Raw genomic sequence first — 56,819 nt, forward strand, 5'->3', positions numbered from 1 at the left:
CACTATCACCGATGGCAGTGCCGTCATCACCGGCCTTCTGCTGGCGATGTGCTGCCCGCCGAGCCTTCCCTGGTGGATGAGCATCGTCGGTTCCTTCCTGGCCATCGTCGTATGTAAACAGTCTATGGGCGGCCTTGGTTATAACCTCTTTAACCCTGCTCACGTCGGCCGTGCCGGCCTGATGGTTTCCTGGCCGATTGCCATGACGACATGGACTAACATGGACGGCAGTGCTGCTGTCAGTGCCGTTGCCGGACCTACTCCGCTGAATGCCTTCAAGCATGGCGGTCAGGATGCATTGTTCAATGCATTCAATGCCACCGACTGGGGTACCATTTATCAGCAGATGTTCTTTGGCATGCGCAGCGGTTCCGCTGGTGAAACCTGCACGGTCCTGTTGATTCTCGGCGGTCTCTATCTGATCTGGAAAGGTTACATCAAATGGCAGGTTCCGGTTGTCATGATTGCAACTGTCGGCGTTCTTACTGCTATTATTTACAGCCCCAATGCTGCTGTATTTGAAATGATGGCCGGCGGCCTCATTATTGGTGCTTTCTTCATGGCAACAGATATGGTCACGGCTCCGATTACACTGAAAGGCCAGATTATTTTTGCACTCGGTGCAGGCCTTATTACCGTACTGATCCGTGTACTCGGCGGGTATCCGGAAGGCGTTTGCTATTCCATCCTGCTCATGAACACACTGACTCCGCTGATTGACCGTCTCGTCAAACCGACCGTCTTCGGTGAAGTAAAGGCAAAGGGGGCTAAATAAAATGGCAGACAATAATAAGAGCGGTATCTTCAAAATCGCTATGAATCTGGTTTGCACGTGCCTCGTTTCCGGCTGTATCATCGGTCTCGTATTCTTCATTACCGGCCCGACGGCTGCAGCGAAAGCAGAACAGATGAAACAGGATTCCATGAAAGCCCTGGTCGATGCTGACCAGTTCGTTCCTGTTCCTGGTGAAACGGATACGTTCATCGCTCAGAAGGGCGGACAGAAAGTAGCGTATATCATTCCGACGGCTCCGAAAGGATATGGCGGACCGATCAAAATGCTGACCGCCGTTTCCATGGATGGCAAAGTCATCGATTATACGGTTCTCGAAGCCAATGAAACTCCGGGCCTCGGCGACAGAGGTGCTAAATCCCCGTTTAAAGACCAGTTCAAAGGCAAAAAAGCAGAAAATCTGGAAGTTACCAAAAATGCCTCTGAAAAGGATAAAATTCAGGCTATGACGGGTGCCACCATTTCTTCCCGGGCCTTTACAAAAGGCGTAAAAGAGGCTGTTGAAAAAGCAGCGCAGTTAGGGGGTAAATGATAATGAATCTTTGGAAAGTATTTACTAGAGGCATTATTGAAGAAAACCCGTACTTCGTCCTGGCCTTGAGCCTGTGCCCGGGCCTCGCCGTTACAACCAGTGTCGTCAATGGTCTGACTATGGGTTGTACAGTATGGTTCGTTATTACCGCCAACAACACGGTAGTTTCGATTATCCACAAATTGATTAACAAAAAAGTCCGTATCCCTGTATACATCACCTGTATTGCTACCATCGTAACGTGCGTACAGTTGTTCCTGCAGGCCTATGCTCCGGACCTGTATAAAGCTCTGGGCGTATACCTCGACCTGGTTGTCGTATTTGCTATCATCCTGGCACGTGCAGAATCGGTTGCTTCCAAAAACGGCGTCGTCGTTTCGTTCCTCGATGGTATGGGCATGGGCATCGGCTTTACGATTGCTATGTTCCTTATTTCCTTTATCCGTGAAATCCTTGGCAATGGCACCTTCTTTGGCATGCCGGTCTTTGGCGATGCTTATCAGCCTGCCCTGATCATGGCCCTGCCGCCAGGAGCTTTCATGCTCATCGGTTTCATCATGGCCGGTTTCAAAATCTGGAATAAGCATGTTGAAAGACAGAGACAATTGAAAGGGGTTGAAGGATAATGGGCGCATATTTTACGCTGTTTATCGGAGCTGTTCTGATTAACAACTTCGTATTGACCAAGTTCCTGGGCCTGTGTATCTTCTTCGGCGTTTCCAAGAACTTAAATGCATCCGTCGGGATGGGCTTTGCCGTAACGTCCGTCATTACCCTCAGTACAATCCTGGCCTGGCTGCTTTACACGCAGGTTCTCGTTCCACTTCATCTGGAATTCCTGCGTACGATTTCGTTCGTAATTCTGATTGCCAGTTTCGTGCAACTATTGGAAATTGTCATCAAGAAAGAATCTCCGACGCTGTATAACATGTGGGGGATTTACCTTATGCTGATTGCAACGAACTGTATCGTTCTGTCCGTTCCTGTTATCAGTGTTACCAACAATTACAACTTCGTTGAAAACATCGTATTCGCCGTTGGTGCCGGCCTTGGCTTTGCTCTGGCTCTGATCCTCATGGCCAGCTGCCGTGAAAAACTGGACTATGCAGATGTACCGGAACCGCTCAAGGGTACACCGATTGCCTTCGTTGTAGCTGGTATGCTGTCCCTGGCATTCCTCGGCTTTTCCGGTATGATATAACGGAGAAAAGGAGATGTACTAGATCATGGATTATACGTTAACCGCGATCATGGCTGTCGTCATTCTGACCTGCATTGGCCTCGTATTTGGCTTTGTCCTGGCCTCGGCAGATAAGAAGTTTGCCATGGAAGAAAATCCGCTCATCGGCGAAGTTAAAGAAGCACTGCCGCAAGGTCAGTGTGGTGCTTGTGGTTTTGCCGGTTGTGCAAAATATGCTGAAGCTGTCGTTCTCGATCCGGATGTTCCGCCCAATCTCTGCGTACCTGGCAAAGCAGCTGTTGCTGCTGTCGTAGCTAAACTGACAGGGAAAGTCGCTGAAGCAACGGAACCGAAATATGCCCACGTCAAATGCCGTGGCGGCAATGGCATTGCCAAACTTGCTTTTGAATACAAGGGCGTACATGACTGTGCTGCTGCCAAGCTGGTCCAGCAGGGTCCCAAGTTCTGTAAATTCGGCTGCCTTGGATTTGGCAACTGCGTACGCAGCTGTCCGTTCGGCGCTATGACCATGGGCGAAAATGGTCTGCCCCAGGTCAATAAAGACATCTGCACTGGCTGCGGCAAATGCGCCAGTGTCTGCCCGAACCATGTAATAGAACTGCTTCCTATCAGTGCAAAAGTAAGCGTAAGCTGCAGCTCCAAAGATTTTGGTGCACCGGCTATGAAGAACTGTAAAGCCCTCTGCCTGGGCTGCGGTTCCTGCATGCGCAACTGCTCGCATAAAGATGAAGAAGCCATCAAGATTATCGATCACCTCGCCGTTGTCAATCAGGATGTCTGCCACCATTGTGACAATGCTACCTGCCTGACCAAGTGCCCGACTGGTGCTATCGGTGAAATGATTAAAGGCGTCTATAAGAAAGAAGAAACGAAAGAAAACGTAGGTTAATATATGGATCTGAAACGCTATGCCCGTTATCTCAGCATGGCTGCGCTTTTGATCGTTATGAGCTGCTCCGGGTGTTCACTGCATCCGGAGCAGTCTTATAATAAGAGCACCATTGCCATGGATACAACGATTCAGCTGCGGGCAGAAGGAAAAGAAGCAAAAGAAGCCGTAGAAGAAGGGCTCGAACGGGTACATCAGCTCGATAGTCTGGCCAGTGCCCAAAATCCGGATAGTGATATAAGCCGCATCAATGCAGCGGCCGGTCAATCCTATGTCCAGGTAGACCCGTCAGTCTATGAAATGATTGCCATTGCCAAAGAATATTCGGAAAAGACCCAGGGGGCATGGGACATCAGTGTCGGTATCATCACAAAATTGTGGGATATCGGAAATGATGACCAGCATGTTCCGTCCGATGAAGAAATTGCATCGGCCCTGACTCACGTAAATTATAAGGATATCCTGCTCGAACCGGGAACTCACAGCGTCATGCTGGCGAAAGAAGGGATGTGCCTCGATCTGGGCGGTATCGCCAAGGGTTTTGCCGTCGATGAAGTTCGCAAGATTTATGAAGCCCACCACATTCAGAGCGGGCTCATCAACATGGGGGCCAGTTCTATGTATGCCGTCGGCAGGACGGGCAAGGATAAGCCATGGAAAATTGGTATCCGCCATCCCCGCAATGATTCTCCCGATACGTATCTGGGCATCGTTTCTATTGAGAATCAGGCCTTAGGCACTTCCGGGGATTATGAACGGTACTTCATCCAGGATGGCATCCGCTACCATCATATTTTTGATCCGCGGACCGGCCGGCCAGCCCGTTCCGGCGTTATGAGTGATTCTGTCGTCATTGATGGAAAGGTTGATCATGCCGGTATGCTCAGTGACATGTTTACGACCATTATCTTTGTCCTTGGACCTGAAAAAGGGATGGAATTCCTTAAAAATCTGGATGGTGTAGAAGGCGAAATAACGGCGGAAGACGGCACTGTATACATGACGGAAGGGTTTAAGGACCATTTTTCTGATCTTAACGAGGACTTTCATCTGGTGAAGTAAATCCTGTATTCTGTGGATTTTCTCGTTATACGATTGATTATAAAGACATTCAATAAATTTTAAATTATATATTTACATTTCCTTTATAATGTAAGATAATATATGTATGCAGAAATCTTTTAATCTTGCATTAACTAACGTAAGGGGGATGTAACCTGAATGGATCATATTGACGAAAAAATCCTGACAATTCTTAAGAAGAATGGCAAGGCTTCAGCTACGGAAATCAGCAAAATAGTCGGCCTGTCTATACCGGCTGTTTCAGAACGAATCCGTAAAATGGAACACAATGGTATTATTGAAGGCTATGGGGCTAAAATCAGCCGCCGCAAGACGGGCTATAACGTCACGGCCTTTATTATGGTCAACCTGGAACGTTCCGGTGATGTGGAAGAATTCCGCCAGAAAGTTGTCGAATTTAACCAGGTATTGGAATGCCATCATGTGGTCGGTGCTTTTGACTACCTGCTGAAGGTATTGGTCAAGACACCGGACGATCTGGAACATTTCCTCATGGAAGAGCTCAATGAAATTCCGACGGTAGCTTCATCTCAGACATTCATGTGTCTTTCTACTTTGAAGGAAGAATGGAATGTCAATGTGCAGTGAAAAAGAAACGGGCGTGCAAAGCAGTTTTGCTTTCGCACGCCCGTTTCTTTTTATAGAGCTGATTTATTTATCTAATATGTTTCCGTCAAGGGAGATGGTAACCACCTGCCAGGGAATGAACTTGCCACTCTGCTGCAAGGCTTTTTTGGCTGCCATTTCCAGTCCACCGCAGCAGGGAACTTCCATGCGGACGATAGTTACTTCTTTTATGTCATTGCTGCGGATGATTTCCGTCAACTTTTCTGAATAGTCGATGTCATCCAGTTTGGGGCAGCCGATAAGGGTGATACGGTTTTTGATGAAGTCTTCATGAAAACGGCCATAAGCATAGGCGGTGCAATCGGCGGCGATGAGGAGCCGGGCACCGTTAAAATATGGTGCATGGGCTGGTACCAGTTTGATTTGTACCGGCCATTGGCGCAACCGGGACAGGGACGGCTGGGATGATGCGCATCCAGAATCCTGGCCTGTAAGTACCTGGCTCTTCTGGCCGGGACAGACAGGCTGCTCCTGATGCAGTGTCTGCATGCGGCTTCCGGGGCAGCCCGTTCCGGTATAATGTGCTTTTTGGTGTTCCGCTACCGCCTGGGCATCATAGGGAGCCGCTTCACGTTCTTCAAAGGTAATGGCATCGGTCGGGCAATGGGGAAGACAGTCACCCAGGCCATCACAGTAGTCGTCCCGCAGCAGCGTGGCTTTGCCGCTTATCATGGCAATCGCTCCTTCATGGCAGGCCCGGGCACAGGAGCCGCAGCCGTTACATTTATCCTGATTGATGTGAATGATTTTACGTTTCATTTGAATTTCCTCCTTAATACACAGGGTTTTATGATATACTTTTATTCAGAGTGCTTTTGTTTATATCATTAGTATAGTACAATAAGAAAGAAAAATCTGTTGTTATTCTAACAATGAGGTGCGAAATGAATCAAAATGTGACTGTATTAAAAAAATTGCCCTTATTTCTGGGAATTAACGAAAAGGAAATCGATGTACTCCTTAAAGATATGGGAAGCCGTGTACGTTCATACGATAAGGGAAATTTTATCTTTTATGCCGGTGATGAAGTGCATGCATTGGGCATTGTTCTACATGGTAGTGTCCATATTATACAAGAGGATTACTGGGGAAATCGTAATATACTGGCATATATCCCTGCAGGAGGCATGTTTGCAGAAGCTTTTGCCAGTCTTCCCGATGCCCGTTCTGCCGTCGATGTCATGGCGGTAGAAAAAAGTGAAGTGCTGTTCATCAATCTCCGCTACATCCTGGGTGGCCATACGACGCTGACGGAAAGTCAGAAAACATTGGCGGCCAATCTGCTGGCAGTATTGGCTGGAAAAAATCTTGTACTGACTGAAAAAATACGATACATGTCACAGCGTTCGACAAGGCAGAAACTGATGGCCTATTTATCACACGAAGCGAGAAAAAGAGGCAAGGATACGTTTTCCATCGAATTTAACCGGCAGCAGCTGGCAGATTTTTTATCCGTAGACCGGTCTGCCATGTCGGCTGAATTGGGCAGAATGAAGCGGGATGGCCTTATTGACTATAATAAAGAAACGTTTACCCTGTTCCATAGCTGATTTAGACGGGAAAGGGAACTGCTATATGGAAAAAAATCTGAATATTTCCGTTAGTTAGTGTATAATACTAATAAAAATATATAACAAACGCATAGCATTAGAGTAACTTAATTGGAGGGGTACACATGAAAAAGAAAACTGCAGCCCTGGCGCTGGTTCTGTCCTGTTTAGTCAGTTCAGTATTTGCAGCAGATTATTCTCATTTGGTCATTATGCATACTAACGATACTCATGGATACGATCAGCGTGCCGATGGTGTCAACGGTATGGCAACCGTTGCGGCACTCAGAAAAGATTTTGAAGCCCAGGGAAAACAAGTATTACTGCTCGATGCAGGGGATGCAATCCAGGACAACAATCTGGTCAATCTGAGCAAAGGAAAAACGGCTATTGAATTCATGAATGCCGCCGGATACGATGCCATGGCCCTGGGCAATCATGAATTCGATTATGGGGCGGATGTCACACAACAGCGCATCAAGCAGGCTCATTTCCCCGTCATGTCAGCGAATATCATCGTAGACGCCACGGGAAAGCCGTTTACTCCGAAGACACATGCCATCCTTAAAAAAGGCAATCTGAACATTGGCGTATTTGGCCTGACGACCCCTTCGACGGTGACGACTTCCAACCCGAAAAGTACGCGGGGACTGACGTTCCTGGCTAAAGATAATATGTATACGGCTGCTCAAAAGGAAGTCAATGCATTAAAAGATGCAGACTGTGATCTGGTCATTGCCATCGGTCATCTGGGAAGTGCTCCCGATGCAGCGGGAGACCGGTCGGACGATGTGCTCAATCACGTTCAGGGAATTGACATTTTTATTGATGGCCATGATCATGTCATAAAAGACCGTACAGTAAACGGCACACTGTTAGCCGAAACGGGGGCACATCTGGCCAATATCGGTGTCATTCAACAGGTTGATGGGAAATGGAAAGAAGACCTGTATCCTTATGGACGATATAATAAGGAAGATCCTAAAGTAAAAGCTATAGTAGATAAGGCACAGGCCCGTATTACCAAGAAGTTGGCCAGTGTGGTCGGCACAACGGCGATGACGCTCGATGGCACACGCGCACCCGGCGTCCGGACTGAAGAAACGAATCTGGGTGATTTTCTGGCCGATGCCTTCCTGTGGCAGGTACGTCAGGCTACGGTGTTACAGCATGTCCGTGTTGATGGGGCTATCATGAATGGCGGCAGTATCCGTGCTTCTATCAACAAGGGAAAAATCACAGAAAATGATTTGCTGCTCGTCATGCCTTATCACAACTACCTCCAATATGTGACGATGAAAGGATCGACGTTATTGGAAATCCTGGAAGCCGCAACCTGTACGACCCCGAAAGCTATTGGTGCATTCCCGCAGGTAGCAGGGATTGAATACACCGTCGATACGCGGGTACCTTATGCCAAAGGGGACGTATATCCTCATTCCACCTATTATAGTCCGGCAAAACCGGGAAGCCGCGTGACCATTACAAAAGTAGGTGGCAAATCCTTCAACCCCGATGCGACGTATTGCATCGTCGTTCCCGATTATCTGACATCGGGTGGCGATACCTATTCTGCCTTGACAGATCCCGCTAAAGTAACGGTTGGTGATGTCGATTATCTCGATGTCGATGCTGCCCGCAATTATATCAAAGAAGCTCTGGGAGGAAACGTGGGAGATACGTATGCAAAACCACAGGGCCGTATTACGATTATTTAGACAAAAGGGAAAGAAGGATTCAGTATGGAAGCGAAAGAAATTCCTCAGCCCCATACCCAGCTGACCAAAGCCATTGACACGGATTCTGCCATTATCATGGGAGATCCTGCACGGGTAGATACGATTGCGAAATTGATGGATCATGTCGTTCCCTGGGCCTGTAACCGGGAATACAAATCCATTATTGGCATGTACAAGGGGAAAAAGATACTAGCTATGTCTACAGGAATCGGAGCACCGTCTGCGGGCATTGCCGTGGAAGAAATGCATAATGTCGGTATTAAACGGGTTATCCGCGTCGGTTCTGCCGGAGCCATGCAGCATGATATACCGCTAGGGCAGTTAGTGATTGCCGAAGGAGCTGTCCGCGATGATGGACTGTCCCGCAAGTATGTGCCGGAAATATATCCGGCCGTACCGTCCTTCCGGCTCCTGGCCCTGGCCCATACATATGCTCCAAAGGCCTGTTATGGCATTATCCGTTCGCACGATGGATTTTATATGGATGACAATGATAAGACCGAAGCGTTCTGGTCTGAAAAGGGCATTGTCGCCGATGATATGGAATCGGGGATTCTGATGATTATCGGCCGCTTGCGCCATATGGAAACATTGTCGATCCTGAATAATGTCGTCCTCTATCAGGGAGACCTGGCAGAAGGTGTCAATGATTTAGTGAATAGTGCCGATCTCGTGGCAAAGGGAGAACAGGACTCGCTCGTGACGGCTCTGCAGATCCTTTCTGATCCGGAAGGAGAAGCATAATATGGAAACAACACAGCATAATTGGTTTTATAGCCAGCTCTTTACCAACTGGAAGCGCTTTGAAGTTACCTATGTGGCCGTGCTGATTTTATTGCAGCTCGTCGTCTATGCCATCGCCCCCGACAGCATCGTCGGCATGATTTCCGGCGTAGCCGGAGTGCTTTGTCTGGTATACGGCATGAAAGGCCGTAAAATATCTTTTATCTTTGGCTTTGTACAATGCGTTGCCATGACATACATTGCCTGGATCAGCCATGCCTATGGGTCTTTTGCCATGGATATCGTCTATGTCATTTCCCAGCCGATAGGATGGTATATGTGGGGGCATCAGGAAACGACTCATTCGTTTCAACCGGGGACGCGGAAAAAAGTATTTATGGCAGCCTTCATTGCCTGGGCGGCCGGCTGGTTCGTCCTGGCCCAGGTAGGCGGCCAGCTGCCTTATTTTGATTCCATTAACTTCGTAGTCAGCTTTATAGCTCAGATTCTCTACATTCTGAAGTATAATGAAAACTGGTCTCTCTGGATTTTTGTCAATATTGCCAATTTTATTTATTGGACGATTTTATCGATTCAGATGGTACTGGGGGACAACACGATTGGCACCCTGGGAGCCAACTTGTCCCAGGTGGCGTTACAGGCCGCTCTGTTGTTCAATGCCATCTATGCACAGAAAGTATGGTCCAGCGGTGAAGCCGATAATGAAGGCGGCGCAGCTTAAGATTACGTAATACACATATGATTCCGCTTAAAAAAGCAGTAGCATTACGCAAAAACGCGTAATGCTACTGCCTTTTTTACAATCACTTATTTCAGATGAGTCAAGATATGCCCCATCTTATTTTTCTTAGTTTCCAGATAGAATTCATCAAATTTCTGGGCCGGCATTTCAATGGGAACCCGTTCGACGATTTCCACGCCAAACCCTTCGAGACCGTAAATCTTGAGGGGATTATTGGTAAGGAGCCGTAATTCCCGGGCACCCAGGTCCTGGAGTATCTGGGCACCGATCCAGTATTCGCGGAGATCCGGGGCAAAGCCCAGTTTTTCGTTGGCTTCTACTGTGTCATACCCCTGTTCCTGCAGGGCATAGGCTTTGAGCTTATTGATGAGCCCGATGCCGCGTCCTTCCTGGCGCATATACAGGAGGATGCCCCGCCCTTCCTTATTGATCTGCGTCAGGGCGGCGGCCAGCTGTTCACCGCAGTCGCAGCGGCAGGAACCGAAGACATCACCGGTCAGGCATTCCGAATGGACCCGGCAGAGGAGATTTTTGCCATCGCCGATTTCGCCTTTGACGAGGGCGACATGGTGTTCCCCGGTCAGGTCATTGATATAACCGTAAATCTTGAATTCGCCGTATTTGGTAGGCATCTTTGCCGTAGCTTCCCGCACGACGTGTTTGTCATGACGACGGCAGTAATTCTGCAGATCGTGGATGGAGACGAAAGTCAGGTGGTGAGTGCGGGCCAGTTCCCAAAGTGCCTTGGAGTGCATGATTTCGCCGCGTTCATCGAGGATTTCGCAGCATACGCCGACTTGCTTCAGCCCGGCCAGGCGCAACAGGTCCAATGTGGCTTCCGTGTGGCCGTTGCGCATGAGGACACCGCCCTTGACGCCGGTCAGGGGAAATACATGTCCCGGCCGGGTAAAATCATCAGCTGAGATAGAATCTGTCGCGGCTTTCTGGATAGTACGGGCCCGGTCTTCTGCCGTGATACCCGAATCTGTATCTTTATAGTCGATAGAAACGGTAAAAGCCGTATGGTTGTTGTTGGTGTTTTCGCCTACCATAGGGAACAAGCCCAGCTTATGGGCATATTCCTGACTGACGGGCAGGCAGATGAGTCCCTTGCCATGATTCATCATGAAATTGACGTTTTCCGGGGTGCAGTACTGGGCAGCGCAGATGAAGTTGGCTTCATCTTCCCGTTCGGGATCGTCGGCAACCATGACGATATGACCAGACTGCAATTCCTGGATTGCTTCTTCAATCGTATTATATGTTTGTTCTTTTGTATCCATCAGAAACCTCCTGTATATAATTAAAAGCCCTGTTGCACTATGCATGCACAGGGCTTTATGACAATAAGAATACACATACACTATCATCATATCTTCTCTCATCCAGACTCTACTGTCGGTTTTGGAATTTCACCAAATCGTACACTGCGTGTTCGCGGACTGTCACCGCCGGTCGGGGATTGCGCCCTGCCCTGAAGATTATTCTATTATACCTGCAAATAGAAAGGAAGTAAAGAGACACCTTTCAGGTATTCATTCCACATCAAAGATTTTACCGGGATTGAGGATGTTGTTTGGATCGAGCGCTTTTTTTACGGCCCGCATCATGGCCAGTTCGTCGGGATTGGTGAATTCTTCCATCAATGCCTTGCGTTTGCTGCCAATTCCGTGTTCACCAGACAGACGGCCACCCAGCTGATAAATGAAACGATACAGCTCCTGCTGATTTTCCGAAACTTTTTCTTCCCATTGTTCGTATGTGAGGTCCTCGTTTTTCAAAATGTTCAAATGAATATTGCCATCTCCGGCATGACTGGCGATGCGTGTGATGAGGCCATATTTCCGGGCCAGTTCCAGAATCCGGGCCAGAAGCCGCGGCTCCTGATCGACAGGGACGACGACGTCTTCCTTACATACGATAAGGCTTTCGGCACGTACCGCTTCGGCAAAGGCCTTGCGGGCCTGCCAGATCCGGGCCGGGTCGGCGACCAGTACGGAAGAAGCACCACTGGCCGTGCACAGTTCGTCGAGGACGATGGCTTTATCATCGAGGTCGTCTTCACTCGTGCCTTCTACTTCCACAATCAGATAATTGCCCGTATCGCTGCCTTGGAGCGTTTCGTTCAGATAGCGTTCTACGGATTTGATGGTGATGTTGTCCATAAACTCAACGCACGTCGGCGTTATGCCGGCTTTTATGATTTTATTGACGACGCCGATGGACGCTGCTGTGTCGTCGAACACGGCGAGAAGGTCCAGCTTGTACCGGGGTTTGGGGAGTAATTTCAATGTGGCTTTGGTGATGATGCCCAGTGTTCCTTCTGATCCGATGACCAGCTGATCCAGACAATATCCCGTCGATTGCTTCTGCAGGCGGGCACCGAGCTGTACAATCCGTCCCGTAGGATTTACGATTTCAATGGAATAGACCTGATGCCGCGTTGTCCCGTATTTTACGGCCCGGTTGCCACCGGCATTGGTCGCGATGTTTCCGCCGATGAAACAGGAATCGCCGCTGCAGGGGTCGCCGGCATAGAATAATCCTTTTTCTTCAGCGGCTTTTTGCAAATCTGACGTGCGCACACCCGGTTCAACGACTGCGTACAGGCTGTCTGTATTGATTTCCAGGATATGGTTCATTTTTTCCAGTGACAATACGATGCCTCCATAGATGGGAACAGCTCCGCAGGCCAGCCCTGTTCCGGCACCGCGGGGAACGACAGGGAAATGATACTCGTTGGCCAGCTGTACGATGGCCGCGGCCTGTTGGGCTGATTCGGCAAATACGACGGCTTCCGGCATATGGTGGTATGCCGGATCGGTTACTTCGTCATGGCTGTATGGCTGCATGGCGTCAGTCTCTGTAAGAACATTTTTGCTGCCGGCAATTTCTTTCAGCCTGGTCAGTATTTCATCGTTTATCGGTGTATATGGCATAACGTAGCCTCCTTTTCGAATACATATGTCTATTATAGGAGAGATTCTCCTATTTTAAAAGGGGATAATCTCTAAGAAATGGGCCCTTTTCGTCAGCCACATTACGGCATTTCCCTTTAAATATCGGGAAAAGGCTTTATCTTGTAGTCATTTCAAGGTATACTATAAGTTAAGATTTTTTTAATCTGAAAAGGAGCTGAGACATGACGGTGAAACGTACAGGACGACCGCGCCTATCCGGGCAGGGCAGGAGACGGAACGTCCGCCGCAGGAAAAAGGCGGGCTGGTCTGCTTATAAGCGGATTGTCGTGGCTATTTTGATTTTTGGCGGCCTGTTTCTCGGTTCCAAGATATATGAGTTATGGCAGATTCATCAGGATATGACGATAACGGTCAACCAGGAACGGGAATTGACTGAAGAAAACCAGAAACTGCATGAAGAAAAAGACCGGCTGTCTTCACCGGAAGAAATCATGCGACAGGCGCGGGAACAGTTCGGACTGGCAAAGCCGGGTGAAATCCCATACCGTCGCTGATGGGGCGGAAAGGCAGTAGAAAGCATAATTTACGATTGAATTTTTTAATGTTTATTAGTATAATGTGTGTAAACGCTATTTGCGACGCGTGTCTATAGTTAAAGGAGGATGTCTTAGCAGCATGACAATCGAAGTAGGCAGTGTATTGGAAGGAACTGTTACAGGAATAACCAAGTTCGGTGCATTTGTCGAACTGCCGGATAAAAAAATTGGTCTCGTCCATATTTCTGAAGTAGCAAATGAATATGTAAAAGATGTTCATGATTTCCTGAAAGTTCAGGATAAGGTACATGTCAAGGTATTATCTATTGATGAAAAAGGGAAGATCGGCCTGTCTATCAAGCGGACACAGCCGGCTCCGGAAAAGAAAGAGTTTCATTCCAAGCGGGAATTTCACCACCACAATGGCGGGTTTGACATGAACCGCCGCGCTCCCCAGTCTCTGTCCTTTGAAGATCGGCTGAGCAGATTTTTGAAAGAAAGCGATGAACGGTTGATGGATCTGAAACGCAATACTGAATCGAAACGCGGCGGCCGCGGTGCCCGGCATGCTGATTAATTCCGTATCCAGGAAGGTATGGAGGGAAAAGAGTATTCCGACAGGGAATGCTCTTTTTGTTTCTTCCTGTTATGCGAAAAGGAGCAGTTATGGAACATGATGTATATGCCGTTATCGATATCGGATCAAATTCTCTCCGCTTCATGCGGGGAAAAAAAGACCGGGACGGACAATGGCATTTTTCAAAAAAAGAATTAGCGACGACCCGTCTGGGAAAAGACGTATCCAGGACCGGCCGTTTGTCCAGCGAAGGAGTAGAGGCCTCGCTGGAAGCTATGCGGCAGTGGAACGATGCGTACCCGGATCTGTGCGTTTGCGCCGTAGCGACGAGTGCCGTGCGGGAAGCTTCGGACGGACAGGCATTCCTGGCGGAAGTACGGGCCCGCTTTGGCTGGCACTGCCGCATTCTCAGCGGGCTTGAAGAAGCCTCGTTCAGCTATCGCGGAGCGGCAGGCAGTGCGCTGCCCGGAATGGTCGTGGCAGTCCTCGATATAGGGGGCGGCAGCAGTGAAATGGCACTGGGAAAAGAGGGAAGGAGCCTCTGGTCGCATAGTTACCCCATGGGGGCCGTGCGGTTTTGTCAGGACGTATCCGGTCCGGCGGCATGTGACGCGCTGGAACGGCGCTGCCGCAATCAGTGGCTGCCCATACCGGCTGTTCCTGACCGGCTGCTGGGCGTGGGCGGCACGCTTACGTCACTGGCAGCTATGGAACTGGGACTGGATCCCTATGATGCGGACCGGGTAGAAGGCACTGTCATTACCCGGGATTGTCTGTCAGGCTGGATTGACACACTGAAACGTATGACGCCGGAGGAACGGCGTCATATAAAAGGACTGCAGCCACGGCGCAGCGATATCATCCTGCCCGGTCTGCTTATAGCCCGTTCGTGCCTTTGCCATTATGATATTCCGGAAATCCAGATCAGTGAAAAAGATCTCATGGAAGGTATTTTTTACAGCCAGGCGTTCCAGGATGCGGCCTGGCGGAACCGATGAAGTCCACGGCCGGCCGCCTCCGGGATAAAGTAGAGTCATTCTGCCGGCATGAACAGCTGTTCCTGCCGGGTGATCACCTGCTCATTGCCTGTTCCGGCGGGCCGGACTCGCTGACCCTGCTTGATGTGCTGGCATCTCTGCGCCGTGCGTGGAATCTGACGCTGACCGTGTGTTATGTGCATCACGGCATCCGCCGGGCGGCTGATGATGAGGTTCCGGTAGTACGGAAGGCGGCAGAAGAACGGGGCTGTGGTTTTATGTGGGAATTTGTCGATGTGCCCCACGTTGCGGCGGTGACGCATCAGAGTCTGGAGACGGCCGGAAGGACGGAACGCTACCGCATTTTACGGCAATGTGCAGCACGATGCCAAGCTTCGGCAATTGCTGTAGCGCATCAGCAGAACGATCAGGCCGAAACGGTGTTGCAGCACCTGTTGCGCGGCAGCGGCCTTCAGGGCCTGGGCGGAATCCGACCTAAAAATGGCGACATCATCCGGCCCCTTCTGGCCTTGACACGGCGGGATATAGAAGATTATATTAAAGAACGGGGACTGGTTCCCTGCGAAGACGAAACCAATCAGAGCCGGGAATACGGGCGGAACCGCATCCGCCTGGAACTGATACCACAACTGGAGAAATATAATCCGGCAGTCATAGCCGATTTGAACAGGCTGGCCGTGCTGGCCGGTGCCGACGAGGAATTTCTTTCCCGCCAGACGGAGCAACGGGCTGCTTCCCTGGTGCAGGAAGACCAGAAGGGCGCCAGTATCGAAAAGAAGGCCCTGCTGTTACAGCCACTGGCTATGCAGCGACGCCTTATCCGGTATTTGTTTTCCCGTGTGCTCCAAAGTTTTCATGATGTGCCATTCCACTATACGGAAACCGTCCGCCAGCTGGCTGCAAAAGGTGCCGGTCATTGCTTTGAAGGGCTGGGCCTCTGTGTATATACGACAAAAGAACAATTGTGTTTTACCCGTGCTGCCCGGGGGGCATTTAAAAAGCGGCAGCATCATTGATTCATATTCAGGAGGAAAATCATGCATAGTGACGTAAAGCAAGTTTTATTTACAGAAGAACAGATCAAGGCCCGCGTACGCGAATTAGGCGCGCAGATAACGAATGACTATAAGGGGAAGAATATATTGCTTTGTGGCATTTTAAAGGGGGCCGTCACATTCTTTACCGATCTGGCCCGCTGTATCGATGGTCCTGTTGAATTTGATTTCATGGTCTGCTCCAGTTATGGCGCTTCGACGACTTCTTCGGGCTTTGTCAAGATCCGTAAAGACCTGGACAGTGATGTCAGGGGCCGGGATATCCTCATCGTCGAAGATATCATAGATACGGGGGTTACGCTCAGCAAATTGAAACCCCTTCTCCTGGAACGGGGGGCCGCTTCCGTAAAGATTGCGACGCTGCTCAGCAAGCCGTCGCGCCGGAAAGTAGATATCCCTGTCGATTATAATGGATTTGAAATCCCCGACGCTTTTGTCGTAGGATATGGACTGGACTATAACAGCCGCTATCGGAATCTGCCGTATATTGGCATATTGAAAGAAGAAGTGTACAGTCATTAAAAAATGTTGTTGCTTTCCTTAAAGTGTGATAATATAAGAATATATTTGGTTACTTCTCTCTCCTTGCGGCAGGGATGAACCTGTATATTCATAAAAACGTGCGCGAAAGGAGCAGTATTTTGAGTAAATTTGTGCGGAATGTAAGCCTTTACTTACTTATTATTATCGTTGCCGTCTCCATCATAGATGCTTTTACGACTAATAAGTCAGACAAGTCCGAAATCACGTATACGAATTTCATGAATCAGGTCCAGCAGAAGAAAGTAGATGCTGTACAGATTACGGATGATCATGCCATCGTCGGTCAGTTGAAAGATGGTACGTCCTTCACTTCCTATGCACCGACTGATTCGGCCTTGCTGCCGGCACTTCGGGATGCCGATGTCAATATCATTGCCAAGCCGCCTGAACAGCCTTCCTGGTGGATGAGCATGCTTAGCAACGTGTTGCCAATCCTGATCCTGATCGGTGTGTGGTTCTTCATCATGCAGCAGACACAGGGCGGTGGCGGCCGGGTCATGAATTTCGGTAAAAGTCATGCCAAAATGCATGGAGAAGGAAAAATCAAGGTTTCCTTCAAAGACGTTGCCGGTGAAGATGAAGCTAAGGAAGAGTTGTCAGAAATCGTCGAGTTCCTGCGCAACCCGAGCAAATATAACAATATCGGTGCTAAGATTCCGAAAGGGGTTCTTCTTTTCGGACCTCCCGGGACGGGTAAGACGCTGCTTGCCCGTGCTGTTGCCGGGGAAGCAGGCGTGCCGTTTTTCAGCATCAGCGGTTCGGACTTTGTAGAAATGTTCGTCGGCGTCGGTGCGTCCCGTGTACGTGACCTGTTTTCCCAGGCCAAGAAAAATGCCCCCTGCATCGTCTTCATCGATGAAATCGATGCCGTAGGCCGTCAGCGTGGTGCTGGCCTCGGCGGTGGACATGATGAACGGGAACAGACACTGAATCAGCTGCTGGTCGAGATGGACGGGTTTGGCGCCAATGAAGGAATTATTACCATCGCCGCGACGAACCGTCCGGATATCCTTGACCCGGCATTACTCCGTCCGGGCCGGTTTGACCGTCAAATTACTGTAGATCGTCCGGATCTGCGGGGACGGATTGCCATCCTGAAAGTACATGCCAAGGGGAAACCGTTGGGTAAGGACGTCGATCTGGAAACGATTGCCAAGAAGACACCGGGATTTACCGGGGCCGACCTGGGCAACCTGCTCAATGAAGCGGCTCTCCTGGCCGCACGTCAGGATAAGAAAGTCATCAATATGCCGGAACTGGAAGAAGCCAGTGAAAAAGTATGCTTCGGTCCGGAACGGCGCAGTCATGTCATCAGCGAAAAGGAAAAACGCCTTACGGCTGTACATGAATCAGGCCATGCGCTCATTGCCTATCTGCTGCCTGATGCCGATCCGGTCCATAAGGTCACGATTATTCCCCGCGGCCGTGCGGGCGGATATACGATGATGCTTCCGGAAGAAGACCGGTCTTACGAAACGAAGTCATACTATCTGGCTCAAATCCGCGTCGCCCTGGGTGGCCGGGCTGCAGAACAGATTGTATTCAACGAAATCAGCAGCGGTGCATCGGGTGATCTTCAGAGCGTTACCCGTATTGTCCGCCAGATGATTACCCGCCTGGGCATGAGCAGCAAGCTGGGGCCTATGGTATTCGGGGAACAGCAGGAACAGGTGTTCCTGGGTAAGAACCTTGGCCACGAACGCAATTACGGTGAACGCGTAGCCGAACTGATCGATAAGGAAATGCATGATATAGTTTCCGAAGCCTATGCAGATACACTCCGCATCCTGCGGGAACATCTCGATGCCCTGAAGAGCATGGCAAATGCGCTGATGGAAGTAGAAACAATCAACAGTGTGCAGGTAAAAAACCTCGTCGAATACGGTACACTGGATGCACCTGAACCGGAAACGGCTGATACAGATGCGGCCCAGAGTGCAGGCACAGAAACACAGGAAGCAGGTCAGACTGCACCGGAACCTCTGGCTGATTCCAAGCCAGACGATAATAAAACGGAAACGCCGTCTGGTTCTGTAGAAGTCAGCCCCTGGGGAAATACACTGAATAAAAAAGATGAATAAATAAAATAAAGCTGCAGCTATAGTTGCAGCTTTATTTTATAGAAATTGCTAGAGCGATTTGTTTATTAACATATCTTAAAGTTTTATCGATTACGTAATTTTATGGTATTGACAGTAAAAACTATTATGCTACAATTGCAGTAGGAAATAAAACTGGGTTGCATCCCCGCTGTATCGGACAGGGGAAAGGAGGAACGAATTTGAGACAGGATATCTTGGATTATTTACTGGAACATAAAGGTGAATTTGTATCAGGACAAAAAATATCAGATATGTTCGGCATATCCCGCACCGCTGTCTGGAAGCATATCCGCGTCCTGAAACAGCGCGGATATGTCATAGAATCATTTACAAAAAAAGGGTATTGCCTGAAGGAAGCACCGGAACTCCTGCATCCTGATGCCGTTACACAAGGACTGCCGACTAAAGTCATTGGCCAGAATCTGGTTTATTACGAAAAAACAGATTCGACCAATTCATTGGCCAAAAAACTGGCCAATGAAGGGGCGGAAGAAGGTACGGTTGTCGTGGCAGAAGAACAGAGCGGCGGCCGGGGACGGCTGAATCGTTCCTTTTTATCGCCTTTTGCCCAGGGACTATGGTTTTCGCTTATCCTGCGCCCTCCTTTCCTGCCTATGGAAGTATCGAAGATGACTCTTCTCGCTGCCGTGGCGATCACTCATGCTCTGCGCCAGCAGGGACTGGAATGCGGAATTAAATGGCCCAACGATATTCTGGTGCATGATAAAAAGATTGTCGGTATTCTGACGGAACTCAACGCTTCTATGGAAAAAATCAATTATTTGATCATAGGCATCGGCATCAATACGGGCATTACGAAAAAAATGCTGCCCCGGGATCTGAAAAAGACAGTAACCAGTTTTGCCATGGAAAATATACCGGTAAACAGGACAAAGCTGCTGCGGGATGTTTTCTGTGACTTGGAACGTTACTATTTTGAAGCGGAAAAAGAAGGATTTTCTCCCATATTAGAAGAATGGAAGAAATTATCCTGCATGCTTGGTAAAGAAGTAGAAGTCGTCATGCCGGACCGCACGTTTTCCGGTGTGGCTTTTGACCTGGATGACAGTGGAAATCTGCTGGTCCGGACTGATAGCGGAGTAGAACGGGTCCTGGCCGGCGATGTCCGCGTCCGCCCGATTCAGGCGTAAAGGCAATTTTTCATAATTTTTATGGTACGTGCTCTGTCTTTTTATGGTAAACTCTGTTATCATATAGGAAGTGTGATACAGTGACAGAGACGGTTATTTCATCTGCCGTCTGTTGTATCGAATCGAATACAGAGGTGGATCAAACCATGCTATTAGTTATTGATGTAGGCAATACCAATATTGTGCTCGGGATCTTTGATGATAAGACACTTCTCGATCATTGGCGTATTTCGACAGATCGTCTGCGCACGACCGATGAATACGGCGTGCTCGTGCGCAATCTTTTCTATTTAAATCATGTGAATTCGGAAGAAATCGACGCTATCATTATTTCTTCCGTCGTGCCTTCTGTCATGCCGACTTTGGAACGGATGTGCCAGCGTTATTTTGGCATTGCGCCGCTTATCATCGGCCCGGGCATCCGGACTGGCATGGATATAAAATATGACAATCCCCGTGAGGTGGGAGCCGACCGCATCGTCAACGCTGTTGCAGCGTATGAATTATATGGTGGTCCGGTAATCATCATTGATTTTGGTACGGCTACTACGTTCTGTGCCGTCGATAAGAAAGGAGATTATCTGGGCGGGTCCATCTGTCCGGGTATCGGCATTTCGACAGATGCACTCGTACAGCGCACGGCTCTGCTGCCCCGTATCGAAGTGCGGCGCACAGAGCGGGTTATCTGCCGCAATACAGTAGAAAGTATGCAGGCAGGCGTGTATTATGGCTTTGTGGGCCAGGTGGATGGCATCGTATCACGGATGCGCCGTGAACTGGGGAGCAATGCCCGTGTCGTCGCAACGGGAGGACTGGCCGTCATTATTGCCCCGGCGACGAAATCCATTGATCTTGTCGAACCCATGCTTACCTTGGAAGGATTGAGAATTATCTATGAACGCAACCGCTAAGCCGTTTTATATCGGCACTGTGCGGCTTTCTGCGCCTGTGATACTAGCTCCGATGGCTGGTGTCTGTGATTTACCGTACCGCGTCATTGCTCATCGCTATGGCGCGGCTTTGGTTTGTACGGAAATGGTCAGCGACAAGGGGCTGCTGTATCATAATGTACATACGCAGGACATGCTGCGCATAGCGCCGGAAGAACATCCGGTATCCATGCAGATTTTTGGGGCCGACCCTCATACGATGGCAAAGGCGGCAGCTTCGGTAGAAGAAGCGGGTGCCGATATAATCGATATCAACATGGGATGTCCTGTAAAAAAAGTAGTGACCAATGGCGAAGGAGCGGCTCTCATGAGAGATCTTCCCCGGGCGGAAGCGATTATCCGTGCCGTCGTCCAGGCTGTATCCATTCCCGTTACGGTTAAAATGCGTACGGGGTGGAATGAGGAGGAATTTACGGCTCCGGAACTGGCAAAACGGGCGGAAGCGGCCGGGGCGGCTGCCGTTACGGTCCATGGCAGGACGAGAGAGCAGTTTTATAGCGGGAAGGCCGATTTGAAAAAAATCGCTGCCGTCGTCCGGGCTGTATCCATCCCGGTCATTGGCAACGGGGACATTATCGATGGACCGTCGGCTGCGCGGATGTTCGATGAGACAGGGTGCCAGGCCATCATGGTCGGCAGGGGAGCCCAGGGAAATCCCTGGATTTTTCCACAGATACGGGCTTATCTGGAATCGGGAACCATACAGTCCCCGCCGTCACCGGCTGAACGGTACCGGCAGATGCTGGAGCATTTCCAGGCCCTGCGGGCCTATAAGGGCGATTATACAGCTCTCAGGGAAATGCGTTCCCATGCAGCCTGGTACACGAAAGGATTGTACGGGTCGGCAGCCATACGGGAACGGCTCAACAGGGCAGAAAGTACGGCTGTTTTTGAGTCCCTCATCAGGACATTGCTGGAAAAGGAAGAACATTGACACCAGGCACGTATATGCATATAATTAAAGTTACGGTAAAAATAACAGATAGACAGGGCGATGCCTTGTGTATCTGTTTGTAATTTAAGTATCCAATACAAAGGAGTAATAACATGGCTAACGAAACGCTGATTACCCAGGAAGGTCTGCAGAAGTTAAAAGACGAATTAAATGAATTAAAATCTGTCCGCCGTATCAAGGTATCGAAACGTATCCAGGAAGCTATCGCCCTGGGCGATTTGAGTGAAAACTCAGAATATGATGATGCAAAAAACGAACAGGCCCTGGTCGAAGGGCACATTGCCGAATTGGAAGCAAAAATCCGTACGGCAAAAATCATTGAAGAAACGGAAGACAGCAGCGCGAAAGTACGCCTGGGCTCCAAAGTTATTCTGGAAGACGTAGAAACGGGGGACCGCTTTGATTATACCGTAGTCGGCACAGCCGAAGCGGATCCGTTCAATAATAGAATTTCCAATGAATCTCCGGTAGGTTCGGCTATTCTGGGACAGCGGATCAGTGCATCCAATCCGGCTGTTGTTACCGTCAAAGCACCGGCAGGTGAATTGAAATACCGTATTTTACCGCCCGATGCAGAATAAACAACTTAGGAGGAACCAATAATTATGGCTGATACGAAACAGAATACAGCACCGATTGAAGAAGAAAAGTTAAATGACCAGATGAAGGTCCGCCGCGAAAAAATGCAGCAATTTATCGATGCGGGCATTTATCCCTTCGGTCAGAAATATAACTGGGATCATCATGCCCAGGACGTCAAAGAACAGGCAGAACAACTGGAAAAAGATCAGACATTTGTCAGCGTTGCCGGACGCCTGATGGCAATCCGCCGCCATGGCAAGACGGCATTCTGCGTGCTCCGTGATATTACCGGGGAAATCCAGCTTTATTTCCGCAAGGATGTATTGGGTGAACAGTCCTACGATTTATTCAAACTGCTCGATATTGGTGATATTGTCGGCGTAGAAGGCCCTGTCTTTACGACTCACACGGGAGAAACGACAATCCGCGTCGAAAAATGGACGCTCCTTTCCAAATCTCTGCGCCCGCTGCCGGAAAAATTCCATGGCCTGACCGATAAAGAAACGCGGTATCGCCAGCGTTACCTGGACCTGATTGTCAATCCGGAAGTCAAAGATACGTTTATCAAGCGCTCCCAGATCATAAAGGGAATCCGTAAATATCTCGACGACCGTCATTTCCTGGAAGTCGAAACGCCGATGCTCCATACTATTGCCGGCGGTGCTGCAGCCCGACCGTTCAAAACTCATCACAATGCGCTGGATATGGACATTTATCTGCGTATTGCCCCGGAACTGCATCTGAAACGACTCCTCGTCGGCGGACTGGAACGGGTCTATGAAATGAACCGCTGCTTCCGCAATGAAGGAATTGATACCCGTCATAATCCGGAATTTACAACCGTCGAATTGTATCAGGCTTATGGTGACCTGGAAGATGTCATTTTCATTACAGAAGATATGGTTTCCAAACTGGCACAGATGCTCTATGGAACGATGAAACTGACTTATATTGATAAAGAAATCGACCTGACTCCTCCCTGGGACCGGATGACGATGATAGAAGCGGTCAAGAAATACAGTGGAGCCGATTTTGAAGGCGTTACGGATATCGGAGTGGCGCGCAAGATGGCTGATGAACATCATGTCGAATATGGTCAGTACGATGGCGTTGGCAAAATCATCAATGCTTTCTTCGAAGCATTTGTAGAAGAAAACCTGATTCAGCCGACCATCATTACGGGACATCCGTTGGAAATTTCTCCGCTCACCAAACAGGACCGCGAAAACCCACTCCTGACATACCGTTTTGAAGGGTTTATTTATGGCCGGGAACTGGCAAATGGCTTTTCTGAATTAAACGATCCCATTGACCAGCGGAACCGCTTTATCGAACAGATGAAGGAACGGGAACGGGGCGATGACGAAGCTCATCAGATGGATGAAGATTACTGCCGCGCTCTGGAATATGGCCTGCCACCGACGGGTGGTCTGGGTATCGGAATTGACCGTCTCGTCATGTTCCTGACGAACAGTGCCTCTATCCGCGACGTCCTCTTATTCCCACTGAGCCGTCCGGAACAGAAATAATGTTAAAAACACCCTTTGAACCACATCGAAGGGTGTTTTTACTATATCACGTTTTGAAAGGAGGGCGCATGATGAAGTATTCGCTGCGTGTTCTGGCAACCCTTCTGTGCCTGGGTCTGATGGCCTCATCACCGGCCCTGGCGGCAGAGATGCCGGCACAGGAAACTACCTTGTCCGGGGAAATACCTTTGTTTGTCCCTGCTTCGGTACCGGTACAGCCGGCAGAGCAGCAGAAGGACAAAAAACAAGATCTGAAAAATCAGACAGAACGCCCGGGAAAAACGTCGGATCAGCAGGAAAAAGACGGAAAATCCGTTGCAGATCATGACGGACTCGTCGTAGATGAAGTCACACAAGACCGGACGTTAAGTGAAGCTGATTTTGCCTTTAACGGCCTTCATGCCGGAGATTCTCTGCAAAAAGTAAAACGTATTTTTGGCAGCCCGACGAAATATGCCCAGAGTGCCCATTATACAGAACTGAAATATAACCGCAAGGACCTGGACATGACGGTACGCCTGCGCAATGATACGCCTCAGATTTTGAAAGAAGCGGCGGCCGGCCGGAAGGCAGTCCACCCCGGTGTCGATTCTGTCACACTGGCTGAGGGGCCGGATGTCTATATCGGGCCGGGGATTCATCTCGGCCACCCGGCAGAACTCCTGGTACGCAAATACGGACGTCCTTTGCAAGTATTGCGCGATGCCGATGCCAATGTCTATTATTTCGTTTATGAAAACCCAGGAAAGGATCATGTCCTGGTCTTTGCCATCGGGGAACGTAAAGTGGCCCGTGTTGCCCTGTTGCCGCCCAGACCGCCGTATATTGAAGGGCGGCCTCTGGAAAAAATCGGCGGCTGGACACCAAGAGATTTTACTCTCGTGGGATATGGTGTCAACGAACCGTTTGTAGCCAATAAATATAATATGTGGACCAATCTGGTCAAACGCAGCGGGGGTAAATTCTGGCTGTACGGTACGTATGGCGTCGAAGTAGACCGGCATAATATGGTAAAGAAAGTATTTCTCCTTACGAATAGCAGTTATACCGGCCGCGGAGCCACTCTGGGATACCGCCTCTCAACGATATTTTCCCTTTATGGTGAACCCAGCCGTATAGAAAAAGGACCGGCAGGGGAGCAATTTGTCGATGCCTATTATTATGACAGTCCATTCCAAAAAGGCGTTTCCCTCGTGTTCATCAGTAAGCATCAGACGGATTACGTCGATGATGTCCTGCTCATCAGCGAACCCATTAAAAATATCCAGGACCCCATGGAACGCTATGGTTTGAAGTAGAAAACGCCGTATTTTACAAGCCGTTTCTAAACTTAATAAAATAAATAGGAAAAATGCTTTACTTACAAGGCCCGCATCCAGTATAATAAATATAAATAATAATTGCAGATGAAGGTGATATCCATGGTTACAGATGCAGATGTTTTGAAACGGTGGAAGTACATTGCACAGGAAGAAGAAAAACTTCTCATCATTATCGGCGGACCTGGTTCAGGCAAGAGCAAACTGATTCGTGAACTGACCTTCCAGGATGGCTGGAAGATTTGCGAAGCCAAAGACCTCTTTGATGATGAATTTCTTGAAATTCCCCGTGCAGACCGGCCGGAAAAGGCGATTTCCCTTATTTCCGAAGCTATCCACAGACTGAATGCCCGTGTCGTAATGATTGATAACGTCGGGTTCTTATTTGCGCCGATTTTAAATTTGAATCCTATTGAAATGCTGAAGAAATTGAGCCGCGAATGCCCGATTATCGTCAGCTGGCGCGGTCATCTTGAAGGTAACACTCTGTATTTTGAACACAAAGGCGATCCGAAATACGCTAAATTTACGATTGAAGACCCGAATCACGTCATGAGTCTTGATTAAGGCGGACCAGAAGAAGGTCTGGCCTGTAGGTGGCAGGATGTAAGCTGCCATTTTATAAGCATGAACATAACAGGAGCTGCAACGAAGTGAAGACGATTCATTTCGTTGCAGCTCCTGTTATGTTTTGCCGGATATCCATTTGGTCCGGACATGTTTACGGATTTCTCTATCTTTCTGTCAAGGTGTGTGATATAATTTTTTCTATGCGTGTGAAAGGTTTTGTTTTCTGACCACTCATGGATTTATGACAAAGGAGTTATATCAATGAACGATTATATGATTGCCGTCATCCTCGGCATTGTCGAAGGCTTTACAGAATATCTGCCTGTATCTTCCACCGGTCATATGATTCTTGTCGGTGACTGGCTGGGATTTGACGGTCCCCGGGCCAGCGTGTTTGAAGTGTTTATCCAGCTTGGTGCGATTCTTTCTGTGCTCATCATTTACAAGGAAAAGTTTATCCGCATGTTATATCAGTATCGCTGTTGGAACTTATTCCGCCGGGAAAATTGGTTCCGCACCGATACGGGACTTACACTGGCCCATGTGGCAGCCGGTATTGTCCCTGTCATGGGTATCGGCTATCTGGCCCATCATGCCATTAAGACATATCTCTTTTCTGCAGGTACGGTTATTATCGGTCTGATTATCGGAGGCCTGTTCATGCTGGCTGCGGAAAAGGCTCACATGAAGGTGCGCTGCAAAGATGTAGAAAAGATGACTATCGTTCAGGCATTCCTCGTCGGAGCATTTCAGATGCTGGCTCTCTGGCCTGGCTTTTCCCGTTCTGGTTCGACCATTGCCGGAGGCTTGTTCCTGGGCATGAGCCGGAAAGCGGCAGCTGATTTTTCTTTTATCATTGCTGTCCCGGTCATGATCGTAGCCTGTTTTTATGACTTACTGAAGAGCTTATCTTATCTCAGTGGCAATGACCTGGTCATGATTGCCATCGGATTTGTAACGGCTTTTATTGTAGCCTACGTGTCCGTCCTGTGGTTCTTGAAATTCCTGAATAAATCGACACTGGCATCCTTTGCCTATTACCGCTTTGTCGTCGCACTGGTGTCGTTCCTTCATTTCTTTGTGCTGAATTGATGGATAATAGGTAAAAAACACCGGATTCGTCCTGGATAAGGAGGAATCCGGTGTTTTTTACGGGTGATTTGCCAGCTGTTTCGTAAAATCAGTCATAATGTCTGTAATATAGGGACGGGGATCGACATTTTTGGGGATATCGCGGACGATATTTTCCAGCAGAGTGCGCAGCATGATATTGACTCCCTGGGCGTAGACGTAATAATAGTAGCGCAGATGATCGCTGCCTTTCAGTATGAGAGGGGCCAGTTCATCATTGGCGGCAAAGGCGGCATCGTAAAAATCGAGAATATTGTCTTTGAACCGGTCCATATCGATTTCTTGCTTTTCATATCCCTGGGTGAGGTCTTCCCCTATTTTTGCAAGCAGTCCGGGGAGTTCGGAGAGCTTTTCCGGTGCCGTTATCTGTTCATCTTCCATGAGGTGAATGACCGTATGGAGGGAAGATACAATAGATTCGCAGAAAAAATTAAAAGTGAAATAGCCATCTGAACCGGTTAAATTTGTTATCATATGATTGTTCATCGCCGTTCTCCTTTCGTGTTGTTGCTATATTATAACATAGATTTGTGGAAAATATTTGAGTGCAGGCACAGAATATGATACCATTTAGAAGAAAACAGCTATCATCAGTTGCATTATAAGCGGTTATACAGGAGGTATACACATGTCCCGCAAGAAATTGAAGTTAGAAAAGCGGTCCCACCAGTCGGCGCGTATCCATAAAGGTCTGGAAATGCCCGTCGGAATGGGATCGGAAGACAGCATTCTGGGATTCCGCAATGGCCAGGAACTGAAAGAAAAATATTTTGCCTTTCAGGGACGCATTGCCCGACGACCTTTCATTATGCGGACATTGCTGCTTATCGTGGCGCAGTTTATGTTTACATTCATTCTCTATAGTAAAATCGTAGAATCGATTATTATCCATCGCATTGATTTTGCCTGGGGATTTGGCATTCTGCTCATCGTATTGACCATTCCGACCGTCTGGTCCCAGTTGTCACTGGGATGGAGGCGTTGTCATGATATGAATAAAGGAGGAGCTCTTTTTATCATTCCGTACTTTTGCTATTTAGGCAGTTATGTAGCTCCCATCCTGGCACTGGATACGCTGGGGACAGCTGTCCAGTCCATTACAGCCGTTTGTTTCCTGGCCTTTTTCACCGTACGGGGAACAGAAGGTGACAATGCGTACGGTCCGGAACGGTCCCGGTAAGGGGGGGAATAGTATGACGCTAGATCAGGGAATAGCAGGACATACGTATATTGTAGAAACGTTGAACCTGGCGCCGAGAATTGAAAAACGTCTGCAGGCGCTGGGAATGATAGTCAGTACACCCGTCGATGTCCTGAACAATAAAAATGGCGGCACGATGATCATCAAAGTACGCAATACGCGGCTGGCTATTGGCAGGGGCATTTCGTCCTGCATTGTAGTAAGGAGCTGACACTATGCTGGGATTGGGAAAAAAAGAAAGGGGAAAGCATATTCCCCAGGGAATGGAACATACGGGTGCAGAGCCGACCGAGGGGATGACTGTCGCCTTTATCGGTAATCCGAATTGTGGCAAGACGACCTTGTTCAATGCCTATACAGGAGCAAATCTGAAAGTGGCGAACTGGCCGGGCGTCACTGTCGAAAAAGTGGAAGGGGCCATCGACTCCCACGGCGTTCATATCCATCTCGTCGATTTACCGGGGACGTACAGTCTGACTTCTTATACGATGGAAGAACAGGTATCGCGGAATTTTATCTTAAGTGATGACGTCGATGTCATCATCGATGTCGTCGATGCATCGGCGTTGGAACGAAATCTCTATCTGACTTTGCAGCTGCTCGAACTGGGGAGGCCTGTCGTAGTAGCGCTCAACATGATGGATATTGTCGAAAAACGTGGTATGGAAATTGACCTGCACCGCCTGCCGGAGATGCTGGGCGTGCCAGTCATTCCCGTTTCCGCGCTGAAGCGGAGGGGACTCAGCGTCCTGCTGCATGCGGCTATCCACCATAAGGACCACGTACATCCCGACCGGCTGATTCATAATCATTCCGATGAAACACATCACAAGCACAATCATCATCAGGATTTTGCCATGGTGTATAGCGACGGGCTGGAAGATAAAATCGACCAATTGCAGAATATGTTGAAGAGTGCCTATCCGGACCTTTTTAATTACCGTTGGCATGCACTGAAACTGCTGGAACAAGACCCGGAAATTACAAAAAAATTCCCGCTGGAAGGGATAGAACGGGTAGTAGACCGCAGTTATGAAACGGACATTATTAATCAGAAATACAGTTTTATTGAAGAAATTATCCAGGAAGTCGTCGTCAATCAGGCAAAACGGGCAGCCGCGACGGACTATGCCGATCATATTCTGACAAACCGATGGCTCAGTATCCCGATTTTCCTCTTCGTCATGGGCGTCGTGTTTTTCCTGACCTTTTTTATCGGTGATATGCTTCGGGATTATTTTGAGTCGGCTATCGATATCCTGTCGGTCTATGCGACAGACGGCCTGCTGTCCCTCGGGGCAGATGAGATGCTCATCTCTCTTGTATGTGATGGCATCATTGCCGGCGTAGGCGGCATCCTGACATTTCTGCCTAATATCTGTATTTTATTTGTTACGCTGGCTGTCCTGGAAGACAGTGGATACATGTCGCGGGTGGCATTTATCATGAATGACATCATGAATCATCTGGGCCTTTCTGGCCGGGCATTCATTCCCATGATCCTGGGATTCGGCTGCAGTGTACCGGCTATCATGGCATCGCGGGCTCTGGAAAATAAGACCGACCGCTATCGTACCATGCTGGTCACGCCTTTTATGTCCTGCAGTGCCCGCCTGCCCATTTATATTTTATTTTCGGGCATGTTCTTTCCGGAACATGCCATGGTCGTTGCCTATTCGATGTACCTCATCGGTATTGTAGTAGCACTCATCTGCCTGCTGCTGCTGAATCTGTTCCACCGGCAGCAGGCAGATAATGCCCTGCTCATTGAATTACCGGAATACAAGCGGCCCAGCAGCCGCACCGTAATGATTTCCGTAAAGGAAAAAGTCAAAGATTATCTGAGCCGTGCGGGTACGATAATTTTTGCCGCATCTATCCTCATGTGGTTCATCCTCAATTTCGGGCCTTCCGGTTATGGTGACATGGCCCACAGTTTCGGGGCAATCCTCGGACGGGGACTGGTGCCGTTCTTTGCGCCGATTGGTCTGGGATACTGGCAGATTTCCCTGGCGCTCCTTGCCGGTATTTCGGCCAAGGAAGTTGTCGTTTCCAGCTTTGCCGTACTCTTCGATGGCGTCAATATTAATTCTACAACGGCACTGGCTACTCTGGCGGCCAGCATGGGACAGATGGGGTTCACAGAACTTAACGCGTACTGTATGATGTTGTTTTCCCTGCTCTATATCCCCTGTGCGGCGACGATTGCCACCATCCATGCTGAATCACACAGCTGGAAATGGACGGCCCTTTCTGTCGTATTCCAGATTGCCGTAGCCTGGGTGCTGACTTTTATTGTCTACCAGACAGGAAGCCGTCTGTTCTGATTTACAAGGACGCTTAAACCCTGTATAATAGGTGCGGATATATTCACGTGTAAGGAGACAGGTACATGAGTACACCTATGATTAAACTCGATCATATGAGTCATACCTATGAGGATGAAAACGGGCAGACCGTCTATGCCCTGAAGGATATTTCTTTGGAAATACAGCCCGGCGAATTCGTCGCTGTCATCGGTACGAACGGCTCGGGAAAATCGACATTAGCCAAGCATTTCAACGTCTTGCTCGTACCGACGGAAGGAACGTGTGAAGTCCTGGGGATGCGGACCGATGATCCGGCCAATTTGTGGAAAATCCGCCAGAACGTGGGCATGGTTTTTCAGAATCCTGACAATCAGATCGTCGCGGCCGTCGTAGAAGAGGATGTTGCTTTTGGACCGGAAAATCTGGGTGTCCCGCCGGAAGAAATCCGCCAGCGTGTCAGTGACGCCCTGGCCAGAGTCCGCATGACAGCTTTTGCTAAGCATGGCCCCCATCTTCTGAGCGGCGGCCAGAAACAGCGGGTGGCCATTGCAGGCATCCTGGCGATGCAGTCTCGCTGTATCGTCCTGGATGAACCGACAGCCATGCTGGATCCTGTGGGGCGGAAGGAAGTCATGGACACCATCCGCCAGCTGAACCAGGAAGGCATTACGGTCATCATTATTACACATTTTATGGAAGAAGCCGTACAGGCTGGCCGGGTCATCGTCATCCACCACGGAGAAGTCAAAATGGATGGCACGCCCCGCGAGGTATTTACTCATGTCGATGAACTGCTGGAACTAGGGCTGGATGTGCCTGTACCGGCAGAACTGGCTGCCCGCCTGCGCAGAAAGGGAATCCCCATTGAAGGGAGTATTATCAGCAAGGAAGAATTGGGAGACGCATTATGTCAATAAAGCTGGAACATGTTACGCATACGTACGGCCTGGGGTCGCCGTTTGAAAAAACGGCCCTGCATGACGTGAGTCTGGAAATCAAATCGGGTGAGTTTGTCGGTATTATCGGGCATACGGGATCGGGTAAATCGACACTGGTCCAGCTTTTAAATGGTCTTTTGCAGCCTACGCAGGGTACGGTTACCGTCGATGGCACGGACATCAGCCAGAAAACAAAGGAAGCCATGCAGATGCGCCATAAAGTGGGCATGGTTTTCCAGTATCCGGAATATCAGCTCTTTGAAGAAACCATAGCCAGAGACATCGCCTTTGGTCCCCGTAATTTCGGCCTTAATGACGATGAAATAGAAGAACGGGTCAGGGAAGCGATGGAATTTGTCGGCCTGGATTACCAAGCCTATGCCGACCGGTCGCCGTTCCGCCTGAGCGGTGGTCAGATGCGCCGTGTCGCCATTGCCGGCGTCATTGCCATCCATCCACAGTATCTCATCCTGGATGAACCGTCGGCCGGACTGGACCCGGCAGGACGGCGGGAAATTTTTGCGGAAATTCAGCGCTGGCACCGGGAAAAGAATATTACCGTAATCCTCGTTTCTCACAATATGGACGACATATCCCGCATGGCAAGCCGCCTCATCGTCCTTTCCCAGGGAAAAATCTGTATTGATGGGGAACCTCTGTCTGTTTTTGCTACGGAACAGGAAACGCTCCACCGTGCCGGCGTTTCCGTGCCACCGGTGACGGAAGTGATGCAATATCTGAAACAACGAGGCCTGCCACTCGAGGACCGGGTGCATACGGTAGAAGAAGCTGCTGATTCCATTTTTCAATGTATAAGGGGGAAAGACCATGCTTAAAGATATTACGCTGGGACAGTATTTTCCTGGTACTTCTTTTCTCCACCAGCTGGATCCGCGCTGCAAGATCATAGCGACGCTGATTGTTATTGTAGCTATTTTTCTGGCGGAATCGCTCCCGGCGTACGGTTTGATAACGGTATTTATCCTGGCATGCTTTTTTATTTCCCATCTGCCATTAAAGCTTATATTGAAGTCACTGAAACCGCTATGGGTCATCATCATCCTGACTATGGGGATCCATGTCTTTACGACACCCGGTACGGTCATCTGGCAATGGGGCATCCTGCATATTACCTGGGAAGGAATCCGCCAGGGCGCGCTTATGACGGCACGGCTTATTTATCTGATTGTGTTCTCTTCCCTGCTTACGTATACGACATCGCCCATCGTCCTCACCGATGGAATCGAACATCTGCTGAACCCTTTCCGGCGCATCGGCGTGCCAGCTCATGAACTGGCGATGATGATGACCATTGCCCTGCGTTTTATACCGACTCTTCTGGAAGAAACGGACCGCATCATGAAAGCTCAGACGGCGCGTGGTGCTAACTTTACCAGCGGCAGTATCATGCAGCGGGGCAGAAATATGATACCCCTTCTGGTACCTTTGTTTGTCAGTGCTTTCCGAAGGGCTGACGATCTGGCTACGGCGATGGAAGCCCGGTGTTACCGTGGCGGGGAAGGGCGGACGCGTATGCACGAACTGGCATATACCTTCCGCGACAGCATTGCCATGGTCATAGTGATAGGTCTGACAGCTGTTTTAGTGGTTATGCGGTGGTTTGTATGAAAAAAAACATCTGTCTCATCGTCGCCTATGATGGCACGGACTTTCACGGTTTTCAGCGCCAGACGAATGCCTCTTCCATACAATGGCATCTGGAACAGGGATTATCGCAGATTTTTTCTTCTCCTATTACGGTGTATGGCGCGGCCCGTACTGATGCGGGCGTACATGCCCGGGGGCAGGTTGTCAATTTTTATGGCGAAGGAACGATTCCCGTAGAAAAGATCCCTTATGCCATGAAAGGGTATCTGCCTCTTCAAATTGCCGTCCTTTCGGCCAGGGAAATGCCGGAACACTTCAGTGTGCGCCATGATAACGTAGGCAAACATTACCGGTATACGGTTGTCAACAGCCGTATACACGATCCGTTCCGCCTCCGCTACGCCTGGTTCATCCGCAACGCCCTTGATCTGGACGCTATGCGCCAGGGGGCAGAAATACTGCTGGGAACTCACGATTTCTCAGCTTTCGAGGGAAAAAATACGACGCCTATGAATCCCGTAAAAACCATGTATGCTGTCCTTGTGGAAAAAGAGGGGGCCATCGTCCATATAGATGTCCTGGGTGATGGATTCCTCTATCATATGGTACGCAATATTGCCGGCGGACTGGTTGATTTAGGACTTCACCGGCTGACGCCTGTACGCTTTCGGGAAATATTGGAAAGCAGGGATAGAAATCAGCTGGGGGCTACGGCACCTGCCCAGGGCTTGTGCCTGGAAGAAGTGTTTTATGATGAACGGCGTTTACATCAGCGCCTTGATGATCTGCGTGCCGGCCATTGGCTGGCACGGTGAAAACGTATATTTACCCTATCGTAACGGTGGAAACTATGGTATAATATTATTTAGTCTGTATTGTCATGGTGCTGAACGTCTGCTGTATTATGCAGACAACGGATGATACAGTCGTACAAAAGAAGGTGTCTGCCTTGTCTGTCAAGGCAGCCTTTTTAAGGTTATTGCAAAGGGTAAAAAGAGGATAGTATCCATATGACTGATAAGACAATAGGCTGGACTGTACGGATTATCGGCGTATTGGCGGTAATTCTGTTCCTGTGGTCCATCCAGTGGTTTCTGCCAGATTTTTATTCGACCATGTGGCGGCTGACTGTGGAAGGCGATCTGGATGGTCTGACCGATTATATTGCGTCTTTTGGCTATAGTGCCATTCTGGTCAGTGTATTCATGATTGTATTTGCCAATGCGCTGGCTATTCCGTCTATTCCCTTTCTGACGGTAAATGGCGTTATTTTCGGACTGGTGCCGGGGATTATTATTTCCTGGATCGGTGAAGTACTGGGAATTGAAGTGAGTTTCCGGCTGACGCGGACGCTGCTGAGGAATCAGGCAAAAAAAGTGATTCAGCGCAGCAATAAGCTGGAAAAACTGGACTCTTACAGCTGTATACGTACCATCATGCTGGGACGGGCTATCCCGTATTCTCCCAATGTAGTAGTGACGGCGTTCAGTGCTTTGAGCCATATTTCCTACAGGGATCATTTTATTGCCAATGCCATTGGAAAAATTCCGGCGGTCGTTGTCGAAGTGTGGTTTGGCCACGATTTACTGCGGATTAATGAACATTGGGAACGACTGCTCGTTCTGACGGTTATTGTCGTCGCCATTTATGGATTTTTATGGTGGCGTAAAAAACAGGCAAACAAACGCCGGGCGTAGAAGGCAGGAAAAAGTAAACGAGGCATCGCATTGTGGCCGGGACCGGAATGCGATGCTTTTTTTGTTACTTCGATGTTCCTGCCGGCAGGATGGACACGCAGGTTATTATTACTGCTAGTGTTGCTTTTTACATATGAAACCGATATAATTATATAGAATAGACAAAAAAATTTATACGAATGCTATGGCATACGATGTATGTGACATATAATGGAGGGATGCAGCATGTGGAGAAAGAAAGCGGCCTGCTTACTGGCTGTCCTGGCAGTATGCGGTACGATGGCTGCCGGCGCGGCCGACTATACAATTCTGGAAAAAGCCGAAAAGGTAGAAACGACTGTATATGGTGCTCCGCAGAGCGGGTCACTCAACGACCGGATCCGGGCACTGGATAAGACATTGAATGGACAAGCCGGACTTTCTGGCAGTGTCCAGAGCCGGACTGATTCCTTATATACCGATGTATACGGAAATTCAGGTTCTGATTTATCACTTTTGGCAGCTGTCAATATGATGCAGTGGCAGTATTCCGGCAAAATCACGGAAGAACCACTGGTAAGCCGCGTTTCCGAATTAGAAGAAGGTCTGGACGGCAAAGCAGCTACGGGATCTCTTTCCGGGCGTGTCCATGCATTGCGGACGAGCCTTCTGGGAAATAAGAAATTCACCTCGGAAACCGTATCGGTTCCGGCCGGAACAATTGTTACGATGAAAAATATGGATCCCATCCAGTCCAAGACACTAACGGAAGGCGATACGGTACGGTTCATTGTAGCTGAAGACGTTCAGGTGGGAGATGTCGTGGCCATTCCCCGGGGAATGGAAACAGACGCGACAGTCAGCAAGGCACGCAAGGCTGGACGGTTCGGCCGCGATGGAAAAATAGAAATTTCGTATCATACGGTACGGGCTGCCGATGGAACCCCGGTGGAACTGACTGTAGGCGAAAAGACGAAAGAACAGTACAAACGTACAGCCGGGGCTGTCGGAGCATCGGCTGCGGGCGCTATCATCCTCGGACCGGTCGGCCTGGTAGGCGGGCTTTTTGTCAAGGGAAATGATGTCGATATTCCCGTGGGCACGGTCATGTATGCAGAAACGAAGGCGAATACAGATGTGGTCGGATTCCGCCAGGATGGGGAAAAAACAGATACGGCTACGGCGGATATGGCAGCCAGCGGCGTCGCTGTACCGTCTTCTTCTGTAAGCCGTACCGTACCGGATGAAAACCCGGCGACAGACACGACAACAGCGGAATTAAAACAGGCGGAAGCGGTGACTCCTGTGCCGCTGGAACACGATGATGCGGCAGACTCCGACGATATCCAGTCTACTGTGACGATTACACCGACTAATGAATAACTGACAGGTGACATAGATGAATAAACGTTTGACAGTGGCTGTCCTTTCGGCATTACTGCCTCTTTCTTTGCAGATTTCTGCCCAGGACGTTCCGGCTGACAAGAGCAGCATTACAATAAAAAATCATAGGGAAGACGTATTACCGGTAGCCCGGACGACAGCAGGCGGCGTGCAGGCCGTCAATCTGGATGAAGCTTCGGCTGCCCATGATGTAGTCCTGCCTCAGCAGCCTGTCCATATGACGGCAGACAAACTCCTGGTCCGCGGCAATGACGGATTCGTTGCAGGTCGTGGCAATGTGGACGTCATGCGGGGCATGGATGAAATCCATGCCAATACGATAGAAGGCAATACCAAGTCCCAGGTGTATCATACATCGGGAAAAGCGGTTTATCTGGATAGTACGATGGCTTTGGAAACGACAGGCCTTACCTATTCTGGTACAGGTCCTGCCGCTTCCATGGATACGGTTCAGGGTTTTATTGATCCTACGACCTATATCCGCGGCACCGGGGCAGAAATGTACGATGGCTCGGGATATGTCAGACACGGGCTCATTACGACACCTCATGCCGTAGCTAAGACGCCGGATTATTATATTACCGGTGATGATATTCATATTTATCCCGGCGAAAAGTTTACTGCAGAAAATACGAAATTGTGGTTCAAGAATATCTGTCTCTTCACGTATGGACATTATGAAGGCCGGCTGGACAAAGACCGGAATCAGAAACCGTGGATTTTTTCGCTTCTTCCACGGCCTACGTATAATAATGATAATGGCATCGGCCTTCGCGGCGATGCCCGGTTCCCCATGAATCGCAACGGGGACCTCTATATGGATGTGAACTATGCCGTTTACTCTAAAGAAGGGTTTAAGCCAGGCCTTAAAGTCGGCAAAAGGACGCCTGTCGGTACCTTTACATTCGGGTACAGCAAGGAAGAAAGTACCGATAACGACGATCATATCTGGGCTACGCGCTGGCCGGAACTGCGCTATTATATGCCCCGTATCTATGCGGGAAATTCTGGTATTTATATCGATGGCAGTGCCAGCTGGGGCCGTTGGGCCGAAGGAGACCGGGAAGGTACGCATAAGGGGTTCCGGACAGAACTGACCCATAATCCCATTCATTTATGGTCAAAGGCCAATCTCCGCTTCTTTACGGGATACCGGAAGGATTTGTATTCTTACCGCGATGCCGTACGGAAGGATCCGTACTGGGGCGTTGTCCTCAATCAGGGTATCAATTCGCGGCTGTGGACGAGTTTCTGGTATAAAAAACATAATCTGAGCGGATATACGCCGTACCGGTTCGATACGATAGATCATCCCCGCCAGAAAGGGTTCTCGGTAGGATATGTCCTGACGCCTCTCGATACGATTATGTTCACCTTTAACAAGAATCTCGATAATGGCAATATTGACGACCGCAACTTTACATGGGTCCGTGATCTTCACTCTTTTATCGCCACCGTTACGTACAAGCAGGTGGATAAAGAATGGGAAGTTCAGCTTATATCTAAAGATTTAGATTTCTAATTATCCGGCAGCTGTGCCTGGGCGCAGCTGCTTTTTACATATCTTTTACAGAAGTTACATAGTGTATACATATTTTGTTTGTATACTTTACTGTAACATATAATGACCTGAAGGAAGGGTGGTACACGTGTCTTTAATTTATTGTGTAGAAGATGATGCAAGTATCCGGGAGCTCATAGGGTATGCGCTGGAAAGTCAGAATTTCGCTGTAAAAACGATGGCAGACAGCCATGAATTCTGGCAGGCGATGGAAAGTGAAAAGCCAGATCTTGTTCTCCTCGATATTATGCTGCCTGGCGAAAGCGGCCTGAGTATCCTGAGCCGTCTGCGTGATCAGGCCGCATATAAAACGCTGCCGGTTATCATGCTTACAGCGAAAACCAGTGAATTTGATATTGCCAAGGGACTGAATGAAGGAGCCGACGATTACGTCAAAAAACCCTTTGGTATCGTAGAACTGACATCCCGTATCCATGCCGTACTCCGCCGCTGCCAGGCGAGAAAAGAAATGCCGCATATATTAGAATGCGGACCAATCCGTATGGATGAGGAACGGCATGAAGTGACGGTAAATGGTACGGCGTGTCCTCTTACTGTTAAAGAATTTGAATTGCTGCGCTATATGATGATTAACCAGAACATTGTCCTGACGCGGGAACGTATTATGGAGGCCGTCTGGGGGTTTTCCTATGAAGGGGAAACACGCACTATCGATATGCATATCCGCAGCCTGCGTCAAAAGTTAGGCACCAATAACCGGATCATTTACACCATACGCGGTGTCGGTTATGTCCTTAAAAACTAAAATAAAATGAAAAAGCGCATTTATCTCAGCCTGCTGGCCATCGGATTTGCCTGTATGGCAGTCACGATGATCCTGTATAGTATCCTTGTCTGGCACTCCCTGCAGGGACAGGCTGAGGAAGAGCTCAAAAATACGATGACCGTGCTGACGGCAGGAATAAAGCAGGTGGATAGTCCCTTAGCCTATCTGCAGGAAACGGGCCATGCGGAAAAAGGAATCATGAGGATTACCTGGATTGGGCCGGATGGCAGTGTATTATACGAGTCGGATTATGACCGGGCGGCGATGGAAAACCATCTGGAACGACCGGAAGTGCAAAAGGCTTTGCGTACAGGATCTGGTTCTTCCGTCAGGGATTCCCATACATTGTCAAAGATGTTGTATTATCAGGCCCGGAGGCTGGATGATGGATCCGTCCTCAGGCTCAGCCTGGAACGGGACTCTCTGTATGCTCATTTTGTATCTCTGCTGCCTCTCTTGTGCCTGCTCCTGCTGTGTATGTCTCTTTGCTGCATCGTGGCGTCGCGTAAACTGACGGCCAGTCTTCTGACGCCGTTACGCCGGACTGCCCTGATTATGGAACATATTGGTTCCCCCGATAGTATCCGTGGAAAAGTGCCGCCTGTATACAGTGAATTGAGACCACTGGTAGAAAAAATACTCGAACAGAGCCAGACGATAGAACACACGATCCAGACGCTGGAAAAACAGCGGAATATCATCCGTCTGATGCTGGAAAATCTTCAGGAAGGCGTTATCCTGACCGACACATCCTATAAAGTACTGGTCATCAATCAGTGTGCTCTTTCTGTCCTGAACCTGCGCCGTGATTTGGCCGTGACGGGGCTTTCCCTGCCATCTCTGTTTACAGAACCAGACTGGCAGGCTATCCGTGGCAATGATATATCCGGGGTAGCGCAGGAACAGCGGCTGAGCAAAGATGACCTGCTGTATCAGCTGACCGTACAGCCAGTGTATAAAAATAAGGAAGTATACGGTATCCTGTTCATTCTCGACGATATAACGGAACGGGAACGGCGGGAACAGCTGCGCCGGGAATTTACGTCGAATGTTTCTCACGAACTGAAGACACCCCTTACGTCTATCCGGGGATTTTCTGAAATACTGTCGGCCGGCATGTTTAAAAATAAGGAAGATGCCCAGCATTTTGGCAGCCGGATCCACGAGCAGGCCGAACGGCTGCTTGCCATGATTGAGGAAATCATTCATTTATCCCGTATTGAGGAGCGGCGGAAAGTACAGGAATGCCAGCCTGTCTATCTGGAAGGCATTGTGCAGGATGTCGTAGGATTTATGGAACCGGTCCTTCATGAAAAACAGGTCACTGTCCATTGTGCATTGGAAAAAGTGCCTGTATGGGGAGAAACGGGCCGCCTGAGAGAAGTTGTCATGAATCTCATCGATAATGCCGTAAAATATAACCGGCCCGGCGGTCATGTGTATGTGACCGTCCGCTCTGAAGAACACCGGGTCCTGCTTATCGTCCGCGATACGGGCATCGGCATTCCGGAAGATAAGCAAAAACGCGTATTTGAGCGGTTTTACCGCGCTGATGCCAGCCGATCCCAGGCGATTTCCGGCAGTGGGCTGGGACTGGCCATTGTCAAGCATATCGTAGAACAACATCAGGGGAAGATTTCTCTTCAGAGCAAAGAATGGGAAGGGACGACGATTACTGTTTCATTTCCCCTGTATCATACAAACTAAGGAAAGGCAGATTGAAGGGCATGAAATCATTTGAGTTTCCCTACGGAACTGGAACACAGTCTCTGGTTCTGGACGAACAGCATATACAGTATCACTTCACCAGCACCCAAACAAAAGAAACAGCCCATGAGGAAGAGGCAATCCGCTATTCCCTGCGCCATCCCATAGACAGCCGTCCTCTGGTGGATTGTGTAAAGCCGGGCGGCACGGTCGTCATCATTGTCAGTGATATGACCCGGGCGGTTCATACGGACCGCATGCTGCGGGCTATTGTGGCAGAATTGGAAGAGGCAGGCATTGCTGATGATCAGATTACGGTCCTCGTCGCCCTGGGCACGCATCGCCAACAGACGGAAGAGGAAACGGCGGCCGTATGTGGCCGGGATATGATGCAGCGTCTGAACATCGTCCAGCATGATTGTCATGATGAAAATCAACTCGTATCAGTGGGAACGACATCTTATGGTAATGATGTGAAATTGAACCGCCTGGCTGTAGAAGCCGATACGGTCATCTTGACCGGGGCTGTTTCGTTCCACGATATGGCGGGTTTTGGCGGCGGCCGCAAGGCCGTACTGCCGGGAATTGCCGGCTATGACACCATTATGACTAACCATGCCCTGGCATTGAATCCTGTCTGCCCGTACGGGATGGATTCCCGATGTGATGCGGGAAAACTTTCAGACAATCCCATCCACTGCGATATGATGGAAGGAGCGGCTTTCTTGAAACCGGCCTTTCTCGTCAACCTGGTCCTCACGGCGGAGGGAAAATTACACGATGTCGTAAGCGGCGACTGGCAGACGGCATGGCAGGAAGGATGCCGGCGCCTCTTGGCACTGGACGGCGTGCCCATTGAGCATCTGTCGGATGTCGTGATCGGGTCAGCCGGGGGACATCCCAAAGATATCAATTTGTATCAGGCAACCAAGGCTCATATGAATGCCGTTTTTGCTGTAAAGCCGGGCGGTATCCTGATTCTGGCCATGGCCTGCCCCGATATGTATGAACCGGCGGACTTCACGGACTGGTTTTTCCGGGATGACCTCGACGAGGTGCTGTCTGCCGTGCGCCAGCATTTTACCATTCCTGCCTTCTCGGCATATAAGACCCGTTGTCTCATACGGATGATGAAAGAAGTGTACATTGTTACCGACCGGGCCTACTTTGAAGTCATTCGCAGGACCGGAGAAATTCCGGCAGAGACGATGGAAGAGGCCTGGCAGATGGCGCAGAAGACGCTGCAGGCAGAAAACAAGACGGACTATACTGTTACCGTCATGCCCTATGCGGCGGCAACACTGCCGGTCTATCAAAAGCGTGACAGAAGCTGATGAATCCACAGGACGATGTCATACAGATGTAATACCATATAAATAAAATATAGGATAACCAGAGGTGCTGCCCCGGCCGTCCTCTCCCAGTGGGAGAAGACAGTCGGGGCAACATTTTTTTTAGTTTCATGGGATTTTGGGAGACAGTAGGAATGGGATTTTTTTGACAGAATCTTTACATTCTTTACATAGATTCCTTACACGGCCTTGTTACCATAAGGTTGCAATCGAACAAGGAAACCAATTTCCACAAAGGAGACGATTTACGATGAAATGGAAAAAATTAGTTCTCGTAGCCTTAGCCGCTATGATGGTTGTGACGGCTGCCGGATGCGGCAGTTCCGGAGATAAGGATAAGGGTGCTTCTGGCAAGCAGGCAGCTGTTTCCGGCAGTATTACCGGTTCCGGTTCTTCTGCGCTGCTGCCACTGGTTAAAGACGCAGCCGAACAGTTCAAGGCGGGAAATAAGGATGTTACCATTACCCTGAATGCAGGTGGTTCCGGCACGGGTCTGAAACAGGTATCCGATGGATCCGTCGATATGGGCAACTCCGATGTCCCGGCTGAAACGAAACTGGACAAGGCCAAAGCAGAAAAACTGGAAGACCATAAAGTCTGCGTTATGACGGTCGCTACGATTATTAATAAAGATGTAGGAGTAAAGAATCTCACGCGTCAGCAGCTGCAGGATATCTTCACCGCTAAAATTACCAACTGGAAAGATGTTGGCGGCAAAGATATGCCAATCGTTCTCGTAACGCGGCCGAAAACGTCTGGTACACGGGCCCTCTTTAAACAGTATGCCATCAATGGTGCTGAAGAAGCGGACAACAAATCCCTGGAAACAGATAACTCCGGTATTCTCATCCAGAGCGTAGCCCAGAACCCCGGTGCTATTGGTTATGTCGCTCTTCCCTATCTCATCAAAGACAGCAGCGTAGATTCCGTTTCTATCGACGGTGTGGCACCGACGCTGGAAAATACCTATAACGGTACATACAGTGTCTGGGGATATGAACACATTTACACCAGCAAAGAACCGAAAGCAGCTGTTAAAGCCTTTATCGAATTCATCCAGGGTGCCGATTACGGCAAACGGATTGAAGAACTCGGTTATGGTGTAAGCTCCAAGATGCAGACCAAAGAAGTTCACTAAGTACATTCATTCAAATAAGGCGGCGCCGGGTTTTATCATAAAATCCGGCACGCTGTTTCTTATAGGGGGACAGGTTATGAAGGCAATCGATACGGTAGTCCGGAAGGCCCACCGCAACGAGAAGGCAGCCAGGACCTTTATCACGATTTGCGGCATCGGTATGGCACTGGTGCCGCTTCTCATTGGCGCTTTTCTCTTTATTAAAGGCACAGATACATTCTTTACATTCGGTCACAGTGTAACGGAATTTTTATTTTCCGGCCAGTGGAAGCCGAGTGATACGGCAGAAGGCGGCGGACAGGTCGGCGCGGCTATGTTTCTGACCGGTTCACTGGTCACATGTGCACTGGCACTGCTTATTTCCCTGCCTTTTAGCATGGCTTCATCCATTTACATGACAGAAATTGCGACGCCTCAGCGCCGCCGTCTGATTCAGCCGGCTATCGAACTCTTTACGGGTATTCCATCGGTCGTATATGGCTTTGTCGGCATGACCGTACTGATTCCGGCACTGCGGAAACTGTTCCCCATGCCTTTTGGCTTTTCCGTATTGGCAGCAGGCATTGTTTTGGCGATCATGATTTTCCCGACCATCACGACTATGGCAGCCGATGCTATGGCAGCCGTTCCCAAGTCCTGGCGGGAAGCGTCGTACGGCCTGGGGGCTACACGCTGGGAAACAATCGCTCATGTCGTTCTGCCTGCAGCCAAGAGTGGCATTTTTACTGGTATCATCCTGGGGCTGGCCAGAGCATTGGGAGAAGCGCTGGCTGTCGCCATGGTCATCGGTCAGATGAAAGTCTTTCCCACATCTCTCTTTTTACCGGCCAGCACGCTGACGACAGCTATATCTGCCGATATGGGTGGTGCCATGGAAGGCGGCGAATATAATGCCGCGCTGTGGACGATGGCACTGGTGCTGTTCCTGTTATCGTTCCTTTTTATCTTTATTATCCATCAAATCAATGCCGCTTCCGAATTAAAAGGAGGCAGAAACTAATATGATTAGTGTAGAAGCAAAAAAAAGAAAAGATGCATGCATGACCCGGATTTTCGTCGCCGGGGCAGCCTTTGCCGTCATTCTGCTCATCGCCTTTGTCTTGTACGTCGTCATCGACGGGGTCAGCGGCATGACGGGAAAGATGCTCTCCTTTGGTCCCCAGGGGCTGGGCAACATGTTCTTTAATACGATTTACCTTGTTTTTCTGGCCCTGGTCGCCAGTACGATTACGGGGATTCCCGCAGGTATTTTTCTGGCTGAATATGCAAAGAAAGGCCGCCTGACCCACTGGGTCCGCATGGCCGTAGAAACGCTGGCATCCCTGCCATCCATCGTCGTCGGCTTGTTTGGCTACCTCGTATTTATCGTCATGACCGGTTCGCAGTGGAACCTGTTTGCCGGCGCACTGGCCGTTTCTATCCTGACATTGCCGCTGGTCACATCGGTTACGGAAGATGCGCTGCGCAATCTGCCGTCCAGTTACCGTAACGGCAGCCTGGGACTGGGGGCTTCCCATTGGCAGACTATCTGGCGGGTCCTGCTACCAGCCTGCTTCCCGCGCATTATGACGGGGCTCATCATGGCTGCCGGCCGTGGCTTCGGGGAAGCGGCTGCACTGATGTTTACAGCCGGTATGTCTACGGATATCAACTGGACGAACTGGGATATTACTTCTACATCATGCCCCTTGAATCCGTTCCGGCCCGGTGAAACACTGGCCCTGAATATCTGGGCCCTGCGTACGGAAGCACTTCAGGTCGATGCTGCCCAGCAGGCGGCGGCTTCGTCGGCAATCTTGATGATTATGGTCCTGTCTTTCAGCCTGGCAGCCCGGTATCTGAGCTACCGCATCGACAAAAAAATGGGAGGAAATAAATAATGGCAGAAATGACGAAAACACTGACCGGCTTTGCCGCTGCGGAAATTGAAAAAAAACAGGGAGCAGTACGGGCACAGGAACAAGCTGTAGCACAGGAAGCTGCTGGCACAGCGGAATATACATTTGATGTTACCGATATGGATTTGTTCTATGGTGATTTCCAGGCGCTGAATAGTATCAGTATGAAAATAAAAAAACATGAAATCACTGCCCTCATCGGACCTTCCGGCTGCGGAAAATCGACGTTTTTGAAAACACTGAATCGCATGAATGACTGGGTGGAGGGATGTCGTGTCACCGGTAAAATTCTCTTTGAAGGAAGAGATATTTTTAAAGAAGTCGATCCCCTGGCTTTGCGTTATCGGGTTGGCATGGTCTTCCAACAGCCGACACCGTTCCCAAAGAGCATCTATGAAAACATTGCCTACGGCCCTCGTATCCAGGGCATTAAAAATAAACAGAAACTCGATGAAATCGTTGAAAAAAGTCTCCGTCAGGCAGCCTGCTGGGATGAAATGAAGGACCGTCTCCAGAAGAGTGCCCTTGGACTTTCCGGCGGCCAGCAGCAGCGTCTGTGCATTGCCCGCACGCTGGCAGCTGACCCGTCGGTCATTCTCATGGACGAACCGACGTCGGCACTGGACCCGATTTCCACACAGAAAATCGAAGATCTGGCACTGGAATTAAAAGAAAATTATACCATCGTCATCGTAACGCACAGCATGCAGCAGGCACGTCGTATATCCGATAAGACAGCGTTTTTCCTTTTGGGGGAACTGATTGAATTCAATAATACGCTGGATATGTTCACCAATCCGTCCAATCCGAAGACGGAAGAATACATTACAGGCCGGTTCGGCTAAGAGGGGAGCGTCTATACATTATGTTAGAAGTTTACGAGAAATCCGTGACGGAACTGCGCAATGAAATGATCGAATTAGGCATAAAAGTGGAGCAGGCCGTCGATAATGCCTGGAAAGCACTGGAACAGAAAGACATCGAACTGGCTAACCGGATTTATAACGGCGATGATGAAATCGATACGATGGTCAGGGACTGCATGAAAAAAGACCTGACGATCAGCATGATGCAGGGCCCTGTTGCAGCCGATTACCGCGCTCTGATGGCTACATTGAAAATCCTTTCCGATCTGGAACGGATAGCTGATCACTGTGCCGATATCAGCCATTATGTCATCCATCTGGAAAAAACGCACCATAATGTACCTCTGCCGGCAGGCCTTAGGGAAATGTATGGCGTCATGTCGTCTATGGTCAGCGATGTCATCGATTTTTATAAAGAAAAAGGATCAGCTGGCCGTGCCGGGATGATGCGTGACAAGGATGATATTGTCGATATGGCATTTAATTCTATCATGGCAGAAATCTCTAAAGAAATTACAGCCCATCCGGAAAACTCCCGTGATTATATCGCCATCGTCCTGGTGGTAAAATATATTGAACGCATGGCCGACCATGCCAACAACATTGCCGAATGGCTCATATACCGCGATACGAACGAACTGCGCATATAGTATTTCGTTTATTTTATACCGTAAGAAGGGCTGTCACACGAAACAATTCTGCTTCGTGTGACAGCCCTTTTGATGTAAATCCGATTAATATTCTGGTGGCAGTGTGTTTTTTGTGTGGGGAATTCCCATGGACGATTTCTGTATATCATCATCTTTGGCAGCCGGGCGGGTAAAACCCTGTCCTACGACTTCTGATGCGTCGCTGATGATCATGAATGCCTGGGGATCCAGTTTGTTTACCAGTTCTTTTACCTTAGATACTTCCGTCAGTTTAATGATGGCATAGACAATCTGCTTATCCTGCATCGTATAAGCACCCTGACCATGGAGATACGTGGCGCCATGACCGGTATAGCGCATCAGGACCTGGGCAATCATGCTGGCCCGGTTTGAAATGATGACGACCGATTTGCGCTGTTTGAGCCCGACGACGACTTTGTTGGTGACAAAGGCAGAAATATAGACTCCGACGAAGGTCAGGACAGCCAGTTCCAGCGTGAATAAGTAAGCTGCAAAAATGAGGATGAAGCCGTTGAGAATCATGACGACATTCCCCATTTCCAGGGAATAATATTTTTTCACGATGGCTCCGACGACATCCAGGCCGCCGCTGTTTCCGTTGTACTTGTAAATGATTCCCATGCCGAGACCGTTTACGGCGCCGCCGGTAATGGCGGAAATAATCGGGTCCTTGACAAGCATCAGGTCGGTCAGAAAGGCCGTGGCATCGAAGGCAATGGAAATAACAATCGTTCCGACAATACTGAGTATCGTATACTGACGGCCCATGAACTTGTAACAGGCGGCCATGATTGGTATATTCAGGATGAACATGCCGATACCGATGGGAAGACCTGTCAGGTAATAAATGAGAATGGAAATACCGCCAATTCCTCCGCTCAGGAGATGGTGGGGAATGAAAAATGCCGTGACTCCCGCTGCGGCGATAAAGCTTCCAATGGTGGTGGCGATGTACGGAATCAGAAACTCTTTCAAATTGAAATCTTCTTTTACTTTCATGATGCCTCCCTGATCTGAATAGTTGAAAGTACGTTGTAAAATGCGAAAAAAAACATTATAATGAAGATTACAATACAGGCATTGTATGTATACGTATGCCCGCCGGTACACGGCCTGTCACATGGATATCCGGCTGTCTCATCATTATAGCATACGTAAGTTTTAATTCAACACAAAAAAATGTAAATCCCAATAGAAAAATACGGCGTATCATGGACAGAGAACAGGAGATATAACATGATAGAAGAAAAAGCATATGGAAAAATCAATCTGGCGCTGCAGATTACGGGCAGACGTGAAGATGGATACCATGACATTGACACGGTATTCCAGTCTATCGGCCTGTGTGACACGATTCAGCTGGAACAAGCGGATTCTTTGGAAATTTCCTGCTCTGAACCAGCTCTTCCCTGTGACCAGTCTAACCTGGCCTACAAGGCGTATGAAGCGCTGAGGCCGTATTGCAAGGGCAGGGCAGGCGTCCGTATCCATATTATCAAGAAAATCCCTATCGCTGCCGGATTGGCCGGTGGCAGTACCGATTGTGCCGCTGTTCTGCGCGGCCTGAACCGGCTCTGGCACCTGGGTCTTTCCTACGACCGTTTGTGTCATATCGGCGCACGTCTCGGTGCAGACGTTCCCTTTTGTATCCGCGGTGGTACGGCCCGCGGTACGGGCATTGGGGAAATACTGAAAAAACTGCCTTCGCTGCCAGACTGGCCTGTACTCATCGTCCATCCACATATTGCCGTTCATACGGGTAGAGCGTACAGCCTGTTTGATTCCCAGCCTGTACGTTCTCCGGTCGATATCAATGCCCAGGAAGAAGCCGTACGGGCCGGCCTGTTGGAACGGGTTACGTCGGCACTGGGAAATACCTTTGAAGAACTGGTCATTCCCGACGTGCCGGAAATCAGCCGGTTCAAACAGTTATTGCGCAAAGAAGGACTGAAACCGCTCATGTCAGGCAGTGGCCCGACTCTCTTTGCACTCGTTCCGCCTTCTCTGAAACATCATGAGGTTGCGGGACGGCTGCGGCAGCTGGCAGGTGATGCCGATATCTTTACCAGTACATTAGTTACGGGGGATTGAATACGATGGAAACGAATACAAGACATACAAAGCTGGAACCGATTAAATTAGATGCGTATAAACCACTGCGCGAAGTCGTCAGTGAGTCATTGCGCAAAGCGATTAAAGATGGTGTTTTAAAACCGGGCGAACGGCTCATGGAAATCCAGCTGGCCGATGAACTGGGGGTCAGCCGCACGCCTATCCGGGAAGCCATCCGCAAACTGGAGCTGGAAGGGTTTGTCGTCATGGTGCCGAGACGCGGTACCTATGTGGCTGATATTTCTCTCAAGGATATTGCCCAGGTCTTTGAAATCCGCAGTGCTCTCGAAGAATTGTCGGCGGGGCTGGCGGCAGAACGGATTACACCCGATGAACTGGAGGACCTGGAACGGATACTCGTAGAAATTAATGAGTATATTGCCAATGATGATTTCGATAAGATCGTCGATGCCGACATCCGATTCCACGACGTTCTGTACCATGCCAGCCGCAATAACCGGCTCGTCGATATACTGAATAACCTCAGGGAACAGATGCTGCGTTTCCGTTCTATTTCCATGCACTATCCGGGCCGCCTGGCAGCAACCTGGGAAGAACACCGGCAGCTCGTGGAAAATATAGCCAACCACAATAGTGCACAGGCGCGTAAAATTGCGAAAAAACATATGGAAAATTCTGAAAAAACACTGCTCAAAGGCATCAGCAAGGATGAGGAATCGGCCCGCTGGGTACACGAACTGTTTCCTCATTCTCCTGAAGAGCATTCGTAACAGGCAGGTGTGACGCTCATGCATCAGTTGACTCATTGTTTGAAAACATTCCGGCATAAGTTTGACCGCGATGACGATTTTGAAGAATTTCTCTTTATTCTGGCATTTATGCTGTTTGTATTGTTATTTGTCCGGGTCCTGGTGGCCATATATATGGGACATTGGGGGTTATTTGAATGAAGACATATGTATTGCCCTATGGAAAAGGAAATCAAAAGGCAGATATACCGGAAGACCATGTATTATATGATTTGCATGGCCCTCATGCGGAAGCCGTTGAGGACGAAGAACAGGCTGTACGGGAGGCCCTGCGTCATCCCATTGACTGCCAGCCTCTGGATGATATCATACAGCCGTCCGATATGGTCTGCATCGTCGTCAGTGATATAACCCGGCTGGTTCATACGGACCGCATGCTGCCCGTACTGGTGCAGGAATTGAACCGTATTGGCGTACAGGACCATCAGATCACGGTCCTCGTTTCCCAGGGAACCCACCGGGCTCACACGGAACAAGAAAATGAAATAGTCTGCGGCAGCGATATGGTGCGCCGCCTGCACATCGTCCAGCATGACTGCCATGATGCCAGTGCCCTGACCTGCGTGGGCCGTACGAGCTTTGGTAATGATGTCTATATCAATTCCCTGGCGGCAAAGGCCGATAAACTGATCCTGACGGGAGCCGTTTCCTTCCATCCCATGGCCGGATTTGGCGGCGGGAGGAAAGCCGTATTGCCAGGGATTGCCGGCTTTGATACGATTATGCGCAATCACTCCCTGGCTCTTTCAGAGGTTCCGGGCGGTGGCTGTCATCCCGGTTGTCATGCCGGAGCTCTAGAGAGAAATCCCTTCCATGAAGATATGAAGGAAGCCTGTGCCATGGTCCGGCCCGACTTTCTCATCAATACCGTATTTACACCTGACGGGGATTTATATGAAGTCGTAGCCGGTCACTGGAATACAGCATGGGAAAAAGGATGCCGTGATTTGCTTCGTATAGGGAGTGTACCGATACAGAAACTGGCTGATGTGACTATAGCGTCTGCCGGCGGATATCCCAAGGACCTGAATTTGTATCAGTCTGTGAAGGCGCACATGAATGCCGTCCTGGCGACCAGACCGGGAGGAATACTCATCTTTACACTGGAATGTCCTGACATTCAGGAACCGGCTATTTTTACGGACTGGTTTTTCCGCAATGACCTGGATGCGTGTGAACGCGAACTGCGCAATCAGTTCCTCATGCCCGGATTTGTTGCCTTTAAGGCACGCTGCATCATTCAGTCGATGAAGACCGTATACGTCGTGACACGGAAAGAAAATTTTGATGTCATCCGGCGAAGCGGCCAGATTCCGGCGGCTACGCTGGAAGAGGCCTGGCAGATGGCCCGGACCGTCTTGGAAGAGGAGGGATGCCGCGATTATGGCATTACCATCATGAGTCATGCGGCGGCCACACTTCCTGTGCTATGTGATACTGATACGTAATAGAAAGGATATACACTTATGAAATATAATCCCGTAACCGGCGATGTGATACAGGCACTGCAGCAGATCACCGGAGAAAAATATGTCAAGACCGATCCGGAGGTACTGGCAGCCTATCAATCTGATGAAAGCATGGCTCCTGACATGTGGCATTTGCCGGAAGTCGTCGTAGCGCCGGGAAGCACGGAAGAAGTCGCGCGTATCATGGAGGTGGCGAACCAATACAAGATACCCGTCACTCCGCGCAGTGCCGGGACCAGTGTCAGCTGCGGGGCCGTTCCCGTCTGTGGAGGCATCGTCCTTCTGATGGAACGGATGAACCGCATCCTGGAAATTAACGAAGACGGCATGTATCTCGTCGCCCAGGCCGGGGCCCGCACGTCAGACATACAAAATGCAGCCAAGGCCAGAGGACTGATGTATGCCGGGGACCCGTGCAGTGCAGACAGCTGTCTCATCGGAGGCAATCTGGCTACCAATGCCGGCGGAAATAAGGCCGTCCGCTATGGAACGACACGACATCAGGTCTATGCCATTGAAGTCGTTTTACCCAACGGTAAAATCACACATCTGGGAGCACCCTTAAAAAAATGCTCGACCGGATATTGCCTGGACCAGCTGATTATCGGGTCGGAAGGTACGCTGGGCATCATTACCCAGGTCACGCTTAAACTGGTGCCGCTCTGCCCGTACAAGCTGGACGTGCTGGCTGTCTTTACGGATCTTGCCAAGGCGACGGCCCTGGTGCCGAAACTGGTAAAGGCCGGACTCAATCCGACGTCTGTAGAATTTATGGATAACAACTTCGTCCGCCGGGCCAGTGATTATAGTGAATTGCGCCTGCCCCATTATGAAGACGGGTTCTATGATATTATTTCTATCGAAACGTTCAGTGAAGCAGAACTCGATGCCAAGATGGATATACTGGCATCTATCTGTGAAAAAGCAGGTGCTACGGACGTGGTGGAAGCCGATGACCGTGTCTGGAAAGTACGCCGCAATTGCTTGGAAAGTACGCGGGCGTTGTCGAAAGTGGCTACGTCCGAAGATCTGGTCGTGCCGGTGCCTAAAATTGCAGAGTGCATCCAGACCTTAGTGGCAGAAAGTAAAAAATACGATTTCCTTCTGTTCTGTCTGGCTCATGCCGGTGATGGAAACCTTCACTTCCAGATTATGAAGCGCGATATGAGCGACGAAGAATGGAAAAAACAAGTAGCCGCTTTCCGTGACTTTGCCTATCCCTATGTCTATAAACTGGGGGGACGCCTTTCAGGGGAACATGGCATCGGATACAAGCGGATGCCCTATCTGGAACGATGTGCCGATCCGGTTGAACTGGAACTGATGAAAACCATTAAACGGGCACTCGACCCCAACGATATCTTAAACCCCGATAAAGTCATCCATATAGAAGAATAAACATAGCAAGATAAAGAGGCATCTCATTACGTCTTGAACGCGAGGAGATGCCTCTTTTGTCATAGGACAAGATTTTTTAAATCAGCATGCATGTCTTCTTTGAGCAGGTCCATATTCTTTCGCAGCCGTTCATACCGGAACGCACAGTAATCGAGAAAATCATCGCCATTATAGTGGCGTATGAGGGCCCAGTTTGTCCATAGGAAATCCTGTTCCAGCATGGAAATCTTAATTTTCATCAGTTCGTCATCGGAGACAGGACGCTGGAAATAGTGCTGCAGCAGATAGTCTATAGCGAAAGCAGGGAGTCGGGACTCCAGTATATAACCGGCGATATCCCAGTACAGACTGTTCATGCCGGCATATTCCCAGTCGATGAGATAGGCATCTCCCGTCGTCATGCTGACGAGAAAATTTTCCGGGACCGTATCATTATGACAGGGGACGAGGACAGGAGAGGCGTCGTACGTATCCTGCCAGGTGAATAACTGTTCTTTAATGACATTGTGATCGGTAAATAATTCACCGTGCTGTTCCTTTATGATTTCTTCGTATTTCGATAGTTCTGACAGCCAGTCAAAACGGTTGGGAAAGGGATTTGTCAATTGATGGACTTGTTTCATGAGTGAGACGACAATTTGTATATTTTCTTTCAGCTGCGGTCCCGTCTGGGAGAGGTTACGGCTGCCCGGCACGTAGGTCGTGATTTTGATACCGCTTTTGGCATCAAAATACAGGCACGGGCAGTTGATACCGGCCTGGGAAGCCTGGATATTGTTTTCCAGTTCCGTCTGGCGGTCGATTATCCGTTCTGTCATGCCGCCGGGCTGGCGTATGACATAGTCCTTGCCGTGGATATTCATGATGTAATTGTAATTTGTCAGGCCGCCGGCGAACCGTGATTTGTCAAAGCGCAGCGTTTCGTCATGAAAGAAGCGCCGCAGCGTGAGCTGTATGAGTTCTTCTATTTGCATGGTATACTCCTCGGATGCTGTAATGGGAATAAACGGTATGAGGGACTACTTGTCCTTATTCTTCTGACGAAACGTTTTTGGCGTAATTTTCATCTGATTAATAAACACGCGGTTAAAATACGATTGATCGGAATATCCGCACAGTGATGAGATGTGGCAGATCGATTCATCGGTGGTCGTCAGCAGTTTACAGGCATACTCGATTTTCAGGCGGTTGATATAATCGATGCAGCTGATGCCTACTTCTTTTTTAAAAATGCGGCTCAGGTACTGGGGATTCATGTAGACGTGTTCTGATACATCTTTTAACGATAATTTTCTCTTAAAATTGTCCTGGATATAATGGATGGATTTATCAATGACTTCCATGTGAGCCGAATCCTTCGGCAGGGGGATGACCGGCGTCGTCAGTTCCACCGGATTGCTGCCGGCGGGCATGACTGTGCTGGCAGCCAGAATCGTCTGGATGGACTGCCGTATTTCTGAAGGCCGGATGGGCTTGAGCAGATATTCCCGTACCTGGAGGCGGATTGCCTGCTGGGCATAGGAAAAATCTGAACAGGCGGATAGTATGATGACCGCTGCCTGGGGACAAAACTGGCGTATAACCGTCAGGGCTTTCATGCCATCTAATTCAGGCAGCCACACGTCCATCAGGATGATATCGGGCTTTGTTTCCCTGGCGGCTTCGATGGCCTGCGTCCCAGTAGTACACGTTATGATATGGCACTGTCCCCGCATCTCTTCTTCAACGATTTCTTTCAGGAACTGTTGTTCCAGTATTTCATCTTCTACGATTAAAATAGTATGCATAGGCTCACCCCTTATTGCCTGATGGGGAGATAAATGGCAATGGTCGTTCCACTGAAATCGGATTGTCTGACCGTAAGGCCGTAAGGCGTGCCGAAATAATGACGGATGCGGTTGTGCGTACTGAGCAGGCCGATTCCTGATTTAGCATGAGTCTTGATGCGGGAATAATCGCCATCGGCTATGAGGCTTAATATTTCCGGAGGAAAGCCGTATCCGTTGTCGTTGACGAATAAGGTGAAATCCTCTCCCTGTTTACGGGCCGTGATGCGTATGTTCCCGCCATTGCATTTGGGCGTGACACCATGAAGCAGGGCATTTTCCACGAGGGGCTGGAGAATCATGTTGGGAATCTGGTACTGCTGCATCTCATCGGGAATGTTGATTTCATATTCGAGGCGGTCTTTAAATCGTATTTTCTGGATGTAAAGGTATTTCTTGATGTTTTCCAGCTCTTCTGAAAGAGGATGGAGTTCGTTGTCCTGCTTTAAATTATAGCGCAGCAGGTCCGAAAGGCAGTATATCAGTTCTTCCGTTTTCCGCGACTTTTCGTAATAAGCTACGCGGGCAATGGTATTCAGGGTGTTAAATAAAAAGTGAGGATTGACGACGAGAAAACTATTTTTTGTTTCCAAATCGATGATTTTCCTCTCTAACAGTTCTTTTTCCAGAGAAAGCCGTCCGGCCTGGGTATCCGACGTTTTCAGGTCTTCGGCCAGGTTGTGGGCAATGTACTGGGCCATGCGTTCGTAAGTCGTAATCTGCGCCTGGGCCATACTTTGGATGCGGCCGATGGCTTTAGCTACTTCCTGGGGTTCTATTTTCTTTGACTTCGCCAACTGACCGGCGTTCAGCATATACTTGTGATACACAAATTGTTCTTCATATATCTGGCCCCCAAGGAGGAATAACTGGAGGCCGGCAGAACCGGTGTGAATAGGAATGACAAAATTATACAATCCACAGTGGCAGGTAAATCGGGTAATCGTGTTATCTGGTGCGACACAATGGTTGTGATAATCTTCACATATATAATCCCGCCGACGCTGGCAGATTTTTTTGCAGAAGTCTGGTGACGGGTTTAATTCAACAATTGTATTGCCATCTGCTGTTACCAGCTGCAGGGGAATTTTCGAAAGCGATAATAAATTGTTTAATTTACGTAAGCTGCATCTAATGCGCTCCAGTAACAAATTTTTTTCATCTAACGGTATATTCATCACAATATCCCTTCTGACACGGTAAATCCGTGTCTATTTTTTGTTTGGTTACGATTCTGCAGGAATTCTTCTTATCTATTATACAAAAAAATCTGTGAGTATACTGATTTTTTAATACATTTTTGCATAAATAGTATGAATAATATAAAAAGTCTTCTTTGTACAATTTTCACAAAAGTAACAATTATAACAAGTAAAAAAAATCACATAGACAGCTCCTGATTTTTCAATAAAAAATCATACGGGCATGCTAGAATAGACACATCGCAAAAACGCATATTACATATGAGGTGTAATAATGATATAAAAATTAATAAGACCTTTGCATTTTTTAAGTTTAACTCGAAGAGGAGCAAAAAGGTTATGAAATATTACGGAGAAGAAGCATTGGGCCTTGTTGAAACGAGGGGTATGGTGCCAGCCATATATGCCCTCGATGTCATGTGCAAATCGGCAGATGTCGTCCTTGTATCGTATGAAAATATAGGATCCGGCCTGGTTACGGTTCTGGTAAAAGGAGATGTCGCTGCCGTGCGGACAGCCGTAGAACGGGGCGCAGAAGCTGCTGCCAGCATTGGCACCCTGACTGCACAAAATGTCATGCCCCGCCCGGTGGGACGTGTGGGAACGATTGTTTCTGTACATGATATAGATACGCAGTAAAGGAGAACCGGACACATGGAACGAAAAAGAGATGCTTTGGGATTCATTGAAACATGCGGCCTGGTTTCTGTACTGGAAGCGGCAGATGCCATGTGCAAAGCGGCCGATGTAGAACTGATTGGATATGAAAATACGGCTTCCGGACTGATTTCTGTCGTCGTCCGCGGAGATGTCGGCGCTGTCCAGTCAGCTGTCGATGCCGGTGTGAAACGGGCAGAAGAGGTAGGTAAGGACCAGGTATACAGCCACGTGGTCATACCGAGCCCGCATCCGGATGTAGAAAAAATCGTTTCTAAATATGTGCTTGATTGGTGAGTACAGGAAGTAAAGTGGTGAACGGAATGAACAGACTCGACTATGATTTATGTTCTATGCAGGAAGCGCGGATCCTCATTGAAAATGGCCGTGATGCCCAGCGTATGCTGGCTTCTTTTTCCCAGGACCGGCTCGATGACATCGTCGCTGCCATGGCGGAGGCCGTGTATCCTCATGCCAAAGAACTGGCCCTCCTGTCAGCTGAAGAAACGGGATTTGGCCGCTGGGAAGATAAATACATTAAAGACATATTCGCCAGCCGCTATGTCTGCCGTCATATGAAGGGAATGAAGGCCGTTGGCATCATAGCTGAAGATGCAGAAAAGAAAACACTCGATATCGGTATCCCCGTTGGAGTCATTACCGCTCTGCCACCGTGCACCAGCCCCGTTTCTACGACAGTCTATAATGCACTCATTGCCATAAAATCGGGCAATGCCATTATTTTCTCACCCCATCCGAGGGCACAAAAAGTAATCGGGCGGACACTGGACATCCTCATAGATGCCGGAATCAAAGCGGGGATGCCCGAATGTGCCGTAGAATACCTCAGGACTGTTACCCTGAGCGGTACGAAAGAGATGATCTATCATAAAGATACATCGCTGATCCTGATTACCAGTGTTCCCAGACTGCTCCCACTGGTACATGCATCGGGAAAACCGGCTATTTACGGCGGTCCCGGCAATGGACCGGCCTTTATAGAAAAGACGGCTGATGTAAAAAAAGCAGTCCGGGACATCGTATTCAGCCGCACCTTTGATAACGGTATTATTTCAGCGGCAGAGCAATCCATCGTCGCTGAAGAATGCATAGCAGAAGACGTACGTCAGGAACTGAAACATCAGGGGGCGTACTTTCTGAATGAAGAAGAAACAGAAACAATCGGCAAGGCACTATTCCATCACGACGGCAGTATCAACCTGCAGTACGTCGGACGGCCGGCTGCGGAAATTGCCAGTATGAACGGTATTGCCGTACCGGCCGGGACGACCGTACTCATTTCTGAGCAGAAGTACGCCGATCTCTGCAATCCCTATGCCCGGGAGAAATTGTGTCCTGTCCTGGCATTTTATGTAGAAAGAGATTGGAGAAATGCCTGTGAAAAATGCATTGAACTCCTGTGCAATAAAGGGCTGGGCAATATGTTGGT

59 protein-coding genes and 1 riboswitch (2 of these 60 running past the window's edge) are annotated in these 56,819 nt (G+C 49.2%); of the genes, 51 read left to right on the top strand and 8 right to left on the bottom strand.

Annotation, left to right across the window (positions count from 1 at the left end; genetic code table 11):
• The 7 genes from B2U90_RS08760 to B2U90_RS08790 all read left to right on the top strand — a co-directional run.
• A protein-coding gene (locus tag B2U90_RS08760; RefSeq protein ID WP_113855419.1) for an RnfABCDGE type electron transport complex subunit D crosses the window boundary here: on the top strand, positions 1 to 775 show its 3' portion. It extends 263 nt beyond the left edge of the window; 775 of the gene's 1,038 nt are visible here — the last part of the coding sequence; its start codon lies off the left edge, out of view; the stop codon is at positions 773 to 775.
• Position 776: 1 nt separating this feature from the next.
• Complete coding sequence (locus tag B2U90_RS08765; protein ID WP_059076693.1) at positions 777 to 1,325, top strand: RnfABCDGE type electron transport complex subunit G; 549 nt, start codon at positions 777 to 779, stop codon at positions 1,323 to 1,325.
• Positions 1,326 to 1,327: 2 nt separating this feature from the next.
• On the top strand, positions 1,328 to 1,951 hold the full coding sequence (rsxE, locus tag B2U90_RS08770; protein WP_059076694.1) for an electron transport complex subunit RsxE: 624 nt from the start codon (positions 1,328 to 1,330) through the stop codon (positions 1,949 to 1,951).
• On the top strand, positions 1,951 to 2,526 hold the full coding sequence (locus B2U90_RS08775; protein ID WP_059076695.1) for an electron transport complex protein RnfA: 576 nt from the start codon (positions 1,951 to 1,953) through the stop codon (positions 2,524 to 2,526). Before rsxE ends, B2U90_RS08775 begins: the two co-directional genes overlap by 1 nt.
• Before the next feature lie 25 nt (positions 2,527 to 2,551).
• Positions 2,552 to 3,415 carry an RnfABCDGE type electron transport complex subunit B gene (gene rnfB, locus B2U90_RS08780; protein WP_059076696.1) on the top strand — a complete coding sequence of 288 codons (864 nt, stop codon included), beginning with the start codon at positions 2,552 to 2,554 and terminating at the stop codon, positions 3,413 to 3,415.
• A gap of 117 nt (positions 3,416 to 3,532) precedes the next feature.
• Positions 3,533 to 4,477: an FAD:protein FMN transferase gene (locus tag B2U90_RS08785; RefSeq protein WP_083501486.1), complete on the top strand. Its 945-nt coding sequence runs from the start codon at positions 3,533 to 3,535 to the stop codon at positions 4,475 to 4,477.
• Positions 4,478 to 4,636: 159 nt separating this feature from the next.
• Complete coding sequence (locus tag B2U90_RS08790) at positions 4,637 to 5,086, top strand: Lrp/AsnC family transcriptional regulator (protein WP_059076698.1); 450 nt, start codon at positions 4,637 to 4,639, stop codon at positions 5,084 to 5,086.
• Positions 5,087 to 5,149: 63 nt separating this feature from the next.
• Here the strand turns inward: B2U90_RS08790 and B2U90_RS08795 are convergent, their stop codons facing one another.
• Positions 5,150 to 5,884: an ATP-binding protein gene (locus B2U90_RS08795; RefSeq protein ID WP_292017604.1), complete on the bottom strand. Its 735-nt coding sequence runs from the start codon at positions 5,882 to 5,884 to the stop codon at positions 5,150 to 5,152.
• Positions 5,885 to 6,009: 125 nt separating this feature from the next.
• On the opposite strand from B2U90_RS08795, the gene B2U90_RS08800 reads away from it, so the two are divergent.
• The 4 genes from B2U90_RS08800 (at position 6,010) to pnuC (ending at position 9,879) form a co-directional block, all read left to right on the top strand.
• Positions 6,010 to 6,675 carry a Crp/Fnr family transcriptional regulator gene (locus B2U90_RS08800; protein ID WP_170087273.1) on the top strand — a complete coding sequence of 222 codons (666 nt, stop codon included), beginning with the start codon at positions 6,010 to 6,012 and terminating at the stop codon, positions 6,673 to 6,675.
• 125 nt (positions 6,676 to 6,800) lie between these two features.
• Complete coding sequence (locus B2U90_RS08805; protein ID WP_292017605.1) at positions 6,801 to 8,393, top strand: bifunctional metallophosphatase/5'-nucleotidase; 1,593 nt, start codon at positions 6,801 to 6,803, stop codon at positions 8,391 to 8,393.
• Between the two features lie 24 nt (positions 8,394 to 8,417).
• Positions 8,418 to 9,158, top strand: coding sequence for a nucleoside phosphorylase (locus B2U90_RS08810; protein ID WP_059076702.1), 741 nt, complete (start codon positions 8,418 to 8,420; stop codon positions 9,156 to 9,158).
• Between the two features lies 1 nt (position 9,159).
• Positions 9,160 to 9,879 carry a nicotinamide riboside transporter PnuC gene (pnuC, locus tag B2U90_RS08815; RefSeq protein WP_113855424.1) on the top strand — a complete coding sequence of 240 codons (720 nt, stop codon included), beginning with the start codon at positions 9,160 to 9,162 and terminating at the stop codon, positions 9,877 to 9,879.
• An 86-nt stretch (positions 9,880 to 9,965) separates the two neighbouring features.
• Here pnuC and B2U90_RS08820 read toward each other — a convergent pair whose 3' ends face one another.
• Positions 9,966 to 11,183, bottom strand: coding sequence for a bifunctional 3,4-dihydroxy-2-butanone-4-phosphate synthase/GTP cyclohydrolase II (locus B2U90_RS08820; protein WP_059076704.1), 1,218 nt, complete (start codon positions 11,181 to 11,183; stop codon positions 9,966 to 9,968).
• Between the two features lie 86 nt (positions 11,184 to 11,269).
• Positions 11,270 to 11,386: riboswitch (FMN riboswitch) on the bottom strand.
• A gap of 49 nt (positions 11,387 to 11,435) precedes the next feature.
• Positions 11,436 to 12,839, bottom strand: a complete 1,404-nt coding sequence (locus B2U90_RS08825) for an FAD-binding oxidoreductase (protein WP_059076705.1) — start codon at positions 12,837 to 12,839, stop codon at positions 11,436 to 11,438.
• Between the two features lie 203 nt (positions 12,840 to 13,042).
• On the opposite strand from B2U90_RS08825, the gene B2U90_RS08830 reads away from it, so the two are divergent.
• From B2U90_RS08830 to B2U90_RS08895, 14 genes are all read left to right on the top strand, one after another.
• On the top strand, positions 13,043 to 13,375 hold the full coding sequence (locus tag B2U90_RS08830; protein WP_059076706.1) for an FtsB family cell division protein: 333 nt from the start codon (positions 13,043 to 13,045) through the stop codon (positions 13,373 to 13,375).
• A gap of 121 nt (positions 13,376 to 13,496) precedes the next feature.
• A complete protein-coding gene (locus B2U90_RS08835; RefSeq protein WP_059076707.1) occupies positions 13,497 to 13,934 on the top strand; it encodes a S1 domain-containing RNA-binding protein in 438 nt (145 codons plus the stop codon).
• Positions 13,935 to 14,023: 89 nt separating this feature from the next.
• A complete protein-coding gene (locus B2U90_RS08840; protein WP_170087274.1) occupies positions 14,024 to 14,932 on the top strand; it encodes a Ppx/GppA family phosphatase in 909 nt (302 codons plus the stop codon).
• Complete coding sequence (gene tilS, locus B2U90_RS08845) at positions 14,929 to 15,948, top strand: tRNA lysidine(34) synthetase TilS (protein WP_113855426.1); 1,020 nt, start codon at positions 14,929 to 14,931, stop codon at positions 15,946 to 15,948. Before B2U90_RS08840 ends, tilS begins: the two co-directional genes overlap by 4 nt.
• A 21-nt stretch (positions 15,949 to 15,969) precedes the next feature.
• On the top strand, positions 15,970 to 16,509 hold the full coding sequence (gene hpt, locus B2U90_RS08850; protein ID WP_075581981.1) for a hypoxanthine phosphoribosyltransferase: 540 nt from the start codon (positions 15,970 to 15,972) through the stop codon (positions 16,507 to 16,509).
• Between the two features lie 119 nt (positions 16,510 to 16,628).
• The gene (ftsH, locus tag B2U90_RS08855; protein ID WP_277345551.1) at positions 16,629 to 18,611 is read left to right on the top strand and encodes an ATP-dependent zinc metalloprotease FtsH; all 1,983 of its coding nucleotides are present in this window, start codon (positions 16,629 to 16,631) and stop codon (positions 18,609 to 18,611) included.
• A gap of 200 nt (positions 18,612 to 18,811) precedes the next feature.
• Positions 18,812 to 19,783, top strand: coding sequence for a biotin--[acetyl-CoA-carboxylase] ligase (locus tag B2U90_RS08860; protein ID WP_292017606.1), 972 nt, complete (start codon positions 18,812 to 18,814; stop codon positions 19,781 to 19,783).
• Between the two features lie 146 nt (positions 19,784 to 19,929).
• Positions 19,930 to 20,694, top strand: a complete 765-nt coding sequence (locus B2U90_RS08865) for a type III pantothenate kinase (RefSeq protein ID WP_059076712.1) — start codon at positions 19,930 to 19,932, stop codon at positions 20,692 to 20,694.
• The gene (dusB, locus tag B2U90_RS08870) at positions 20,678 to 21,667 is read left to right on the top strand and encodes a tRNA dihydrouridine synthase DusB (RefSeq protein WP_075581983.1); all 990 of its coding nucleotides are present in this window, start codon (positions 20,678 to 20,680) and stop codon (positions 21,665 to 21,667) included. The genes B2U90_RS08865 and dusB overlap by 17 nt, the downstream gene beginning before the upstream one ends.
• 113 nt (positions 21,668 to 21,780) lie before the next feature.
• Positions 21,781 to 22,269 carry a transcription elongation factor GreA gene (gene greA / locus B2U90_RS08875; RefSeq protein ID WP_059076714.1) on the top strand — a complete coding sequence of 163 codons (489 nt, stop codon included), beginning with the start codon at positions 21,781 to 21,783 and terminating at the stop codon, positions 22,267 to 22,269.
• 24 nt (positions 22,270 to 22,293) lie between these two features.
• A complete protein-coding gene (lysS, locus tag B2U90_RS08880) occupies positions 22,294 to 23,799 on the top strand; it encodes a lysine--tRNA ligase (RefSeq protein ID WP_075581984.1) in 1,506 nt (501 codons plus the stop codon).
• Positions 23,800 to 23,867: 68 nt separating this feature from the next.
• Positions 23,868 to 25,097: a hypothetical protein gene (locus tag B2U90_RS08885; RefSeq protein WP_234995382.1), complete on the top strand. Its 1,230-nt coding sequence runs from the start codon at positions 23,868 to 23,870 to the stop codon at positions 25,095 to 25,097.
• A 123-nt stretch (positions 25,098 to 25,220) separates the two neighbouring features.
• Positions 25,221 to 25,685, top strand: a complete 465-nt coding sequence (gene brxF, locus B2U90_RS08890) for a BREX-3 system P-loop-containing protein BrxF (protein WP_059076717.1) — start codon at positions 25,221 to 25,223, stop codon at positions 25,683 to 25,685.
• Positions 25,686 to 25,949: 264 nt separating this feature from the next.
• On the top strand, positions 25,950 to 26,780 hold the full coding sequence (locus tag B2U90_RS08895) for an undecaprenyl-diphosphate phosphatase (RefSeq protein WP_059076718.1): 831 nt from the start codon (positions 25,950 to 25,952) through the stop codon (positions 26,778 to 26,780).
• A gap of 57 nt (positions 26,781 to 26,837) precedes the next feature.
• On the opposite strand, the gene B2U90_RS08900 is transcribed toward B2U90_RS08895, so the two are convergent.
• Positions 26,838 to 27,305: a hypothetical protein gene (locus B2U90_RS08900; RefSeq protein WP_292017607.1), complete on the bottom strand. Its 468-nt coding sequence runs from the start codon at positions 27,303 to 27,305 to the stop codon at positions 26,838 to 26,840.
• A 142-nt stretch (positions 27,306 to 27,447) separates the two neighbouring features.
• Between B2U90_RS08900 and B2U90_RS08905 the strand changes: the two genes are divergently transcribed.
• The 18 genes from B2U90_RS08905 to phoU all read left to right on the top strand — a co-directional run bounded on the left by B2U90_RS08905 (position 27,448) and on the right by phoU (position 45,914).
• Positions 27,448 to 27,999 (top strand): DUF805 domain-containing protein, encoded by a 552-nt coding sequence (locus B2U90_RS08905; RefSeq protein ID WP_292017608.1) that lies wholly within the window; start codon positions 27,448 to 27,450, stop codon positions 27,997 to 27,999.
• 13 nt (positions 28,000 to 28,012) lie between these two features.
• Positions 28,013 to 28,231 carry a FeoA family protein gene (locus B2U90_RS08910; protein ID WP_292017609.1) on the top strand — a complete coding sequence of 73 codons (219 nt, stop codon included), beginning with the start codon at positions 28,013 to 28,015 and terminating at the stop codon, positions 28,229 to 28,231.
• A gap of 85 nt (positions 28,232 to 28,316) precedes the next feature.
• The gene (feoB, locus tag B2U90_RS08915) at positions 28,317 to 30,347 is read left to right on the top strand and encodes a ferrous iron transport protein B (RefSeq protein WP_113856514.1); all 2,031 of its coding nucleotides are present in this window, start codon (positions 28,317 to 28,319) and stop codon (positions 30,345 to 30,347) included.
• A 65-nt stretch (positions 30,348 to 30,412) separates the two neighbouring features.
• Entirely contained in the window at positions 30,413 to 31,246 is an 834-nt protein-coding gene (locus tag B2U90_RS08920; protein WP_059076722.1) for an energy-coupling factor transporter ATPase, read from the top strand.
• A complete protein-coding gene (locus B2U90_RS08925) occupies positions 31,237 to 32,103 on the top strand; it encodes an energy-coupling factor transporter ATPase (RefSeq protein ID WP_292017610.1) in 867 nt (288 codons plus the stop codon). Before B2U90_RS08920 ends, B2U90_RS08925 begins: the two co-directional genes overlap by 10 nt.
• Positions 32,096 to 32,896 (top strand): energy-coupling factor transporter transmembrane component T family protein, encoded by an 801-nt coding sequence (locus B2U90_RS08930; protein ID WP_059076724.1) that lies wholly within the window; start codon positions 32,096 to 32,098, stop codon positions 32,894 to 32,896. Before B2U90_RS08925 ends, B2U90_RS08930 begins: the two co-directional genes overlap by 8 nt.
• Positions 32,893 to 33,690, top strand: coding sequence for a tRNA pseudouridine(38-40) synthase TruA (truA, locus tag B2U90_RS08935; RefSeq protein ID WP_059076725.1), 798 nt, complete (start codon positions 32,893 to 32,895; stop codon positions 33,688 to 33,690). Before B2U90_RS08930 ends, truA begins: the two co-directional genes overlap by 4 nt.
• 195 nt (positions 33,691 to 33,885) lie before the next feature.
• Positions 33,886 to 34,572 carry a TVP38/TMEM64 family protein gene (locus B2U90_RS08940; RefSeq protein WP_059076726.1) on the top strand — a complete coding sequence of 229 codons (687 nt, stop codon included), beginning with the start codon at positions 33,886 to 33,888 and terminating at the stop codon, positions 34,570 to 34,572.
• 225 nt (positions 34,573 to 34,797) lie between these two features.
• Positions 34,798 to 35,934, top strand: coding sequence for a hypothetical protein (locus B2U90_RS08945; protein WP_113855433.1), 1,137 nt, complete (start codon positions 34,798 to 34,800; stop codon positions 35,932 to 35,934).
• Positions 35,935 to 35,950: 16 nt separating this feature from the next.
• On the top strand, positions 35,951 to 37,477 hold the full coding sequence (locus tag B2U90_RS08950; protein WP_059076728.1) for a hypothetical protein: 1,527 nt from the start codon (positions 35,951 to 35,953) through the stop codon (positions 37,475 to 37,477).
• Between the two features lie 127 nt (positions 37,478 to 37,604).
• Positions 37,605 to 38,282: a response regulator transcription factor gene (locus tag B2U90_RS08955; protein ID WP_113855435.1), complete on the top strand. Its 678-nt coding sequence runs from the start codon at positions 37,605 to 37,607 to the stop codon at positions 38,280 to 38,282.
• Positions 38,283 to 38,288: 6 nt separating this feature from the next.
• Positions 38,289 to 40,010 carry a sensor histidine kinase gene (locus B2U90_RS08960; protein WP_292017611.1) on the top strand — a complete coding sequence of 574 codons (1,722 nt, stop codon included), beginning with the start codon at positions 38,289 to 38,291 and terminating at the stop codon, positions 40,008 to 40,010.
• A 20-nt stretch (positions 40,011 to 40,030) separates the two neighbouring features.
• A complete protein-coding gene (larA, locus tag B2U90_RS08965; RefSeq protein ID WP_150824172.1) occupies positions 40,031 to 41,344 on the top strand; it encodes a nickel-dependent lactate racemase in 1,314 nt (437 codons plus the stop codon).
• A 268-nt stretch (positions 41,345 to 41,612) separates the two neighbouring features.
• Positions 41,613 to 42,500: a phosphate ABC transporter substrate-binding protein gene (locus tag B2U90_RS08970; protein ID WP_059076731.1), complete on the top strand. Its 888-nt coding sequence runs from the start codon at positions 41,613 to 41,615 to the stop codon at positions 42,498 to 42,500.
• A gap of 76 nt (positions 42,501 to 42,576) precedes the next feature.
• Complete coding sequence (gene pstC, locus B2U90_RS08975) at positions 42,577 to 43,500, top strand: phosphate ABC transporter permease subunit PstC (protein WP_075581993.1); 924 nt, start codon at positions 42,577 to 42,579, stop codon at positions 43,498 to 43,500.
• A gap of 1 nt (position 43,501) precedes the next feature.
• Positions 43,502 to 44,380, top strand: a complete 879-nt coding sequence (gene pstA, locus B2U90_RS08980) for a phosphate ABC transporter permease PstA (protein WP_075581994.1) — start codon at positions 43,502 to 43,504, stop codon at positions 44,378 to 44,380.
• A complete protein-coding gene (gene pstB, locus B2U90_RS08985) occupies positions 44,380 to 45,243 on the top strand; it encodes a phosphate ABC transporter ATP-binding protein PstB (protein WP_292017612.1) in 864 nt (287 codons plus the stop codon). The genes pstA and pstB overlap by 1 nt, the downstream gene beginning before the upstream one ends.
• 20 nt (positions 45,244 to 45,263) lie before the next feature.
• Positions 45,264 to 45,914, top strand: coding sequence for a phosphate signaling complex protein PhoU (gene phoU, locus B2U90_RS08990; RefSeq protein ID WP_292017613.1), 651 nt, complete (start codon positions 45,264 to 45,266; stop codon positions 45,912 to 45,914).
• An 84-nt stretch (positions 45,915 to 45,998) separates the two neighbouring features.
• Here phoU and B2U90_RS08995 read toward each other — a convergent pair whose 3' ends face one another.
• Complete coding sequence (locus B2U90_RS08995) at positions 45,999 to 46,934, bottom strand: YitT family protein (protein WP_075581997.1); 936 nt, start codon at positions 46,932 to 46,934, stop codon at positions 45,999 to 46,001.
• Positions 46,935 to 47,171: 237 nt separating this feature from the next.
• On the opposite strand from B2U90_RS08995, the gene ispE reads away from it, so the two are divergent.
• From ispE to B2U90_RS09020, 5 genes are read left to right on the top strand one after another with little or no spacing between them, the layout of a single operon-like run.
• Positions 47,172 to 48,026: a 4-(cytidine 5'-diphospho)-2-C-methyl-D-erythritol kinase gene (gene ispE / locus B2U90_RS09000; protein WP_150824738.1), complete on the top strand. Its 855-nt coding sequence runs from the start codon at positions 47,172 to 47,174 to the stop codon at positions 48,024 to 48,026.
• Positions 48,027 to 48,031: 5 nt separating this feature from the next.
• Positions 48,032 to 48,778, top strand: a complete 747-nt coding sequence (locus tag B2U90_RS09005) for a GntR family transcriptional regulator (protein WP_113855443.1) — start codon at positions 48,032 to 48,034, stop codon at positions 48,776 to 48,778.
• Between the two features lie 18 nt (positions 48,779 to 48,796).
• Positions 48,797 to 48,958: a hypothetical protein gene (locus B2U90_RS09010; protein WP_170087610.1), complete on the top strand. Its 162-nt coding sequence runs from the start codon at positions 48,797 to 48,799 to the stop codon at positions 48,956 to 48,958.
• A complete protein-coding gene (gene larA, locus B2U90_RS09015) occupies positions 48,955 to 50,265 on the top strand; it encodes a nickel-dependent lactate racemase (RefSeq protein WP_292017614.1) in 1,311 nt (436 codons plus the stop codon). The genes B2U90_RS09010 and larA (B2U90_RS09015) overlap by 4 nt, the downstream gene beginning before the upstream one ends.
• Positions 50,266 to 50,283: 18 nt before the next feature.
• Positions 50,284 to 51,684 carry an FAD-binding oxidoreductase gene (locus tag B2U90_RS09020; protein ID WP_292017615.1) on the top strand — a complete coding sequence of 467 codons (1,401 nt, stop codon included), beginning with the start codon at positions 50,284 to 50,286 and terminating at the stop codon, positions 51,682 to 51,684.
• Positions 51,685 to 51,743: 59 nt separating this feature from the next.
• On the opposite strand, the gene B2U90_RS09025 is transcribed toward B2U90_RS09020, so the two are convergent.
• The 3 genes from B2U90_RS09025 to B2U90_RS09035 are packed head-to-tail and all read right to left on the bottom strand — an operon-like array spanning position 51,744 to position 54,688.
• Entirely contained in the window at positions 51,744 to 52,658 is a 915-nt protein-coding gene (locus B2U90_RS09025) for a phosphotransferase (protein ID WP_292017616.1), read from the bottom strand.
• A gap of 45 nt (positions 52,659 to 52,703) precedes the next feature.
• Positions 52,704 to 53,471: a response regulator transcription factor gene (locus tag B2U90_RS09030; protein WP_059076742.1), complete on the bottom strand. Its 768-nt coding sequence runs from the start codon at positions 53,469 to 53,471 to the stop codon at positions 52,704 to 52,706.
• Between the two features lie 11 nt (positions 53,472 to 53,482).
• On the bottom strand, positions 53,483 to 54,688 hold the full coding sequence (locus B2U90_RS09035) for a histidine kinase (RefSeq protein WP_075582001.1): 1,206 nt from the start codon (positions 54,686 to 54,688) through the stop codon (positions 53,483 to 53,485).
• A gap of 363 nt (positions 54,689 to 55,051) precedes the next feature.
• Here B2U90_RS09035 and B2U90_RS09040 point away from each other — a divergent pair, with 363 nt between their 5' ends.
• The 3 genes in view from B2U90_RS09040 to B2U90_RS09050 are tightly spaced (at most 26 nt apart) and all read left to right on the top strand, a layout consistent with a single transcriptional unit that may run on beyond the window.
• Positions 55,052 to 55,351, top strand: a complete 300-nt coding sequence (locus tag B2U90_RS09040) for a BMC domain-containing protein (protein ID WP_059076744.1) — start codon at positions 55,052 to 55,054, stop codon at positions 55,349 to 55,351.
• 15 nt (positions 55,352 to 55,366) lie between these two features.
• Positions 55,367 to 55,666 (top strand): BMC domain-containing protein, encoded by a 300-nt coding sequence (locus tag B2U90_RS09045; protein ID WP_059076745.1) that lies wholly within the window; start codon positions 55,367 to 55,369, stop codon positions 55,664 to 55,666.
• Between the two features lie 26 nt (positions 55,667 to 55,692).
• Positions 55,693 to 56,819 carry the 5' portion of an aldehyde dehydrogenase family protein gene (locus B2U90_RS09050; protein WP_075582488.1) on the top strand. 400 nt of this gene lie beyond the right edge of the window, so 1,127 of the gene's 1,527 nt are visible here — the first part of the coding sequence; the start codon lies at positions 55,693 to 55,695; its stop codon lies off the right edge, out of view.

It is taken from the genome of Megasphaera sp. UBA4233 (assembly GCF_002395615.1).
Lineage (GTDB): Bacteria > Bacillota > Negativicutes > Veillonellales > Megasphaeraceae > Megasphaera > Megasphaera hexanoica.

What these genes read in the sequence shown, in the direction of transcription:
- B2U90_RS08940 (WP_059076726.1), top strand. Translation starts at nt 33,886, where the DNA reads ATGACTGATAAGACAATAGGCTGGACTGTACGGATTATCGGCGTATTG.
- B2U90_RS08885 (WP_234995382.1), top strand. Translation starts at nt 23,868, where the DNA reads ATGATGAAGTATTCGCTGCGTGTTCTGGCAACCCTTCTGTGCCTGGGT.
- pstB (WP_292017612.1), top strand. Translation starts at nt 44,380, where the DNA reads ATGGCAGAAATGACGAAAACACTGACCGGCTTTGCCGCTGCGGAAATT.
- phoU (WP_292017613.1), top strand. Translation starts at nt 45,264, where the DNA reads ATGTTAGAAGTTTACGAGAAATCCGTGACGGAACTGCGCAATGAAATG.
- B2U90_RS09035 (WP_075582001.1), bottom strand. Translation starts at nt 54,688, where the DNA reads ATGAATATACCGTTAGATGAAAAAAATTTGTTACTGGAGCGCATTAGA.
- B2U90_RS08960 (WP_292017611.1), top strand. Translation starts at nt 38,289, where the DNA reads ATGAAAAAGCGCATTTATCTCAGCCTGCTGGCCATCGGATTTGCCTGT.
- B2U90_RS09010 (WP_170087610.1), top strand. Translation starts at nt 48,797, where the DNA reads ATGCATCAGTTGACTCATTGTTTGAAAACATTCCGGCATAAGTTTGAC.
- larA (WP_150824172.1), top strand. Translation starts at nt 40,031, where the DNA reads ATGAAATCATTTGAGTTTCCCTACGGAACTGGAACACAGTCTCTGGTT.
- B2U90_RS08775 (WP_059076695.1), top strand. Translation starts at nt 1,951, where the DNA reads ATGGGCGCATATTTTACGCTGTTTATCGGAGCTGTTCTGATTAACAAC.
- B2U90_RS08840 (WP_170087274.1), top strand. Translation starts at nt 14,024, where the DNA reads ATGGAACATGATGTATATGCCGTTATCGATATCGGATCAAATTCTCTC.
- B2U90_RS08835 (WP_059076707.1), top strand. Translation starts at nt 13,497, where the DNA reads ATGACAATCGAAGTAGGCAGTGTATTGGAAGGAACTGTTACAGGAATA.
- B2U90_RS08900 (WP_292017607.1), bottom strand. Translation starts at nt 27,305, where the DNA reads ATGAACAATCATATGATAACAAATTTAACCGGTTCAGATGGCTATTTC.
- B2U90_RS08765 (WP_059076693.1), top strand. Translation starts at nt 777, where the DNA reads ATGGCAGACAATAATAAGAGCGGTATCTTCAAAATCGCTATGAATCTG.
- B2U90_RS08910 (WP_292017609.1), top strand. Translation starts at nt 28,013, where the DNA reads ATGACGCTAGATCAGGGAATAGCAGGACATACGTATATTGTAGAAACG.
- pnuC (WP_113855424.1), top strand. Translation starts at nt 9,160, where the DNA reads ATGGAAACAACACAGCATAATTGGTTTTATAGCCAGCTCTTTACCAAC.
- B2U90_RS08945 (WP_113855433.1), top strand. Translation starts at nt 34,798, where the DNA reads ATGTGGAGAAAGAAAGCGGCCTGCTTACTGGCTGTCCTGGCAGTATGC.
- greA (WP_059076714.1), top strand. Translation starts at nt 21,781, where the DNA reads ATGGCTAACGAAACGCTGATTACCCAGGAAGGTCTGCAGAAGTTAAAA.
- B2U90_RS08920 (WP_059076722.1), top strand. Translation starts at nt 30,413, where the DNA reads ATGAGTACACCTATGATTAAACTCGATCATATGAGTCATACCTATGAG.
- B2U90_RS08865 (WP_059076712.1), top strand. Translation starts at nt 19,930, where the DNA reads ATGCTATTAGTTATTGATGTAGGCAATACCAATATTGTGCTCGGGATC.
- B2U90_RS08970 (WP_059076731.1), top strand. Translation starts at nt 41,613, where the DNA reads ATGAAATGGAAAAAATTAGTTCTCGTAGCCTTAGCCGCTATGATGGTT.
- brxF (WP_059076717.1), top strand. Translation starts at nt 25,221, where the DNA reads ATGGTTACAGATGCAGATGTTTTGAAACGGTGGAAGTACATTGCACAG.
- B2U90_RS08800 (WP_170087273.1), top strand. Translation starts at nt 6,010, where the DNA reads ATGAATCAAAATGTGACTGTATTAAAAAAATTGCCCTTATTTCTGGGA.
- tilS (WP_113855426.1), top strand. Translation starts at nt 14,929, where the DNA reads ATGAAGTCCACGGCCGGCCGCCTCCGGGATAAAGTAGAGTCATTCTGC.
- B2U90_RS08820 (WP_059076704.1), bottom strand. Translation starts at nt 11,183, where the DNA reads ATGGATACAAAAGAACAAACATATAATACGATTGAAGAAGCAATCCAG.
- B2U90_RS08905 (WP_292017608.1), top strand. Translation starts at nt 27,448, where the DNA reads ATGTCCCGCAAGAAATTGAAGTTAGAAAAGCGGTCCCACCAGTCGGCG.
- B2U90_RS08790 (WP_059076698.1), top strand. Translation starts at nt 4,637, where the DNA reads ATGGATCATATTGACGAAAAAATCCTGACAATTCTTAAGAAGAATGGC.
- pstC (WP_075581993.1), top strand. Translation starts at nt 42,577, where the DNA reads ATGAAGGCAATCGATACGGTAGTCCGGAAGGCCCACCGCAACGAGAAG.
- rsxE (WP_059076694.1), top strand. Translation starts at nt 1,328, where the DNA reads ATGAATCTTTGGAAAGTATTTACTAGAGGCATTATTGAAGAAAACCCG.
- feoB (WP_113856514.1), top strand. Translation starts at nt 28,317, where the DNA reads ATGACTGTCGCCTTTATCGGTAATCCGAATTGTGGCAAGACGACCTTG.
- B2U90_RS08895 (WP_059076718.1), top strand. Translation starts at nt 25,950, where the DNA reads ATGAACGATTATATGATTGCCGTCATCCTCGGCATTGTCGAAGGCTTT.
- B2U90_RS08785 (WP_083501486.1), top strand. Translation starts at nt 3,533, where the DNA reads ATGGATACAACGATTCAGCTGCGGGCAGAAGGAAAAGAAGCAAAAGAA.
- B2U90_RS09025 (WP_292017616.1), bottom strand. Translation starts at nt 52,658, where the DNA reads ATGCAAATAGAAGAACTCATACAGCTCACGCTGCGGCGCTTCTTTCAT.
- B2U90_RS09040 (WP_059076744.1), top strand. Translation starts at nt 55,052, where the DNA reads ATGAAATATTACGGAGAAGAAGCATTGGGCCTTGTTGAAACGAGGGGT.
- B2U90_RS08795 (WP_292017604.1), bottom strand. Translation starts at nt 5,884, where the DNA reads ATGAAACGTAAAATCATTCACATCAATCAGGATAAATGTAACGGCTGC.
- B2U90_RS08830 (WP_059076706.1), top strand. Translation starts at nt 13,043, where the DNA reads ATGACGGTGAAACGTACAGGACGACCGCGCCTATCCGGGCAGGGCAGG.
- B2U90_RS08950 (WP_059076728.1), top strand. Translation starts at nt 35,951, where the DNA reads ATGAATAAACGTTTGACAGTGGCTGTCCTTTCGGCATTACTGCCTCTT.
- dusB (WP_075581983.1), top strand. Translation starts at nt 20,678, where the DNA reads ATGAACGCAACCGCTAAGCCGTTTTATATCGGCACTGTGCGGCTTTCT.
- truA (WP_059076725.1), top strand. Translation starts at nt 32,893, where the DNA reads ATGAAAAAAAACATCTGTCTCATCGTCGCCTATGATGGCACGGACTTT.
- B2U90_RS09030 (WP_059076742.1), bottom strand. Translation starts at nt 53,471, where the DNA reads ATGCATACTATTTTAATCGTAGAAGATGAAATACTGGAACAACAGTTC.
- B2U90_RS08925 (WP_292017610.1), top strand. Translation starts at nt 31,237, where the DNA reads ATGTCAATAAAGCTGGAACATGTTACGCATACGTACGGCCTGGGGTCG.
- larA (WP_292017614.1), top strand. Translation starts at nt 48,955, where the DNA reads ATGAAGACATATGTATTGCCCTATGGAAAAGGAAATCAAAAGGCAGAT.
- B2U90_RS08930 (WP_059076724.1), top strand. Translation starts at nt 32,096, where the DNA reads ATGCTTAAAGATATTACGCTGGGACAGTATTTTCCTGGTACTTCTTTT.
- B2U90_RS08810 (WP_059076702.1), top strand. Translation starts at nt 8,418, where the DNA reads ATGGAAGCGAAAGAAATTCCTCAGCCCCATACCCAGCTGACCAAAGCC.
- B2U90_RS08825 (WP_059076705.1), bottom strand. Translation starts at nt 12,839, where the DNA reads ATGCCATATACACCGATAAACGATGAAATACTGACCAGGCTGAAAGAA.
- hpt (WP_075581981.1), top strand. Translation starts at nt 15,970, where the DNA reads ATGCATAGTGACGTAAAGCAAGTTTTATTTACAGAAGAACAGATCAAG.
- B2U90_RS08805 (WP_292017605.1), top strand. Translation starts at nt 6,801, where the DNA reads ATGAAAAAGAAAACTGCAGCCCTGGCGCTGGTTCTGTCCTGTTTAGTC.
- B2U90_RS09005 (WP_113855443.1), top strand. Translation starts at nt 48,032, where the DNA reads ATGGAAACGAATACAAGACATACAAAGCTGGAACCGATTAAATTAGAT.
- pstA (WP_075581994.1), top strand. Translation starts at nt 43,502, where the DNA reads ATGATTAGTGTAGAAGCAAAAAAAAGAAAAGATGCATGCATGACCCGG.
- ispE (WP_150824738.1), top strand. Translation starts at nt 47,172, where the DNA reads ATGATAGAAGAAAAAGCATATGGAAAAATCAATCTGGCGCTGCAGATT.
- lysS (WP_075581984.1), top strand. Translation starts at nt 22,294, where the DNA reads ATGGCTGATACGAAACAGAATACAGCACCGATTGAAGAAGAAAAGTTA.
- B2U90_RS08995 (WP_075581997.1), bottom strand. Translation starts at nt 46,934, where the DNA reads ATGAAAGTAAAAGAAGATTTCAATTTGAAAGAGTTTCTGATTCCGTAC.
- B2U90_RS09045 (WP_059076745.1), top strand. Translation starts at nt 55,367, where the DNA reads ATGGAACGAAAAAGAGATGCTTTGGGATTCATTGAAACATGCGGCCTG.
- B2U90_RS09020 (WP_292017615.1), top strand. Translation starts at nt 50,284, where the DNA reads ATGAAATATAATCCCGTAACCGGCGATGTGATACAGGCACTGCAGCAG.
- rnfB (WP_059076696.1), top strand. Translation starts at nt 2,552, where the DNA reads ATGGATTATACGTTAACCGCGATCATGGCTGTCGTCATTCTGACCTGC.